Source organism: Avibacterium paragallinarum (assembly GCF_011765605.1).
GTDB lineage: Bacteria > Pseudomonadota > Gammaproteobacteria > Enterobacterales > Pasteurellaceae > Avibacterium > Avibacterium paragallinarum.
Genome location: NZ_CP050316.1, coordinates 1,834,955 through 1,892,625, shown reverse-complemented (window position 1 = coordinate 1,892,625; position 57,671 = coordinate 1,834,955). Strand labels below are relative to the sequence as shown.

The window sequence follows — 57,671 nt, the reverse complement described above, 5'->3', positions numbered from 1 at the left end:
GAGTGGACGCATCACTGGTGTACCAGTTGTCTCGCCAGAGGCATTGCTGGGTAGCTAAATGCGGAAGAGATAAGTGCTGAAAGCATCTAAGCACGAAACTTGCCTTGAGATGAGTTCTCCCAGTCTATAAGACTGTAAGGGTTGTTGGAGACTACGACGTAGATAGGCTGGGTGTGTAAGCGGTGTGAGCCGTTGAGCTAACCAGTACTAATTGCCCGAGAGGCTTAACTATACAACGCTCAAGGGTTTTGGCTTGTTTTTGATTGTAAAGGAAGAGTAAAAATAAAAACACTTAGTAGGATAACGCACTAGAAATGATAGAAGTTATCGACTAAGAGAAAGAACATAAAGAAAGATAAAGCATATAAAGAATTATCTTGGCGGCGAAAGTGCAGTGGACCCACCTAATCCATGCCGAACTTAGAAGTGAAACGCTGTAACGCCGATGGTAGTGTGGGAATTTCCCATGTGAGAGTAGGACACCGCCAGGTTTTATTTTGTTAATTTATTTTTGTTTAAGTAAATTAACAAAATAAAATTTTTTGGCAGCTATAGTGTAGCGGACCCACCTAATTCCATGCCGAACTTAGAAGTGAAACGCTATAACGCCGATGGTAGTGTGGGGAATCCCCATGTGAGAGTAGGTCACTGCCAATTATCAATTTTGCGGAGCGGTAGTTCAGCTGGTTAGAATACCTGCCTGTCACGCAGGGGGTCGCGGGTTCGAGTCCCGTCCGTTCCGCCACTTCATTTAGGGGCGTAGTTCAATTGGTAGAGCACCGGTCTCCAAAACCGGGTGTTGGGAGTTCGAGCCTCTCCGCCCCTGCCATATAAATTCTTTGTTCTATCTTATATAAAAGTTTTGTATATAGACATTAGATAATGCTTAAACTATGGCATTATTTCTAGAAGAAATAATGCAGTATTATTATAATTTTTGTACAGTTTTAGTATAAACTCCATTGATTAAATAACTTCAAAAAACTAAATGGAATATCATTGATCTGCACCCCAAAAGTTGGACTAAACAACCAATTGATTAAGGTGCAGATTTTTTATGACTAAATATACTCAACGTTTCAAACAACAAGTGCTCGACTTTTATCATCAAAATGGAAAAAAACGTTCGCTTACTCGCCAGTATTTTCAGCTTCCCCAAAGCACGTTAGCACGTTGGATTGCGAAATTTAATCATAATGGAATCAATGGATTAGCTGTGTTAGGTAAAAAACGATATTATTCTGTTGAGTTTAAATTAAAGGTTATTCAAGCTATCAAAAAAGGCCAGTGCTCCGCTGAAGCCGCCTGCTTTCGCTTTGATATCCCCAGTTCAGGGATAATTAGTCAATGGTTGCAACGCTTTGAAAAACAAGGTATAGATGGGTTATTACTCAAACCTAAAGGTCGTCCAAGTATGAAACTCAACTCACCTAAAATGCCACCAACGCCCAAAACAGAAGAAGAACGCTTGCGTTACCGAATTTTGGAATTAGAAGCGGAGAATGCAATGCTAAAAAAGTTGCAGGAACTCAACCAACAAAAAATGCAGAAAAAGCCGTCATCGTAAATGCCTTACGCTCGCGTTTCCCGTTGGAATTGTTACTCAGGCTAATCGGATTGGCACGCAGTTCGTTCTTTTATCATCTCAAGCCAAAGTCGGATAAAAATGTAGCGATTTCACAGAAAATAGAGGAAATTTATCGCAAAAATGACGAAAATTATGGTTATCGTCGAATTACCTTGGAATTAAGGAAATACTTGATTATCAACCACAAAAGGGTGCAAGCGATAATGCAACGTTTGGGGTTAAAAGGAAAAAGTAAGCAGAAAAAATATCGTTTTTACCAAGGCAAAGTGTATTTATCGCCGATTAAAGACTTGTTTAATAACGAAATTATTGCTTATGATGTGGCGAGAAGTCCGAATTTTGAGCAGATAACCAGAATGTTGACCCAGGCGGTGAACCGATTAGCGGGGGAAAAACCGATACTGCATTCCGACCAAGGATGGCAGTATCAAATGATGGGTTATCGGGAGATATTGAAAAAACACGGTATTACGCAAAGTATGTCAAGAAAAGGCAATTGCCTTGATAATGGTGCGATGGAAAGCTTTTTCGGGCGATTGAAGACGGAATGTTACTTTGGCAAGCGGTTTGAAACCTTTGAACAGCTTGAAAAAGTGATTCACGAGTACATTCATTACTACAACAATGAGCGTATTCAAGTGAAGCTCAAAGGACTAAGCCCTGTGGAATACAGAACTCAGTCCTTGAATTAAATTAGAATATAGTCTAACTTTTTGGGGGCAGATCACCTTATGGTGAACCCGTTATTTTGCTAGCGGCAGTAGCACTCTCATCAATCGTGATTGGGAATACGGAAGGTGCAAGTAAACTCGTTAAGGTATCTCAAGCATTGAGCGGTTATCAATCAGGTACGACTTGGTTAATTTTTACCGCCTTTACACTAAGTTCGGCTTTTGTTATCACCGGTTTAGGAAAACGCATTGCTTATCATCTTATTGGCTGGTTAGGAAACACCACATTGCGTTTAGGCTACGTTACTATGTTTCTGGATTTATTACTTTCACCGGCAACACCATCAAACACGGCTCGTGCTGGAGGAATTATTTTCCCGATTATTAATAGCGTTGCCGTTGCTCTAGGTTCCACGCCTAACGAAAGCCCAAAACGTGCGGGCGTTTCCTCTTAATGAATGTATATATGGTTGTAAAATCAACAAGTTATATCTTCTTAACAGCAATGGCACCAAATGCGTTAGCCCTTTCTTTGATGGCACCGATTTTAGGTTTTAAAATGGATTGGCTGCAATGGTTCTTAGCCACTTCTATTCCTGGATTGCTATGTTTATTTTTAATTCCTTTAGTTTGTTATTTCACCGCCCCACCGGAATTAAAGCAAGTGGATAATAAAGCAATCGCAGACAAAGGATTAGCAGAACTAGGGCCAATCACCTTTGGTGCCGGTTATAATGATATTAAATCTTGGTGGATCGCTGGTGCTATTGTCGCCTTCGGAAGCCTAATCATTCATTGTACTATTGGAGTCGCTTGGTGGAATTTCTTGTTAAATCTAGGTTGGCTATAATTGCGTCATAACGCATTAAAGATTATCTCATCGAAAGGTTTGGCATTAATAGCCAAACCTTTTTAGTTATTTCACTTACCATTGCAATATTACATTTCTCATACAATAAAAAGTGTTATGTCAGGTGGGGTAGCCGAGAAAGATAAAATTCCGCTAGGGCAAGATCTTCAGGACGAGTGATTTTTATATTATCGCTTCTTGCGGGGATAAGCTGAGGGCGGAACCCCATTAATTCCATTGCAGAGGCTTCATCTGTGATGGTGAAATCGTTGGCTAAGGCTTGTTGTAAGGCGTGTTTTAGTGTTTGAGTTGGGAAAAATTGAGGCGTTTGAGCAAGCCAAAGTTGTGAGCGATCTTCAGTTTGTTGAATTTGTAAGCTTGAATTTGCACGTTTAATGGTATCAACCACAGGAATGGCTAAAATTGCCCCATTGATGTCGTTGATTTGTAATAATTTATCGAGATCTTGATGAGTAAGACAAGGGCGTGCTGCATCGTGTACCATAACCCAAGTGTTTGCGTTGTTTTTAATTTGTTGTAAGCCATTTAGCACAGATTCCGCTCGTGTTTTTCCCCCTTCAACAAGCTGAATTTTTGAATGATTGAGTAAGTTGATTTCCGCTAAATAAGGATCACTGGAGGTTACCGCCACAATAATTTGGCTAATGGCAGGGTAGTGAATTAGCACTTCAAGGGTATGCTCAAGAATGGTTTTTCCCTGAATTTTTAAATATTGCTTCGGTTTATCCGCCTGCATACGGCTACCAATACCCGCTGCTGGGACAACTGCAATAATTTCACGGAGTGAATGTTTCATTATTTATGCTCTTTACTTATGTTCTTTTACAATGCGATAAAAGATTTCGTTATTTTTTACCATCTCGTGTTGTAATCTGGCTCGTTCTTCAATAGCATTCACTCCTTCTTTAAGATCTTTAATTTCTGCCGCAATGATTTGATTACGCTGGGAAAGTTTTTCACTTTCTTGTTGGTGAAGAGCGATTTCTTTTTCTATATTTTTATAATCGAAGTAACCATTTTTTCCAAGCCAAAAATCATATTGGAACAGCAGGACAAAGCCTATCAGAATAAAAATTAGTAAACGCATAAATTTTCTCGTCAATTGAACGTAGCGATAGTTTACCTTGAAATGAGTAACATTTGTAGTATAGTCGTTTGATTTCAAAATAATACTGCGTTACTTCGCCTTGCCGTACTAGTTGTACTGTCTGCGGCTTGTTGCCTTGTCTCATTTTGAACTTAAACGACTATAAATGGATATTTTTAAGTGCGGTGTAATTTTGGTTAATTTTTATGAAAAAAGCCTCGTCTGTGATCTGACGAGGCTTTAGGTTATGTTTATCGGTACATTTTATTCAACAACCAGTTTTTTTCCGTCATAACTCATTGTTTGAACTGCGGTGAGTGCTTTCCCTCCTTGACCTTCACCACCGATTAATAGCACTTTGTTATCATAGCTGATACTCACCCCATAACCAATCGGCTCTGGTAAGTTACCAATGATTTTCCAAGTGCCTTTCTTGGCATTGAGTGCGTAAATATCACTATGCCAAGTTTTTTTCAACCCACCAGTGCGATGTGCATCGGTGATACCATTTTGATAATTTGCTCGCGCGCCTGGGAAGTTTGCCCCACCGGTTATGATATAGTTACCGTAGGTGTAGCCCCCCATTGCACCTGCAATACCTTCTTGTTGTTTTTGCCCTTTCGGTGTTGGTAAATCACCTAATTTTTTCCAAGTAACTCCATTTTTACCGATTGTACCAAGTTCCGTGGTTTGGGTTCGCAATCCTGCTTTTACTTCTCCGTTTACAACAAGAAGTTTGTTATCCTTAATTGCCACAGCTGCCCCTGCTCGTCCTGAGTACGGGAAAATGCCTTCGTTACGCCACGTGTTGGTGGCTGGCTCATAGCTGACAATTTCTGGTGAGAAGAAGAAATCCTGTACGCGTAAATTGAAATAAGGATCAAAAATGGCTTTTTCTTTGTCTTTATCGCCACCTGCGGCTGCGATGTCTTGGAAAAGTCCGTTCCAAATTTCTTGGTTAATTCCGCCTACAAAATAAATTTTACCGTTCGTTTCTGCCACACTTGCACCCACAGCTGAACGTGGTGAGCGAGTTTGCAATTTTGTCCAAGAGTTTGTTTCTGGATCATAGCGATAAGCATCATTGATGACTTGATTTTTCGCCACATCAGTATCTTGGAAACCGCCAAACACATAGAGCTTACCATCTACGCCAGCAGAAACTGGTTGATTACGTTTTCCACCTGGGAAAGCAGGCAATTCTTGCCATTTAGCATCTTTCTCTTTTAAATTAAGAGAATAGAATTTATCTCCACCCGTTCCTAAACCTACATAAACGGTATCGCCAATTAATGCCCCTGTTCCGCTTTTAATCCCTACAGGCAGATCAGGATATTGGCTTGCTTGTGCAGCAAATGCTGTCATTGCAATGGCAGCAAATAATGCACTGTGTAATGCTGTTTTTTTCATATTGACCTCTTGTCGTTAAGGTTATTGCTTAATAGATTGAGCAAGCAAACCGCTTATTTAGCTAACTCAGAGATTTCTTCTACAGCTTGTTTTCCAACTTCACCATTCTTTTTCAAGTATTCATCGTAGTATGGTTGTAATGCCGCTTTAAACGGAGCAAGATCAGGTTTTGTTACGGTTACGCCTTTTTCTTGGAAGAAAGCGATTAACTCATTTTCACCGTCCACAAATAATTTTGTGTGATAATCTGCGGCTTTTAGCGCAGCTTCTTTCACCACAGCTTTCAAATCATCTGGCAACTCATCAAGGGTTTCATTACTGATAACGTAAAGTTGGTCATTTAAAATGTGGTTGGTTAACGCTAAGTATTTTTGCACTTCATAGAATTTTTGTGCTTGAATGGTTGGTAATGGGTTTTCTTGGCCATCTACCGCATTGGTTTGTAACGCAAGATACACTTCAGAGAACGCCATTGGTGTTGGGGTTGCACCGACATATTTCGCGAAAGCAAGGTTAGTCGCCGCATTTGGCACACGAAGTTTCAAGCCTTTCATATCCGCAATGCTGTTAATTGGGCGGTTTGAGGTGGTTTGGCGAGTCCCGTTATAACCGATAGAAAGCACGCTCACGCCTAACTCTTTATTGATTTTAGCGAATAAGTTTTTACCAAAGTTGGTTTCTAACACGGCTTTTTTCGCCACATCAAAATCTTTTAACATATAAGGCAGTGCAAACACTTCCGCTTCTGGATAGAAAATTTGGAAACGGGCAGATTCTGCAAGGGTGAAGTCTAATGCACCGTCTTTAAGTTGTTTTAACATTACGCGGTCATCACCAAGTTGAGCGCTTGGGAAAATTGCAACTTCAATTTTACCTTGAGATTTGTCTTTCACTTCTTTTGCGAAGAATTCAACGGCTTTGTATTCATTAGAGCTTGTACCAGCAACCATACCAAATTTTAAGTTATAGTCTGCGGCAAATACCGAGCTAGATAGACCTAAACATAATGTAGCAAGAGCAAGTTTGTTTAATTTCATTGCAATTCTCCTTTCATTGATTTGCAGAGTAAATAGAATATAACGCCCAAAAGGGGGAATATTGAGATTTGGAGGATAATCTCTGTGCAAAGCAATGGTATTCCCCTAATATTTATATGATAAATGAAGTAATATTTCATTACTGAGAGTTATATCACAGAATTGAAAAAAGGGCGGAAAAACTTTTAGAAAAGGATTTGGCTGTTTAATTCAGTACTATTAGAGATATGTAAGTGTATTTTTTGAAAAAATACTCCAATTTTAAAGAATTATTCTAAAATCAAAGTGCGGTATTTTTTTCTGAGATTTTAAGGAATCAAAGTGTAATTGGCTTATGAAAGGGCTGAATTTAGAAAGCAGCCCTTATATTTAATGCTTTGGTAACTAGAAACTACACCCAATATTTATCAATTTCCGCTCGAATGGCTTGGGCGGTGGCTTTGCCTTTTTCACCAACTAAAGCCCGTCCTGCGATAAAGGCTTTGGCGTTTTTGATGTCTTTGAATAAATGAATATCCTCAGGCACGATACCGCCGGTAATGGAAAGTTGTAATCCTAAGGCTTCAAGGGCTTTCATTTTTTCAATGTCTTCCTCTGTCCAACCTTTACCAGCTAATTCGGCATCTCGGGAGCGGTGGTAAATGGCTTGAGTTACGCCGAGTTCAACCCATTGCTTCGCGTCGTCTAATGTCCAGTTGCCGTAGATTTCAATTTGAATTTCTTTTTTCACTTTGAGATCAGGGTGAGTAGCATTAAATTCGTCCGCCACTTTTTTACACGCCGCTTTGGTAGCAGGGTGAGCGGCGGCGGAAACGGTGAGCCAATCTGCCCCTGCTTCGTAAGACATTTTGGCTAAAATCGCACCACCATCGGTGGTTTTTAAATCACACACTAAAATATGATTCGGGTGTAAGGCTCGCAAGGTGCTGACGGCTTTCATCCCCTCCGCACAAGCGAGGATTGTACCCACTTCGATAATATCCACTAATTCTTCCGCTTGTTTGGCATCTGCCACGGCTTTTTCTAGGGAAAGGGAATCTAAGGCGATTTGTAATAAAGGTTTAGACATAGTATTTCCTCTCTAATTTATTGATTATTCAAGGCAGCATCAATCACGGCATAGATTTCTTCGGCGGATTGACAACGGCGAATTTTTTCTAAATCAACGCCTGTGAGGCTGTTTGGATCAGAATCTTCCAGCACTTGGGTGATTTCCATAATGCCTTGCATATGTTGATCGGAATCGCTACCCGCGAGGGTGATTAGTACCGAAACGGGTTCTTCTTCACTTTCAAACGCTACGGGCGTAGTGAGAGTTACAAGGGCAAAGGCGGTGCGGTTCACCCCCTCTTCTGGGCGAGCGTGTGGCATTGCCAGCCCTGGAGCGAGGATAATATAAGGCCCCATTTCTTTGACCATTGAGACAATCGCATTATAATAACGAGGTTCAATAGCCCCTGATTCTACCAGCATATCCGTGCCGATTTTAATCGCCTCTTCCCAGTTTTTGGCGGTTTGGTTGAGCTTGACTGAACGATTTTCGATTAAAGATTCTTTTAGCATAGGCATTTCCTTTAAAAAACATTATTGAAATCATACCGCACTTTTAAAAGTGCGGTCAGTTTTTCGCTTATTTTTGTTGATATTTCTCAATTAAAGCTTGGAGTTCATCGCTAAAGGAATTTGGATTTAGCATATTTTGCACACCAAGCACCGCAACGCGTTCACCGCCGTTGATTTCATCGGCAAGGTGTTTGGAGCAGACGATAATATCCACGCCATCAAGTTTGCCTTTGTAATCGGTAACGGCACAAGAATCCATAATATTTGGGATTCCGCGTTTGTCTAAATAACCTTTAATTTTCATTTTCATCATCATTGATGAGCCTTGTCCTGAGCCACACACCGCCAAGATTCGCACCGGTTTTTCACCCATTGCACTGTTGGCTTGGGTTTCTGCTACAAGCTCTTGTTCGACTTCATCATTGCCATAGCCGTCCATTTGTTCAAGGGTTTTCCCTGCGGCAGCCGCGGCGGCTTCGTCTGCACGTAATTGGCGTGAGGCGAAGAACATATACACAAGAGCGAGGGCGAGAATGACAAAGAAGAAGCCCGGCACGCTCACGATACCTTGTAAAATCGGTGGGAAGAATAACGCCCAGTCTGCCATTCCCATCCAGCCGTTAAATTCTGCTCCTTGGGTGGCTAACAGATGGATGACCCAGGCTGATCCCATAACTTCGATGATCCCCATCACGAAACAGATTTTCATTACCGCTTTCCAACCGCCAAATTGGTTAGCAAAAACGCCGATGGTGGCATTGGAGAAGAACATTGGGATAAAGCCTGGGATAATCAAAATTGGTGAATGGAAGCCTAACAGTAAGCCCACTGCAACGAATTGACCGATCGCTCCCCAAATAAAGCCGAACACCATTGCGTTTGGTGAGAAAGCGTAAATCGCTGCACAGTCAATGGCGAGAACAGAATTTGGGATCAAGCGTTCGGAAATCCCTTTGAAGGCTTCGGAAAGCTCTGCCACGAACATACGCACGCCCGTTACGATAATTTGGATCGCTACGGCAAATTTTAACCCCATTTCAAGAATATACATTGACCAATGAGTTTTGCCTGCCATTGCTTGTAAATTGTCTAAGCCGAAGGAGAGCAAAATAATGCCGAAGAAAACCGTCATTACCAAGGCGGTGGCGGATACGCTATCGTGGAAAATATGTAGCCATTTTGGCAATTTCATATGATCTACGCTATCGGTTTTATCGCCGAGTTTTGGCGCTAATTTTGTCGCAATCCAAGAGGCGATTTGTTGTTGGTGTCCGATGGAGAATCCCGCCCCGCCCGTTACCGCTTGGGTTGGTTTGTACATAATATTAGAAGAGATCCCCCAATATAATGCCATTAACACGGAGGTGTAGATCACGGTTTCCCACATTGACGCACCGATGATCATATAGAAAACGGCAACCAAGCCTGCTTGCTGGAACATAATATGCCCTGTGAGCATAATGGTGCGAATCCCTGTGAAACGGCGGAATACCACCAACAGGATATTTAAGAATAACGCCCCAATTACCGCGTAGCCTACCCAGCCGTAGTTATCTGCCATTGTTTGAATGGTGGCTTGCATACTGGTGTAAGGATCAATCACTGCCCCTGTGAGATTATGATATTTTGAAAGCCCAGCAATCACTGGTTTGAAGTTGGTGACCAAAAAGCCCGCTCCCGCTTGCACGATCATAAAGCCGACAATGGTTTTGATCGTGCCTTTGATGACGGTTGTGGTGTCTTTTCTCAATAGGATATAACCCAAACACGCCACAATCCCGAGTAGGAAAGGGGCTTTGGATAAAACTTGGGTATTAAAAATCCCGAAATAGTGCATTATGGTTTCCATATATTTACCACCTTATCGCATTTTACATTAATCAAAAGGCTTACTTTCGCAAGCTAACCTAGTTCGTATCATACGCAATAAAAATCAAATAAAAAGATTGGATTTGATTATTTGTGAACAAGGTCACAAATTATTTTCATCTTAAAAATCAAAATAATCATTTTTACACCGCACTTTATTTTCTGTTTGAATGGAGAAACCCCCTCTCCCCTAGTAGAACCCTAGCATAAAGACGACTATTTTTCAGAAAAGTATGATGCAGATCACAAATTCAACAAAATTCTCTTTGCATATTTATTTTGATTATTTATGATTAAATAAGATTTAAAATGATTCAACCATAAATCTGTTACTAACCCGAATATCAATATTTCAAGAAATAAGGAGTCGATTATGGCAAATGTGAATGAAATTACGCGTGAAAGTTGGATTCTTTCAACCTTTCCTGAATGGGGAACTTGGCTGAACGAGGAAATCGAGCAAGAAGTTGTCCCTGAAGGAAACTTTGCAATGTGGTGGCTTGGCTGTGTGGGCGTGTGGATCAAAACCCCAGGCGGGGCAAATCTGTGTATGGATTTATGGTGTAGCCGTGGGAAATCCACCAAAAAAGTGAAAGATATGGTGAGAGGCCACCAAATGGCAAATATGGCTGGGGTGCGTAAATTACAACCTAACTTGCGTGCTGCCCCTATGGTGATTGATCCTTTTGCGATTAATGAAGTGGATTTTATTTTGGCTTCTCATTATCACAGTGATCATATTGATGTGAACGTAGCGGCGGCAATTGTGAATAATCCAAAACTGGATCATGTTAAATTTGTTGGTCCTTGGCATTGTACTGAATTATGGAAAAAATGGGGTGTGCCTGAAGATCGCCTAATCACGGTGAAACCGGGCGATGTGGTGAAAATTAAAGATGTGGAAATCCACGCTCTTGATTCTTTTGACCGCACTTGTTTAGTAACTTTGCCTGTTGAGGGAGCGGACGCACAAGGAGGCGAATTAAAAGGACTTTGTCCAAGCGATGAAGAAATGGGTCGCAAAGCGGTGAACTATGTATTCAAAACACCAGGTGGAAACATTTATCACGGGGCGGATTCTCACTTCTCAATCCAATTTGCGAAGCACGGAAAAGAGTTTGATATTGATGTAGCATTAAATAACTACGGCGAAAATCCAGTAGGGATCGCAGATAAAATGACTTCAATCGATTTGCTCCGTATGGCGGAAAGTTTACGCTGTAAAGTGATTATTCCAGTGCATCACGATATTTGGACAAACTTTATGGCAAGTACCGATGAGATCATTGCCTTGTGGAAAATGCGTAAAGAACGTTTACAATATAAATTCCACCCATTTATTTGGGAAGTGGGCGGAAAATATGTTTATCCACGGGATAAAGATTTAATTGAATACCATCACCCAAGAGGCTTTGATGATTGCTTTGAGCAAGAGCCAAATATTCAATTTAAAGCAATGCTTTAGTTTTGGTTATCCCCAGTGTGGGCTGGGGAATTTCGCTCATTATTGCAATAACAGCCTGAACGCATGAAGGAAAATATAATGAACGAAACTTATCGGCATAAGCAACTGCTGAATTTACTTGAACAACATAAAGCACTTTCAACGGCGGAGATTGTGGATTTACTTGCAATCTCTCCCGCAACGGCTCGACGAGATATTACGAAGCTGGATCAGCAAGGTAAGCTGAAAAAAATTCGCAATGGTGCAGAAGCGATCAATATGATTACCCCTTTGATAGAAGAAAATATCATTAATCATTTTGATGAGAAGCAACGCATCGCCAAGGCTGCGGCAAAGCTGTGCAAAAACGGTGAGAGCGTTATTTTAACTTGCGGTTCAACAATGCAGCTGTTAGGCAAACAATTAGCGGGAGAAAAGGTGCAAATTATCACCAACTATATTCCCCTTGCGAATTATTTAATTGAACAGCAGCATTCGGATCTCGTCATTATGGGAGGGCAATATAACAAAGAAAAATCCATCACCTTATCGCTCAATCAACAAAATGAAACGAACTATTCTGCTCATATTATGTTCACTAGCGGTAAAGGCTTTACCCGTGATGGCTTATTTAAAACCGATATGATTATTGCAACCTCAGAACAGCAGCTTTCTTCCAAAGCAGAAAAATATGTTGTTTTACTCGATAGCTCAAAATTGGGCAAACAAGTAGGAATGCTATTCACCCAATTACATAACATTGATTTATTAATTACTGGCAAAGAAGCAGATCCGCAAATCATTGAGCAATTAACCGCAGCGGGGCTTGATATTATTCTCGCGTAAAGTGCGGTCTTAATTTCATCTGATTTTTTCCTTTGCCAGAGCCAATAGGAATAGAAATCAAATGAGAAAACACAAACTCGGCATTTATGAAAAAGCCTTACCGAAAAATCTTAGCTGGCAAGACAGGCTGTCTATCGCGAAAGCCTGTGGCTTTGATTTTGTGGAGATGTCCATTGATGAAACCGATGAACGCCTCAGCCGTCTTGATTGGACGAAAGCTCAACGCCTCGAGCTGGTGCAAGCAATTCTCAACACAGGCATCACCATTCCTTCAATGTGCCTTTCGGGGCATCGCCGTTTTCCTTTTGGCAGCCACGATGAAGCCACTCGCCAAAAAGCCTATGAAATAATGGAAAAAGCCATTCAGTTGGCGGTGGATTTAGGCATTCGCACCATTCAACTGGCGGGCTATGATGTGTATTACGAAGAGCAAGACGCCGGCACAATCGAACGCTTCCAACAAGGGCTAGAATGGGCGGTAGAACTCGCCGCCAGCAATCAAGTTACCCTCGCAGTGGAAATTATGGACACCCAATTTATGAGTTCCATCACCCGTTGGAAAAAATGGGATGACTTGCTTCGCTCCCCTTGGTTCACCGTTTATCCCGACCTCGGTAATCTCAGTGCGTGGAATGACAACGTGGCAGAAGAGCTGAAACTTGGCATCGACAAAATTTCTGCTATTCACTTGAAAGACACTTATAAGGTTACTGAAACCTGTGCCGGGCAATTCCGCGATGTGCCATTTGGCGAGGGCTGTGTGGATTTTGTTGCCTATTTTAAAACCTTAGCAGAGCTGAATTATCGCGGTGCATTTTTGATTGAAATGTGGACAGAAAAAGCCGATGAACCGATTGCTGAAATTATCAACGCACGCCGTTGGATTGAACAAAAAATGTTAGAAGGAGGATTTCAATGTTAGCCGAATTACGCGAAAAAGTCTTGCAAGCCAACTTAGCCTTGCCAAAACATCATTTGGTTACCTTTACTTGGGGAAATGTGAGCGAAATTGACCGCACTTTAGGGCTGGTCGCTATCAAGCCCTCTGGCGTGGATTATGAAACAATGACCGCAGACGATATTGTGATTGTGGACGTGAACACGGGTGAACGTGTTTGGGGAACGAAAAAGCCCTCTTCCGACACAGCCACCCACCTTGAGTTATATCGCCAATTCCCCGAAATCGGCGGCATTGTGCATACCCACTCCCGCCACGCCACTTTGTGGGCACAAGCGGGCCTAGACCTCATCGCCGCTGGCACAACCCACGCCGATTATTTCTACGGCAGCATTCCTTGTACCAGACAAATGACCCCACAAGAAATCGCAGGTGATTATGAACTCGAAACAGGCAAAGTGATTGTGGAAACCTTCCGCACTCGTCAAATCGAAGCGAAAGATGTGCCGGCAGTGTTAGTTAATTCGCACGGGCCTTTCGCTTGGGGAACAGACGCCGATAACGCGGTGCATAATGCCGTGGTGTTGGAAGAAATCGCTTATATGAACTTATTTTCGCATCAATTAAATCCGCAATTAGGTGCAATGCAACAAGCACTTTTAGATAAACATTATCTTCGCAAACACGGCAAAAATGCGTATTATGGGCAGTAATCACCCATTAACAAAAAGGATAGAAAAATGAATTATCAAGTTGTGGCTTTTGATCTCGACGGTACATTGCTCAATTCGCAAGGGCAAATTTTAGCGGAAAATAAGCAAGCCATTGCTCAGTTAAAACAACAGGGCATCAAAGTGATATTGGTAACGGGGCGACATCACACGGCGGTGATTCCCTATTATGTGGAGCTAGGGCTAGATACGCCAATCATTTGTTGTAACGGCACTTATGTTTATGATGTGCAAAATGATGAAGTGTTGGCAGCTAATCCACTTTCTCAGCAACAAGCCCAGCAAATTTTGGATACCGCAACGAAACATCATTGCCATTTATTGATGTATTCCCGCAATGCGATGAACTATGCGGAACTCAATCCGCATATGGAAAAATTCCTAAAATGGGTGGCGAGTTGCCCTGAGAATGTTCGCCCACTTGTGCGAAAAGTAGAGAGTATTCAAGAGGTTATCAATCACGATACACCAATTTGGAAATGCGTCATCAGTGCACCAAATCGAGCCATTATGGAAAACGTCATCGCGGATTTACCCGTAGAACAATTTAGCTGTGAATGGTCGTGGGTGGATCGGGTTGATATTGCCAACGCGGGCAACACCAAAGGCTCAAGATTGCTAGAGGTGCTACAACAATGGCAAATTTCCCCACAACAGGTCATTGCCTTTGGCGATAATCACAACGATATCAGTATGCTCACCGCCGTAGGGCTAGGTGTCGCAATGGGCAATGCAGAAGAGGAAGTCAAACATCAAGCCAAGCTTACCACAACGAGCAATGATGAAGCGGGGATCGCACAGCTATTACAACAATATTTCAACGCTTAACGTTAATAAAACCGCTGAATATTTTCAGCGGTTTTCTTTATTCGCAACTTTCTAACATTAACCCAAACCAATCTTGCATTGTTTTGCTCATCGCGTTTAAGTCCAATTGCACTAATTCTTGTTCGCTTAGCACGCGTTGCCAGTATTTATCTTCTTGCTTAAAGCCATAATCGTTACCGTAAATGCTTTCGTACAAGATGGCAAAGCATTTTTGTTGAATGGCTTCTTCATCATCTGTGCCTTTTTCATTTTTGAGTGCTTTGAAATAATGGCTAAGATTCGTTGTTAGCACTAAGCAAGGGGATTGTTGGGCTTGAACATAGGCTTCAAGATAACATTGTAATTGGGTAAGTGCGGTGCTTTTTGGCAGAATTTTAAACCGCACTTGTTCACCTTTTGCATAACTATGGGAGGGGGCGACATTTTCTTGTGTAGCACATTGCACTAAATAATAGATCCAGTTTTCAATCAGATCTTTATCGCGGATTTTCCCACCCACACGCCAAGTAACGCGTTCCATCAAACCATTAGCTAGAGGATAAAGTTTATCTAATACACCGTTTAAGCTTAATGTTTGTGTAGATAAGTTAAAGCTGAGATCGATAGGTACGCTTACGCTTTCTTTTGTTAAATATTCGGCGACTTGCTCTTTAATTCCCAAAATATTTTGGCTAATTTGTTGCTCATACACTTGAGCAAAATTTCCTCTTGGCATAATGCCTTTTATTTTTAATTGAGCAAAGAAATCCGCTAGTTCATCATCAGCCAAATACAATAAGGTTTGATTGATATGAAATAATTCCAAATGATCTAAACTAAAATTTTCTGTTTCAGCTAAAGCTAGCTCATCATTTTTTAAATAAACGCCAAGCACCTGTTCTAAGAAGAATTTTACCGGATGCTGAACAAAACGGATTAACTGGGTTAATTCTACGTCTTTTATTTGAGTTAAATTATTTAATGGTTGGATAAACCCCAGCTCGTCTTGAATTGTTTTATTGACTAATGGCAACCATTTATGAGAGAAAGTGCGGTGATTTTTTTCGAAGTTTTTCTCGCTAAATGCCGTCATTGGGTGATGGGTAATCAGTTTGTTTCGCCAATACTCATTGGAATCCGGCTGTGATGGCTCTTCATCTGAAACAAGATTTTCTGCAATATAATCAATAAGCTGATTAACCAATACGGAAGGTTCTTTGGGGGCGTCATCAATAATTGAATGCCCAACATAGCTGAGATAAAAGTAATCTTGTGCAGATACCAACGCTTCAAGGAATAAATAACGATCGTCATCACGTTTAAAACGATCCCCTTTTTGGTGATGATATTGCATTAAATCAAAACTATTTGGTGTAGTTTGGCGTGGGTATTCTCCTTCATTCATTCCTAATAAGCATACCACCCGAAAAGGAATTGAACGCATAGGTAATAAGGTGCAAAAATTGACTTTTCCTGCTAAAAAACGCAAGTTATTTGGGTTTTCCTGCAAGTAATCCGCCAATGCTTCCACAACAACCTCAGCACAAAGCGGTTGTGTAAATTTCACGTTCATTAAAGGCTCAATAAAGCGTTCAATGCAATCGGTTAAATACCATTGCGTCTCTTGGCTAGTTTCATCAAAATGAAAAAATGTTTCGACTAACTGTGATAATGCTTGCTGCCATTTTTCAATAGGATGATCCATACAAAGGGTTTGGTGCCATTGATAAAGTTGCTCAATCAACTCTGCCAAATACCCCGCTAATTGCCCTTTTAGCCCATAACTATTATCAAAACCAAGACTATCTTGCCAAATACCATTTTCCTCTCGCATAGCATAACCAAGTAGCATACGTTCAAGCCCAGCTTTCCAAGCGTTGTAATTGTCTTGTTGTGCACCAACATATTTTTCTAAACCAAAACGTATTCCTGAGTTCTCTACCCAATGATGAATGTAAGGCAAATCTTCCAGCTCAATATTAAAACGAGATCGAATACTTGGAATATCAAGGAAATCTAGCACATCTTGTGCGGTAAAAAGGCTTTCTTTTAAGGCGAGTAATTTCAGAAACGCAGACACTATGACATTATTTTCAACGATTTTATTATCTGAAATAGAAAACGGAATATGAGGCTCCCCTTGCCCAAACACGGCTCGGATATATGGCGTATATTTATCAATATCAGCAACCATCACAACAACATCTTTTGGGGTGAGGCTAGAATCTTGATTAAATAAATGCAACAAATAATCTTGCAATACTTCGACTTCTCGCATCACACTATAACAGGCGTGAAGAGAAAAAGAAGCGTCTTGCGGAATAAGGGCTAATTTTTCTGTTCCTGTTGGCGTTAGCGTTAAAATTCGTTGCTGAATTTGATGCAAAAGACTGTCTTCTCTCCGTTCAACATAGGCATTGATTTCATTCCCCTGCAGTTCGGTTAAAAGATAAAGAAAATCCCTGCCCTGCTTTCCCCAAGATGCGAGTAAAGGATTTCCAACCTGTAACAATTCCTGTTCAGCGGTGTACTCATATTGTGCATTATTCAGTTGAGTGAGCTGTTGGCTAGAAAATAAAGGGCTTGATTGTTTGCTTTGATGATCAAGGCGGGAACGCAACTGCAATTTTTGCCAATATTGGCGATCCACAATATCTCCCCAATATTCACGGCAAGGATTGGTGAAAAAGAGATGCACCTCACAAAACTCGCTAATGCCTTTGAGTATTTCTAAATAGACTTTGGGTAATGCTGAAATACCAAAAACAAAAATTCGCTTCGGCAATTTTACCACCGCTTTTTGTGCTAATAATTGCAAAAAGCGTTGATGCAAAGAAGCACGATGCCAGCGTGTTTCATTCTGATTTTCTTGCTGAATTTCGGTGATTAACGCACGCCATAAGATCCCTTGCCATTCAATATGCTGCTCAATTTGCTCAACTAATTGCCCCTGATTTTCGTTATGTTGTGAAAGAATTTGTTGAATGATTTTATTGTTATCACCTTGTTCCCAAGCATTGATCCAATCAGGGCGATAGACTAAATATTGGTCAAATAAATCAGCGACCTTTTCAGCCAGTTGATACTGTTTTTGTTGTACCGATTGCGGAGCGGCTCGTAAATAATGACGCAAAGGGGAAAACGCTTGTTGCGATAAATGTTGTGGAATTAATCTCATTAAACGCCATACCATTTGCTCTTTAGAAAATTGATTTTGTTGGCTAATATCCAGTAAATTATCGCGATAAAGCTGCCAAATAAAGGTAGCAGGCATAGGAAATTGCAAATTTGCTGAAATTCCCTGTTTATCCGCAATCTGCCATTGTAGCCACTGAGCCATACCGGGGCTTTGTACCAGAATAACTTCTGATTGCAAGGGATCTGCCAGAGGTTCCCTAGTCATTAAATGTAAAAGAATTTCTTTTTGCACTTCTAGCAAATTGGAATAATAAACGGTAAACACGGACAATCCTTTTATAAACGTACATTCCCAGTGGGATAATGCACTGTAACTTGATTTCCATCGCAAGAAATATGGAAAATAATGTGGTTCTGTTCAATTTGAGACTGGCAATCTAGCTCCATAAGCCGACGCTGCTGTTGATTATTTGCAATAGACCAAGCTTGTAAATCTTGGAAAATTCTCACCGCACTTTGTCGCTGATGTGAAAGCCACTGATTAACGGAGAGAAAAATACCACTAAACAACGTTAAAGTCACCAGCAAAGAAAACAAATTCATTCCTTTATATTTTAACAATCTATAAGGTTTCAAAATCATTCCAACTCCGTTTTGCTAAACGCCAGAAACGATAATGCTCTACGACCTCATTAATCACGTTTTTATTATAGATTAACTTAATCTCATCGCTGATAATTAATTTCCCTTTTGTAATCACCGCCCCTCGAATTTCACCTTGCCCGCGGATAATAAGATCACCTTCTGACATAATAACCGCTTTAATATTTCCTGCGATATCCCATTCTTTCATAGGCGTTGAAAACCAATATAATGAATGGTGGTTTTTATCGAATTGCTTTAGCTTATCGGCAAAAAGTGAAAGAGATGAGGGGGAGAAATAAACATTAAAATCTCCTTCATTCATTGATTTATTCGGGATATTCCTAAATAGTGAGATGCGTTCGCACCAAGAAAAATGTGAAGTGCGGTCATTTTTTTCAGTATTTTTGAAAACAAGATGATAAATACTGCTTGGATAATCAATGGGTAATTGTTCACAGGTTTGGCTCGCCTGCGTTCTACTCATCTCAATTAAAGTTAAATCATTTTTGAAATAGTGCTGTTTTTGTACATTCATTGCTAAGTACAAATGCAAGATTTCTTGATTAAAGAACATAGTAATCATTAATAATGAGCTAATTAAAATTAGTAAACTAAGCGTTGCAATCCCTTTTTGAACAATCATATCAGCGACCTTGATTAAGCAATGGAATAACAATATGACTTTTATACTGGATATGCGGTTGTTTGACTAAATATCCCATAAGATGGGCTTCAATTAATTCTCCTTCTTTTAGCCATTGTAAGAAAAACTGAGAAATGGCAATTTCTTTGTTATCAAATAAATCCACCCATCCTCCTTTTTCGCATGCAGGTTGCTGAGTATAAGTTCGACATTGTTCTTGAGAACATTCCTGATTTACCGTATTTTTATAAGTTAAACGGGTTTCTAACATTTTTTTATTTAAGCGATAACCAAATAACTCACGTTCAATCTCTCTTACTTGATTTTTTCCATCTTGAATGCAAAGCCCTTTGGTATAAGTTGAGCCAATACAGCCAGAACTATCTAAATCATAGAAAAAAAGTACACAACTTCCCAGTGGCTCCCCTGAAGCTTGGCTAATCAATACGCTTGTTCCTTTGTCATCCAATTCAAAAAAAGGAAAATTGGAAACTTGCAGTTTTTCTGTAACTGCCCGAAATCCAGAACGCCGTAAATCTTTCGCCATTAATTGAAGCACGCGTTCAATTTCATTTTGTAAATATAATTGAATTCGTATTTCTTGGTTTTGCTTTTGGCTATAGGTATAAAAAGAAAAAATAATGATTAATAAGAAAGAAGATAAAGAAATAGAAAGCATTAAAGATAATAAACTCTGCCCTTTAACATAACGACGATACATTTACTTATCTCCACAAGCACTCAAAGAAGAGATATCTTTTAATTTTAAACTTCCTACATTAAAAAATGAAAAAAGCGTTCGTTTATCCCCTGCTTGCAAAAGGAAACAATCTGATTGCACGGTATTCCGAATACCGCTCAGTCTTGCCATTTCTTTAGGATAATAGTTTTTACTTATAATCATTGTTTCTTGCGGGAACATCGGCGTATAAATATTAACCATTAATTCATTGGAACAATATTGGGGCTGTAAACAATTACAGATTTTATCTTGTTTTATTTGAGCAGAAATACACCATTTCTTGCTAAGGAGATCACGATTTGCGACTAAAAACCATATGTCATTAGAGTTTTCGACTCTACTTTGAATATAACGTAAAAAAAGATAAAGCCTATGCTGCTCTTTTTCAAGCACTGCTTCATTATGATTTTGTTGCCAAATAGGCAGTGCCATTAATAGTAATATGCTTAAAATTAATAATGAAATCAATGATTCAAGCAATGTAAAACCTTTTACATTCATACCTAAAATACTAATGTTTTATACCGCACTTTTATATATTCTACTTTAGCAAGTGCGGGGATTTTTAAATATGAAAATAAACTATTATTGCGATACAGATCGCAAAAACAATTTGTAAAAATAATTATTTCACCGAAGATAATTTATCAAAACTCTTAGACTAATACGATAGGAGTATTTGGTGGGTCGTGAAGGATTCGAACCTTCGACCAACGGATTAAAAGTCCGCTGCTCTACCGACTGAGCTAACGACCCTAAATTTTTAGGAAGTTACATTTGATTGGTGGGTCGTGAAGGATTCGAACCTTCGACCAACGGATTAAAAGTCCGCTGCTCTACCGACTGAGCTAACGACCCAACATTCTTGTTGCGTAACGGGGGCTTATGATACTGTTTTTATTTTAATAATCAATAAAAATTTTTAGTTTTTTGTTTATTTGAACGAATAAACAACAAATGAGATTGTTCGAGCCTAATTGTGGTGATGGATATAAAAAAACCGAGTGTTAAAACTCGGTTTTTGGGAAAAATAAGAAATTAGTATGCAAGTACCGCACGACGGTTTTTCGCATAGGCTGCTTCGGTGTGACCTAGCTCAGCAGGTTTTTCTTCACCGTAAGAAACAGTTGAAAGCTGAGTAGCTTGAACGCCTTTTGCAGATAAGTAGTTAGCTACCGCATCGGCACGACGTTGACCTAATGCAATGTTGTACTCTGGGGTACCACGTTCGTCAGTATTACCTTCAACTAATACTTTAGATGCTGGAGTCGCTGTTAAATAAGCGGCGTGGGCATCTAAAATTTGTTGATATTCGCCTTCGATATTGTATTTATCAAAACCAAAGTAAACGGTATTGTAACGTTGTTGTAAATCTTGAACAGAGTAACCACCGAAAGTTTGAGCAACAGTTTCGGTATGTTTTGATGAACTACAAGCAGCTAATACAGCAACACTACCAGCTACAATCAATAATTTTTTAAAGTTTTTCATTAAACTTCTCCTAGTTTTTATGTAAATATGGGGACCAAGCTGGAAATTTAACTTGCCCATCACTTCCTGGTAGACGTGCTTTAAAACGCCCATCAGCCGAAACTAATTGTAGCACCTTTCCTAGGCCTTGTGTAGAACTATAAATAATCATAGTTCCGTTAGGCGATAAGCTTGGCGTTTCATCTAAAAATGTTGAACTTAGCATTGTTGTTTCACCTGTTTTAAGGTCTTTCTTCATAATATGATCAGCGGAGATCATAATTAATATGTTTCCATCAGAAGAAATCTGTCCATTATAAGTTCGTGTACCATCACTCAATATTATTACTTCACTACCATTAGCACTCATTTGATATACTTGCGGAGAACCGCTTCTATCTGAGGTAAAAATGATAGACTGCCCATCGGGTGACCAAGAAGGTTCTGTATTGTTTCCCGAACTACGGGTTAATTGCGAAATTTGCCCGCTAGCTAAATCCATTACATAAATATTCAATGTTCCATCTTTTGAGGATGCAAAAGCTAGTTTTGAACCATCAGGAGAGAAAGCAGGTGCACCATTATGCCCTTTGAAAGATGCCACTACGCGGCGAGATCCAGAAAGCAAATCTTGCACCACGAGTTGAGATTTGCGATTTTCAAAAGAAACATAGGCTAATTTATTGCCATCTGGCGACCAAGCTGGTGACATTAATGGTTGTGAACTTTGTGTTACGATAAATTGATTATATCCATCGTAATCCGCAACTCGCACTTGATAAGGCTTTGAACCTCCATTTTTTTGTACAATATAGGCAATTTTTGTCCTAAATGCTCCCCGAATGCCCGTGAGCTTTTCAAATACTTCATCGCTCACTGTATGAGCACCAAAACGGATTGCACTTGCAGGTACAGCATATTGATTTTGAGCTAAAACAGCTCCAGAAATGCCCGAAGCACCAATCGTATCAACAAGCTGGTAAGCAATACTATACCCATTACTATTTGGTGTAACTTGACCAACAACAATGGCATCAATGCCCAAAGATGACCAAGCTTCAGGATTGACCTCTGAAGCCGAAGTAGGTAGCTGTGGCATTTTTGATACAGAAATCGGATTGAATTTACCGCTATTGCGTAAATCTGCTGAAATAATGTCAGTTACATCGGTTGGCATTGAATCCACACCATTCCACTTAAATGGTACAACTGCGATTGGACGAGCACTGTCCACTCCTTCATCAATAACGATACGAACTTCATCATCAGCAACGGCAACCTTTGCTAATAATAAGTACGCCATCATTATGAATTTTGTCATTTTATGGATTACTTTCATTTAATTCACCTTAGGTTTACTTATTCACGCCAATTATTTCCAATCAAAATCAATAATTGGTGCTTTATATTTACTATAAATAGCCTCTGAAGGAGCAGCGGGGACTTTTTTCGTTCTGGCGACAGCAATCATTGCTGCGGAACAAATATCATCAGGTCCAGAAACACGCTGGTAGTTAGAAATCGTACCATCACGTTCCAGTTGAATGCGAATTCGACAAACTTTTCCTCTAAAGCTAGGATCTGTCAAAAAGCGACGCTGGATTTCTTTTTTGATCACGCCTGCATAACGATCACCAATTTTGGTACCATCACCGGCACCTGACGCAGCACCGTTACCTTGACTGCCTGCATTATTCGTATTACTGCCAACCGTTGCACTTCCGCCAATATCACCGCCATTAAGAAAATCATCTAACGCCGCTTGCTGAGCTTTACGTTTTTCCGCCTCTGCTTTTGCCTTCGCTTCTGCTTTGGCTTTTTCTGCCTTAGCTTTCGCTTCGGCTTTTGCCTTTGCGTCTGCCTCGGCTTTGGCTTTCGCCTCTGCGGCTGCTTTTTCGGCTTTCGCTTTTGCGTTAGCCTCCGCCTCCGCTTTGGCTTTTGCTTCTGCAGCGGCTTTTTCCGCTTTTAGCTTCGCTTCTTGTTCGGCTTTCTGCTGAGCTTTTTTGGCTTCTTCCACCGCTTTTGCTTTGGCTTCTTCTTCCGCTTTTTTTGCCTGTGCGGCTAGGCGTTTTGCCTCTGCTTCGGCTTTTAATCTTGCGGCTTCCGCCTCTTGTTTGGCTTTGGCTTCTTGCTGCTGCTTTTCTAAAGCAATGCGAGCTTGTTCTTCGCGTTGTTTTTGCTGTTCAGCTAGACGCTCTTGTTGCTTCTGAGCTTCAAGCTGTTTTTGTTGCTCAATTTGTTTTTGTCGCTGTTCCTCAAGGTGCTTCTGGCGAGCAAGCTCTTGTTGGCGTTTCTGCTCTTCCAATAAGGCTTGCTTTTGTGCTTGCGGATCGGGTTCTTGTTGTTTCGGCTGAGTTGGCTTCTCTGCTTGCCCTTTTTTCTGCTGTTGCAAACGCCCCCATTCTTGAGCCGCTGCACTCGTGTTCACCATTACGGCACTGATTGCTTCGCCATCACCTTCGCCGCCACCCATTATATCCATTTTGTAATAAAGCGAGCCAAATATCAGCAAACCAAATAAAATAATGTGCAGAATAAGAGAAAGGGTAATTGAGCCAATATCGTTCTTTCGTTGATGATTACGCACAATAGACCTACTTACCTTAAATTGGGTTTGTCATTAATCCAACAGATTTGATCCCTGCTAGATGAAGTAAATTCAGTGCTTTAATCACTTCTTCATAAGGCACATCTTTCGCCCCGCCAACCAAGAACATTGTATTACTGTCTTTGCCATATTCTTGCTTAGCCATTTGCGTAACTGCCTCTTCGCTGAGGTTTTCGCTCCGCTTGCCGTTAATGGAAAGGCTATATTGCCCGATGCCCGATACTTCTAAAATAACGGGGATTTTATCTTCATTGGAAACACTTTGGCTTTCCACCGCATCGGGCAATTCCACTTGCACGCTTTGCGAGATGATGGGGGCGGTTGCCATAAAAATAAGCACTAAAACCAGCAAAACGTCCAAGAAAGGGACGATGTTGATTTCTGATTTAATATCACGACGTTTACGACGGTATGACATAATTGCCTCTAAAAAACTTGCTAAAAACTGACCGCACTTTTACGGCGAAACTTATTGATGTTTGCCAAAAACTTGACGGTGTAAAATTGTGGTAAATTCGTCAATGAAATTGCCATAATTTTGCTCAAGTTTATTCACGCGTAAACTTAAACGGTTGTAAGCCATTACCGCAGGAATGGCAGCAAATAAGCCAATCGCTGTTGCGATCAAGGCTTCTGCAATCCCTGGGGCAACCATTTGCAAGGTGGCTTGTTTTGCGCCGCTTAATGCCATAAAGGCGTGCATAATCCCCCAAACTGTACCAAATAAGCCGATATAAGGGCTAAGTGAAGCCACGGTGGCGAGGAAAGGAATGCGATTTTCGACTTCTTCTACTTCGCGGTTCATTGCCAAATTCATTGCTCGTGAGCTTCCTTGAATAATGGCTTCTGGCACGTCTGGATTCGCTTTTTTCAAGCGTGAAAACTCTTTAAAGCCCACATAAAAAATTTGCTCGCTGCCCGTTAAGCCATCACGACGATTAGACAGCCCTTCATATAATTTGTTGAGATCTTCGCCCGACCAAAAGCGATCTTCAAAGGTGGCAGAATCTTTCAACGCTTTGCTTAATACACGGCTACGTTGAATAATGATCGCCCACGAGATAATCGAAAAGGCAATTAAAATCACAATTACAAGTTGAACAACAACGCTTGCTTTCAAAAAAAGTTCCAAAAAGTTTAATTCACTGGTCATTAAATCGCTCCCAAAAACACGGATATATCCTCGTTAGCGTTCAAAATAAGGTAAGCAAATCCCCTATCATTTTGAAAACTAAAGAAAATAAATTTATGCCTTAAATGCGGCTTTGATTTCCTCAGGGATTGCCGCGGGTTTCATTTTACTGAGATCCACACAAGCCACTTTCACTTCAGCCGTGCAAATCACTACGTTATCTCGTTTGATTTGTTGTGAAAACAAAATCGTTGCCCCTTTGATGCCACTGACTGTTGTTTCCACCATTAATAAATCATCTAGCTTGGCAGCAAGACGATAATCAATTTGCATTGTTTTGACAACAAAGGCGTAATTCCGTTCATTTAGCAAATGCTGTTGCGAAAAGCCGAGTTGTCGTAAATATTCCGTTCTTGCACGTTCAAAAAAATGCAAATAGCGTGCGTGATACACCACACCGCCTGCATCAGTATCTTCATAATACACCCGAATGGGCATTAGATTGTCTTGCATTATGGCTCAATATTATTGCCGTTAGATTTCAACATAACTCCGTGTTATCGTGAATTTTAACGACGATTTTTAGGGTTGAAAATTGGCGTATTGTAGAGTGCTTGTGGTGGATTAGCAAGCAATAAAGTGCGGTCATAAAAGAAAAGGATTTTATCGCTTCGTCAATGATTTTGCAGAAAACTGCTATTGTGTAGAAATTGTCAATGGCGATTGATACGCCGTAGAAAGGGTATGATATTTACTCGTCTATGCAAAATAATCGCCCAATCCCCGCTGCGGTGGTATTGTCCAATCTACGAGAGGCAATTCTGTTTTATACGATGGCTTTCTCATTGCGAAAAAACCTTGCAAAAATTGACCGCACTTTTGTGTTGGCGAATTTATTTTAACGCAGAAGATTTTGCCCAAACGCGATAAGGGCGACGGCATAACCAAGATAAGGAAAAAAAAGACATTGCCAAATTGTCGCTTTGATTTCAAAGCCTATGCCGTGAATCCATAAAATAACGGTTGCCCACAAAATTAATATTACCCAGTAAGGCGAAGCACTTCTTAATGCGGTGGCAAACTCATTCACATTAAAGAAAAAGCAAAGGGTTAAGCCAATCGCTAAAATGAATGAAAGGGCTCGCCACGAGCCCTTATTAACAAAAGAATACGCTTGATGGATCATTCTTTACTCATCAAATTTGCCAGTCTTTTCAATACTGATGGTAACCACCACACTTAGCATAATGGCAAATAAAACGCCCACTACCCATAAAACATAAAACATAATGTTGCTCCTTAGTATAATGAGTTTTTATTTTCTTCAATGTAATCGCCATCTAAGCGACCAAACATTTTGATATATGACCAAATGGTGTAAGACAGTAAAATTACTACAAACACTAAGGCAAAGCCTAACATTAATGTGAGAGTTAATTTACTGGATGTTGAATCCCACATTAAGAGGCTCATATCAGGGTGAGAGCTTGACGGCATTACAAATGGGAACATTGCGATGCCGCAAGTTAAAATCACGCCAGCCATTGTCAATGAAGAAAATAAGAAGGCAAAACCACAGCGATTTGCTTTAGAAGCAAGCACGTTCAATAACGCACCGCCAACGGCTAAAGCTGGGAAGAGGAATAACACTGGGGCATCAAAATAATTTTTGAACCAAGCGCCTGCTTCAATCGCCACTTGTTTATTGAGTGGTGATGATGGTGCATTGTGATCAACCACGCTGGTTACTACATAGCCATCTTTGAAATAAAGCCAAATGCCCGCTAACACGAAGGTGATTAAAGTTGCCATTGCACCCACTTGAGTAACTACGCGAGCACGTTCACGCAATTCTGAAGTGGTTTTTAATTGTAACCACGCACCGCCTTGCGTAATGAGCATTGATAAGCTAATTAAGCCGCAAAGTAAGGCAAATGGGTTTAATAATTCAAAGAATGATCCTGTATAGAAAATTTGGTGCATATCATTGAAATAGAATGGCACACCTTGTAATAAGTTACCAAAGGCCACACCAAATACTACCGATGGCACAAATCCACCAATGAATAAGCCCCAATCCCATAGCTTGCGCCATAATGGATTGTCGATTTTAGCGCGATATTCTAAGCCCACTGGACGGAAGAATAACGCCGCTAACACTAAGATCATTGCAATAAAGAAACCTGAGAATGAGGTTGCATAAACCAATGGCCAAGCTGCAAACATTGCACCGCCAGCAGTTAATAACCACACTTGGTTTCCGTCCCAGTGGGGAGCGATTGAGTTGATCATAATGCGTTTTTCCACTTCTTTTTTACCTGCAAATGGTAATAGTGTTAAAACGCCCATATCAAATCCATCGGTTACTACGAAGCCAATCAGTAATACACCAACGAGAACCCACCAAACAAAACGTAAAAATTCGTAATCAATCATAGTTAGGCTCCTGATTATTTAGATGATTGTTCAAAATAGTAACGGCCTGTTTTTAATGCACTCGGGCCAAGACGAGCATATTTAAACATTAAGTACATTTCCACTACTAAGAAAATAGTATAAAGGGCGCAAATCAGACCGATTGAGAACCATAATTCGCCAGTGGTTAAGTTCGATGCTGCCACACCAACTGGTAACATATCGTAAATAGTCCAAGGCTGACGACCATATTCCGCTAAGAACCAACCACTTTCAATGGCAAACCAAGGTAGTGGAAGCCCCCATAATAAGGCTTTTAATAATAATCGACTACGTCCTACAGTTTTACGCGCATTTTGTACCACGGCGGCAATCATTAAGATAAGAATTAAGCCACCTGCTGCCATCATTACACGGAACGCCCAAAATGTTGGCCCAACATTAGGTACAGTATCTAAGGTTGCTTGCTTAATTTGTGATTCTGTCGCATCAACTACTTTATCGGTATAACGTTTTAATAATAAACCGTAACCTAAGTCACCACGTACAGCGTTGAATTGTGCTTTAGTCTCTTCGCTTACCTGCCCAGTCGCTTTTTTCTCGGCTCTTAATTTCTCAAGTAAATCATAAGCGATAATACCTTGACGTACACGCTTTTCGTTTACTTCAACAATATCATTAATACCAGCAAAGGTTTTATCTAAAGAACGGGTTACGATAATACCAGCGGCATAAGGAATTTGTAAGGCAAAATCGTTACGTTTTTCCGCTTGATTTGGTACGACAATCATATTCCAGTTAGCAGGTGCCGGTTCAGTGTGCCACTCTCCTTCCATAGCTGCTAATTTCATTGGTTGTTTTTGACCGATTTCATAACCAGATTCATCTCCCATAATTAGCACAGAAACGACAGCGATAATACCGAATACGGAAGCGACAGAGAAAGAGCGTTTAGCAAAGCCAATATCACGACCTTTCAAAATATAATAAGCACTAATGGCTAAGACAAAGAATGCTCCTGAAACATAACCAGCGGATAGGGTATGTAAAAATTTACTTTGAGCCACAGGATTTAACCAAAGATCCATAAAGCTAGTCATTTCCATTCGCATTGTTTCAAAGTTAAACTCTGATCCCACTGGTGCTTGCATCCAACCGTTGGCTACTAAAATCCACATTGCAGAGAGATTTGAACCAAATGCTACGCAATAAGTTGTAAGTAAATGTTTTCCTTTTGATAAACGATCCCAACCAAAGAAGAACAATCCAACAAATGTTGATTCTAGGAAGAATGCTAATAAGGCTTCAATCGCTAATGGGGCACCGAAAATGTCACCCACATAGTGTGAATAATACGACCAGTTTGTCCCAAACTGGAATTCCATTGTAATCCCAGTAGTTACCCCTAGAGCAAAGTTAATACCGAATAACTTCCCCCAAAATTTTGTCATATCTTTATAAATTTCTTTGCCTGTTGCCACATACAAGGTTTCCATAATCACAAGGATGAAGGATAGCCCTAAAGTCAATGGCACAAACAAAAAGTGATAGAGTGCAGTTAATGCAAACTGCAATCTAGAGAGTTCAACAACGTCTAACATCTCGACTCCTTGTAAATGCTACAAGTTTTTTATTAATGATTACTAAGTAATCATCCCCCAATTTTCTTAAAGGTCTTCCTTTAAGTTATTACTGAAATTGAATTATCTTCATCGGTTTTTGCTTAGTTAGCGAATTATTATAGATAACTCAAGGTCGCTATGTATTCTACTACTAAAAGTGAGGATAAAAAATAGCGAATAATGCAAGATGGATCACATTTTTAGATTTATATCAAAAATGGGAGTAGAGGATTACTGTATTATTTTTTGATCATAATCAAATTATGGTTTTCTTTGGTTTTGATAAGTAAGCATTTTTATATGTGTTCTTGGAATGAAAAATATTGAGAACTAGATTTTAAGATAAAATTTTGCCATTATTTGCATTTATATGTTTGGGTTAAATTAGGTCGTTTGAATATGAAACGTTTTTTAATTGGAACAATAGGAATTATGTCGTTTTTTTTGGGGGAACCTCTTTTTGCTATACAGCAATCAGGACACTTTCATTCTCCTATACAACAATGTGTAAAATTTTTTCAAGAAATTGAGGATCTTATTACTGAAGCAGAAAAGCAGCCAGGTACTCATATGCAGTTAGGAGTAATTAGGAATAAATTTGAGCAAGGCAAAAAAGAGATTTTGGAAATGGGGGAAGAATTACAGGCTAAAAGTTGTGAAATTGGTCTAGAGAAGCTACTTGGTCATAAAAATACGGATATGTAAAACCAGCTTGTGAGGTGAACACAAGCTGGTTTAGCACTATTCTTGTAGGATGACTTTACCAATATAGCTTAAATTTCGATAACGTTGAGCGTAATCAATGCCGTAGCCTACTACAAATTCGTCCGGAATCGTAAAACCAACCCAATCAACGGGAACTTCAACTTCACGGCGAGAAGGCTTATCTAATAATGTACAGATCCTTAATGATGCAGGATCGCGTAATTTGAGGATTTCACGCACTTTCTGTAAGGTGTATCCCGTATCAATAATGTCTTCTATGATCAACACTTGTTCGTTTTTAATATCGCCGTCAAGATCTTTGCTGATCTTCACATCGTGATTTGTCGTCATTCCGCTGCCATAGCTTGCAGTGGTCATAAATTCCACTTCCACAGGCAAATTAATCGCACGCACAAGATCCGCCATAAACATAAACGAACCACGCAACAGCCCAACCACAATGAGTTTTTCTACATTTTGCTGTTGGTAATAGCCCGTGATTTCGTTCCCCAATTCAAGAATTCTTGAACGTACTTCTTGCTCTGAAATAAGCACATCAACATAATGTTTTTTCATCATTAATTTACCTTTCGCCACACGTTACAAAGTGCGGTGTGATTTTTGTTTAAAACGGCAAGATTGTAACAAAAAAAAAGCTGAGATTTAAGTCTCAGCTTTTTAAATACCCTAACGAATTTACTTTCTACTCTACTTGTTTGGAGCATCTCAAAATGAAGATTCATTTCTGTAATACTTAACAAACGCGTTCATTCTAGCAAATTAAAAATAAATGTCAATAAGAATTATTCTCATTTGCAAGAATTAATTTCCCGATACTTTCATTCGTTCCAGTAAAATCGATCCCGTTTGAATATTAGAACGATGCTCCACATCATCAGCCACCGCAACAATTTGTTGGAACATTTCGGGTAATTGCCCTGCAATGGTAATTTCCGCCACGGGATACTGAATTTTCCCGTTTTCCACCCAAAAGCCCGAAGCACCACGAGAATAATCCCCCGTAACTAAATTCACGCCTTGCCCCATTAGATCAGTAACGAGCAAGCCCGTTCCCATTTTTTCTAAAAGTGCGGTCAATCCGCCTTGTAAATTTGGCTTAACTAGCCAATTATGAATCCCGCCCGCGTGTCCCGTGCTTGGCATTCCCAATTTCTTTCCGCTATAACTGGTTAAAAGGTAGGTTTGCAAAATCCCCTGTTCGATGATTTCCATATCCCTTGTTCGCACACCCTCACTATCAAAGGGGGAAGAGGCGAGCTTGCCAATTAGATGTGGGCGTTCGCTAATATGAAACCAATCAGGCAAAATTTTGTGTCCCAAAGAATCCAATAAAAAACTGGCTTTGCGATACAAACTGCCACCGCTGATCGCCGCGGCTAAATGGCTAATCAATCCCGTTGCCACATCATTGAGAAACACTACGGGGACTTCTTGTGTGGCAATTTTTTGCGGATTTAAACGCGATAAGGCTTTCTTCGCCGCATTTTCCCCCACCCATTCAGGCGTGGATAACTGATCAGGATAGCGGGAAATGGTATATTCATAATCGCGTTCAAGCTGATTATCCTCTCCCGCGATCATTGAGCAAGAAAGAGAATAACGGCTAGACAAATAGCTCTGTAACATTCCATAACTATTGCCATACACTCGCACGCCGATGTGCGAATTAAACGCTGCCCCCTCGCTATTCACAATGCGTTGATCATAATCTAACGCACTTTTTTCTGCTTTCAATGCCAGTGCGGCAGCTTGATCCACGTCAATCTCAGCGGGGTGATACAACGAAAGATCGGGCGCATCAAACGCCATTAACTCGCGATCAGCTAGCCCCGTACAATCATCAGGTGAAGTATATTTTGCAATCGTTAAGGCAGCATCGACAGCATTTTTAATCGCTTCAGGGCGAAGATCAGAGGTGGACGCATTGACTTTCTGCTGCCCCAAATAAACGGAAATGCCTAATGCTCCGTCATTATTAAATTCCACATTTTCAATTTCTTGCAAACGGGTAGAAACAGAAAGCCCATTCACTTTTGTTACGGCAACTTCGGCACTTGCCCCCGCTTTTGTTGCAATATCAATGGCATAGCTCACCGCTTCACGTAATTCTTGTTCTTGCTGTGTTAAAAGTGCGGTCGGATTTTGTTGCATTTTTTTAACCTCTCATCAAAATTTGCGGTATTTTATCCCATTTTTCCTCATCTCGCTAATTCAGCAAAAATTGTGCTAAACTACAGGCTTTCAATGGTGATTTAGGACAAAAATAATGGCAAAACGCAGAAAAGAACAATTTGACTGGGAAGAGGAAGAACAAGAAGAAATTATTTGGGTCAGCAAAAGCGAAATTAAACGCGATGCCGAAGCCCTGAAACAACTTGGCGAAAAATTAGTCAATTTAACGCCAGCAAAATTAGAGAAAATCCCTCTCGCAGAAAATATTCTCGATGCGGTGACATTGGCACAACGTTTACAAAAAGAAGCCAAACGCCGTCAATTACAGTATATAGGCAAATTACTACGTCAAATTGATGTCGAGCCAATCCAAGAAGCCTTAGACAAAATAGAGAACAAACACAGCCAACAACAAGCCTTGTTGCACAAATTAGAACATTTACGCGATAAACTTATCAGCAAAGGCGATGCTCTCTTAAATACGGTGGTTAATGATTACCCCGCTGTGGATCGCCAGCATCTACGCAATTTGATCCGTGCTGCACAAAAAGAAAAAGCCCAAGAAAAACCAGCCAAAGCTTATCGAGAGATTTTTCAATATTTGAAAGTGGTAGTGATGGAAGAGTAGAAATAGAAAATTTATTTTGAATTATGGTTATGTAGAAGAGCAAGCCGATCTTCTACAACTTATTATTAATAAATTAGAAATAGGATGGGGATTTTAGCTAATTCTGTTTCACAGTTTATTTTGTATTATTCTCATTCATTCTTTTTATTAATATGCCGTTTGATGTTTCTACTATAATTAGGTCATCAATATTTTCTATAAGAATATTCGTGTTTTGTGATAAAACAAGGTTATTATGACAATTCTTTACTAAGATATTCCCTTCTAACACATTCCCATCTCTATTTTTATCCCTAATTTTCCAAATTGATTCAAATGATCCGAGATCATCCCATTGAGATGTTAATTCGATCATTTTCATAGAAAAATTAGCTTCAATACATTTTTCTATGACGGCATAATCGATAGATTGAGATTCAGATTTTTCAAAATCCGCTTGATTTGGATAAATAAAGGTAATGTTTTCTATGCTTTTCTCGACTCTATTTTGATATGCAGCACGAACAAAATGATATATTCCGGGACAAAATTGACGAATTGCTTTCAACCAGATTGATGTTTTTAAAATGAAAACTCCAGAGTTCCAAAAATAGTTACCAGCAGATAAATATTGTCTTGCTCGTTCAATATTTGGTTTTTCTACGAATTGTTGAACATCAAAGTAAGAAGAGGCTTTTTTATGCACTTGAATATAGCCATAGGCTGTTTCCGGCTTAGTTGGTCGAATGCCTAAAGTGACTATATGATCATCTTTTGCTAAGTCAATTGCTTGATTAACTGCTTGTATAAAATTCTCATTATTTATAATTAAATGATCGGCTGGGCAGATAATTAGAATAGGATCATTATTTTTAGCTTTAGCATTGAGTGCGGCTAGCGTTAGAGCAGGTGCGGTATTTTTTCCTATAGGTTCTAAAATAACTTGATTATTTTTAATGAAATCCCCTAATTCCATTAATTGCGGGAGAATTAAAGGGCTGTGTTTTTCACTTGTTATTATGAGAGATGGCAGTACATTACCTAATGAAGATTGTGCTAAATTTTCTAAACGTAAATATGTATTTTGAAATAAAGTATATTGGTTATGTAATGCTAGAAATTGCTTAGGCACTTCCATAGTAGATAAGGGCCATAATCTTTTCCCTTCACCACCACATAAAATGACGGGCTGAATCTGAGTGATTGAATGTTCCATTCTATCCATTCTAATTATTTCTTCAATAAAGCATTATTCTTATATTTCTCCTTATTTTACCTCTTTTTGGAGAATAAGAATAGTGTATAATTAGGATATACTTTTTATTATATGAGGCTCTATGAAAAAGAAAGCATTAATTACAGGTATTACGGGACAAGATGGTAGTTATTTAGCAGAATTTTTGCTTGAAAAAGGATATGAAGTACATGGAATAAAACGGCGGTCATCAACCTTTAATACTCAAAGAATAGATCATATTTATCAGGATCCTCACATTGAGAATATTAATTTACAGCTTCACTATGGCGATTTAACGGATACATCTAATTTAACTCGACTTATTGCCGAAATATGTCCAGATGAGATTTATAATTTAGGGGCCCAGAGCCACGTTGCGGTGAGTTTTGAATCGCCAAAATATACGGCAGATGTTGATGCTATAGGGACATTGCGGTTGCTTGAAGCAATTCGTTTTTTAGGGCTTGAGAAAAAAGTTCGCTTTTATCAAGCAAGTACATCTGAATTATATGGTTTGGTTCAAGAAATACCACAAAAAGAAACCACGCCTTTTTATCCCCGCTCTCCTTATGCTGTTGCAAAACTTTATGCTTATTGGATTACAGTTAATTATCGAGAAGCATATGGTATATATGCTTGTAATGGAATTTTATTTAATCATGAATCACCTAGAAGAGGCGAAACTTTTGTGACAAGAAAGATTACAAGAGGTCTAGCAGCAATTTCTCAAGGATTAGATTCTTGTTTATATATGGGAAATTTAGATTCATTGCGAGATTGGGGACACGCAAAAGATTATGTTAGGATGCAATGGATGATGTTACAACAAGATAAGCCTAGAGATTTTGTTATCGCAACAGGAAAACAATATAGTGTTAGAGAATTTATTTTATGGGCTGCACAAGCATTAGGAATTGCTTTAAGGTTTGAAGGCGAAGGGGTGAATGAAATTGGTATTGTTTCTGGCGTTGATTCTAGCTTATCTCCTGCGGTGAATGTAGGGGATGTCATTATTAAAATAGATCCGAGATATTTTAGACCTACAGAAGTAGATACTTTGTTGGGGGATGCTACGAAAGCTAAAGAACTGCTTGGCTGGGAACCGCAAATTAGTGCCAAAGAAATGTGTTTAGAAATGGTTGAAGAAGATTTGAAAATAGCAAGAAAAGTGGCGTTTTTGCGTAAGAATGGTTTTGAATGTCCGGTATCTTTAGAGCTTTAATGAGGTAATGATGAAAAAGGTTTTTGTTGCTGGTCATAATGGAATGGTTGGTTCCGCAATATATAGGAGCCTTAGGCAGAATAACGAGATTAGCGTCATTACGTGTACACGTAATGAAGTTGATTTTACAAATCAACTTCAAGTTAGAGAATTCTTTTCTGATAATTATATTGATGAAATTTATCTTGCAGCAGCTAAAGTAGGAGGAATTCAGGCTAATAATAATTTTCCTGCAGATTTTATTTATGAGAATTTAATGATTGAAGCGAATGTTATTCATTCTGCTCATTTATGCGGCGTACAGAAATTATTATTTTTAGGCTCTAGCTGTATTTACCCTAAGTTTGCTCATCAACCGATTAAGGAAAATGAATTATTGACAGGTGGATTAGAGCCAACGAATGAACCTTACGCCATTGCAAAAATTGCAGGAATAAAATTATGTGAAAGTTATAACCGGCAATATGGTAGAGATTATCGTAGCGTTATGCCAACGAATTTATACGGACCTTATGATAATTTTCATCTAGAAAGTAGCCATGTTTTACCCGCATTGATTCGACGTTTTCATGAAGCTAAGATTCAGAAAAAACCAATAGTAGAGGCTTGGGGAACGGGCGCACCAATGCGGGAGTTTCTTTATGTTGAAGATATGGCTGAGGCGAGTATTTTCGTGATGAATTTGGATAAGTCTTTATATCAAAATCATACTAGCCCTATGTTAAGTCATATTAATGTAGGAACAGGGCAAGATTGCTCGATTAGGGATCTAACAGAGCTAGTCGCAAAAACCATAGGTTATCAAGGCGATATTGTTTGGGATACAAGTAAACCTGATGGTACACCTAGAAAATTATTAGATGTCACTTGTTTATCTAATTTAGGTTGGAAATATAAAACGCCATTGGAGGTAGGCATAAAGAAAACATATGAATGGTTCTTATTAAATCAGGATAGTTATAGAAAATAACAGGAAAGAAAATGAGTATAAAAGTAAGATTTGTTGATTTTTGGAATGGGTTTAATTGTTATGATAATATTATCACTGATATATTGACTAGAAGAGGAGATATCGAAATTATTGAAAATGGCGAACCTGATCTATTAATCTATTCTTGCTTTGGTAATAAACATTTCGAGTTTAATAATTGTACTAAGTTATATTGTAGTGGTGAAAATGATGTGCCTAATTTTAATTTTTGTGACTATGCTATTTCATATCATTACTTAGAGTTCTCTAATCGCCATTTGAGATTGCCTTTATTTAATTTACAAAAGGCTAGAATGCTAGCAGCAGAAAGAAGTAAAGCTGATATAGATTCCCATTTAGAGTCATTTATTCAACGAAAATTTTGTAGCATCGTTGTAAGTAATAGTCTGTATGCCGATCCTATTCGAGATCGATTTTGGAATTTACTCAATCAGTATAAAGAAATCGCCTCAGGAGGCGGTTATAAAAATAATGTAGGAGAACCAGTAAAAGATAAATTAGAATTCATTAAAGGATATAAATTCAATATTGCCTTTGAGAATAGTATGGTAAGTGGGTACACCACAGAGAAAATTATAGAACCTTGTATTGTGAATACAGTACCTATCTATTGGGGAAATAGATTAGTAGCTAAAGATTTTAACCCAGAGGCGTTTATTGATATTAGTGATTTTGATAGCTTAGATCGTGCTGTTGATTATGTTATCAAGGTAGATAATGATCCTGAATTATATACTAGTTATCTTAAGGCTAACTTACTCAATAGATATCCTTATCTAGATTATGAGGAAATTATAAGTAATTTCTTTAATAATATTATTGATAATGGAATGCCTGTTTTTCGTACGAAATATGGACGAGTAGGTATATTTTTAAAAGAAATTGAGAATATAAAAGAACCAACTTCAAATAATATATTCAAGAAAATTTTTAAAAAATTTATATAATCTTTTTTATTTTCTAGACAGTTTACATTTTCGATATGAAAAAACAATGAATCGTTTCTTCATATCGTTAGTTATTGAAAGAAAATATTTTGATAAATAGAAAATAAATTTAGCTTTGTTTTTTATCGTGGTTTGAAGGTAAGTATAAATTTCCACGAAAGAGCATTCTAGAAAGTATTCGATAAGCCTATTATCTTGAGAGGTAATTTCATTCTTGAATTGCTTTTGATAGGTCAATAGATAGGTTTGAGCAAGGGAAAGTTGCTTAATTTTAAGGCTGATGCTATTACCTTCGTGAGTGCTAGATAAAGGATTGAAATGATAAATATAAAACACGTTATCTATAAATGAAAAACTGTTTGTTTCCATTAACATAGCCATATAAATAAGCAAATCTTCGGCAAGAATAAATTTACGATTAATAAAAGCCAATTTTTTGATTGCGTTTTTCAAACAGGTTGCATTGTACAGTTTTCCAGCGGCGGACCAATTTATGATATTTCGATTTTGTAGTAGAGCCGTTAAGAGGGCATTATGTGATTGAATATTGGTGAAATCTGTGATTTCTTGAGAAGAAGTTAAATAAGGTAAGGCCTCTTCTACCCCCCCCCTATCATTTTTGGAGATTGTAAGCAATTTTTTTTTAAATATTGAAACATAACAATATCTGATTTAGGGTGAGAAAATAAAGAAGCTAAGGCATCTTCTGTTAACTCATCATCGGAATCTAAAAAAAGGATATATTCTCCGGTAGCAGCTTCTATACCCGTTTTTCTAGCCCAAAAAGTTCCCATATTCTTAGGATGTTTGAATAATTTTATACGCGGCTCAGATGCCATATAGCTTTCAATAATCGATGAAGTATTATCCGTTGAGCCATCATCTATAAAGATAGCTTCAAAATTTTGGTATGTTTGGTTTAAGCAGGATGTCAATGATACCAAAATATGATGTTCAGCTTGATAAAACGGAATAATAATCGAAAATTTCATTTTGTTTTCCTTGCATCATTATAAGCTATATGTCTTTTCTTTAGATATGCTTTCAATAGAGATATATTATGTTTTAAATAAGCAAATGAGGATAAATTATTATTCGCTATTTGTTTTTGTAATTGAACTCTTTCAGTTTCCAAATGAGACTGAATACTCAAGTCTTCTATTACTAATCGAGGAAAAAGATGTGCGATAGATATCTTGTAGCTATATTCATCATTAACTTGATTGATGATTTCTTGAAAATCATCAGCAAGCCAGTAAACTTTAGTTTTTTGAACAAGTTGGATGATATATTTCAATGCATTAACATTGATTGCATAACCAACAGTACCAGGAGTATAGAAGCTATAAATACAACCTAGCTTATAATTTCCGAACCTATAAGGTTTAAATTGTAAAGGATAAGCTAATCGATATTTCCGGCTTCCTTTAAAAGATGGGGCTTTGGATTCTCCAAAAATAATAATATCAAAATCAGATTGTTTCAGAATCCTTTCTAATTTAGGGAAATCTTTATTGAATTTTGCATCGTCTTCACAAACAATTAAATAAGATTGTTGAGATAGTGCTTGTTCATATATTTTTATATGAGATAGCGAACAAGCAGCTTCACCATAACTAACATCACGACCATATAACTTTTTTGCTTTAGCGAAATCAAAATGCTCATCAATATAGGCTTTATCTTCATCTTTTTTAGCATCAATAGCATAGAAAGTTTCAAATTGAATATGATTACTATCTAAGCTCGACACTTGTTGATAAAAATTTTTTCTTCTAAGTTCATCTTTTTGTAAGGATAAGACAAAACCTTTGTATTGAATATTTTTCATTATCTTAAATTAAAATAAGTTAAAGAAGGTCTGATTTAATGATTTCACCGTGTTCTAAATGTATATGGGTAGAACAAGTCCGTTCAGCCAGTTTTTTATCATGGGTTGCCATAACTAAAATACCGGCTTGGTTGATAAATTTATTTAAACGTTCTTCCGCTTTCATTTTAAACTTTTCATCTCCAACACTAATCCATTCATCCATTAGTAATATTTCAGGAGATATACTCGTTGTAATTGAAAATGCGAGTCTTAAGATCATTCCACTCGAATATGTTCGAACTGGCATATGGATAAACTCACCAAGTTCACTAAACTCAATAATATCATCTATAAGTGAATTTATTTTTTTTGGGTGTATCCCTAAAAATAAACTTCTAAGTTTAATGTTTTCTATTCCTGTAGCTTCTTGATCCATACCAAGCATTGAGTCTAATAGAGATGTCACTTTACCTTTTATATGAATTTTTCCTTCTATTGGAGCATATACTCCGGCAAGTACTCGTAATAAAGTCGTCTTACCAGAGCCATTGTGTCCGATGAGAGAAACTCTATGCCCTTCTTTCAATGCGAAGGAAATATTTCTTAAGGCTTCTACTTCTGGTACTTTTCCCCTTTTTATATTTCCACCAGTGGCTGCTTTTATTAGACTTTGCTTAAAAGAACGTTGTTTGGCATCATAAATAGGAAATCTAACGGAAACATTATCTAAAATAATATGCATATCACCCCCTATTAATTATAACCAATAAGTAATTCGTTTAAGTTTTTTGGCAAAAATAAGTAAAGCAATTCCATTTCCAATAATTGCTGTTAATAAAGCACTTACCCAATAGAAAGTTGATGGTATTACACCTAATAGAGGTTGTCTAATTAGATCTAATAGCGTAGCTAGGAAGTTAAGATGAACGAGTAATTGCTTAGATGCTGATAACATAGAAGGATCCCAAATAACTGGTGTAATAAAAAACAACAACTGTACAATGCTGTTGATAATCGGAGACATATCTCTAAATCTAGCACAGAATATAGATAGGCATAAGCCAATCCAAAATAAATTTAGAGTGACTAGAAAAATGCCAGGTATTACAAATAGAAAGTTAATATTAATAGGCTTCCAAAATATTAACATTACTAATGGATAAATAATCAGATTATGGCAGAAAACAATCAGTTGTCGATAAATAACCCTAAAAATAAAAATAGAAAATGAAATTTTTATTTGTTTCAAGTAATTTGCACTTTCTTGGAACGTATTTGTAAACTCATTGATCGATGAAGCAAGTAACCCCCACGTAATGATTCCTAAAGCTAGTCTAGGGAAGAAATCATTAATCGGCATTCCGAAAAATGAAGCGTACAAAGGTGCCATTGCACCAATAGTAATGGCCATACTTAACGTAATCCACAAAGGACCTAAGGTCGATCTTCGATACCGGTTAAGGATATCATTCCAAGCTAAAGCACGCCAAAAATAATTATTTTTTAAGGACAACCGAATGTCATCTATAGCCTCAGATAATTGTTCAGTAATGTTTTTCATTCTTTTATAGCCTATTATCGATATTATATCTTCGATATTTTTTAGTCTAAATCTATTATTTTGCTCATTAATAAATAAGTCTAATAAAATAACTTTAGCGAAGTTACACCCCAGAAAATCTCTGAGGTGCGGTGAATATATAAATATTATATATTACTTGTTGTGCGATTTGCACGTTTGCGTTCCATTTCAGTGAGTAGTTTCTTACGAATACGCACTGAAGTTGGGGTTACTTCCACTAATTCATCGTCATCAATAAATTCAATAGCTTGTTCAAGGGTGAAACGTACAGGGGGAGTTAATGCAATGGCATCGTCTTTTCCTGAAGCACGCATATTGGTGAGTTTTTTCCCTTGTAAACAGTTTACTGTTAAATCGTTCGAACGGCTGTGAATACCAATAATTTGCCCTTCGTACACTTCTACGCCGTGGTCGATCATTAATTTGCCACGCTCTTGTAATCCCCAAAGGGCATAAGCAAGTGCTTTGCCAGTGCCGTTTGAAATCAGCACGCCATTTTTACGCTGACCGATTTCGCCTGGTTTTATGTCATCATAATGGCTGAATGTGGAGTAAAGTAGCCCTGTGCCAGAAGTCATCGTCATAAATTCATTACGGAAGCCAATTAATCCACGGCTTGGGATAACGTATTCTAAACGGGTACGTCCTTTGCCATCAGGGATCATATCTTTCACTTCTCCTTTGCGGATACCTAAGGCTTCCATTACCGCCCCTTGATGTTGTTCTTCAATATCAATGGTAACTTGCTCGAACGGCTCTTGTTTATGCCCGTTTTCTTCTTTAAAAATAACTTTCGGACGAGAAACCGCCAATTCATAGCCTTCACGACGCATATTTTCAATTAATACGGAAAGATGAAGCTCACCACGTCCTGAAACGCGGAATTCATCAGGGTTTTGCGTTTCTTCCACACGCAATGCCACGTTATGCACGAGTTCTTTGTTTAAACGCTCTAAAATTTGGCGTGAGGTAACAAATTTCCCCTCTTTACCACAGAATGGTGAGGTGTTTACGCAGAAGAACATGGTTACGGTTGGTTCATCAACACTCAAGGCAGGTAAGGCTTCCACGTTGTTAATATCGCAAATGGTATCGGAAATATTGAGTTCGCCTAAGCCTGTAATTGCCACAATATCGCCCGCTTGTGCGAGATCTTCTTCGTAACGTTGCAAACCTAAATGCCCCAATACTTGTCCAATTTTACCGTTGCGGGTTTTACCTTCGCTATCAATAATAGTAACGGTTTGATTTGGTTTTACTGTGCCACGTTTAATGCGTCCAATGCCGATTACGCCTACATAATTGCTGTAATCAAGCTGTGAAATTTGCATTTGGAATGGGGCATCTAATTCCACTTTTGGTGGCTCGACGTATTTTACGATGGCTTCAAATAATGGAGTCATATCTTCAGCGAGATCTTCGTGTTCAAGCCCTGCTACACCATTTAATGCAGAAGCGTAAATAATTGGGAAGTCGAGTTGTTCGTCTGTTGCACCAAGATTGACGAAAAGATCGAAAACTTGATCCACTACCCAGTCAGGGCGCGCACCTGGTCTGTCCACTTTATTAATGACGACGATCGGTTTTAATCCGTGTGCAAAGGCTTTTTGTGTTACAAAACGGGTTTGTGGCATTGGGCCATCAAAGGCATCAACCACTAATAGCACACTGTCCACCATTGAAAGTACGCGTTCAACTTCCCCGCCGAAGTCGGCGTGTCCTGGGGTATCTACAATATTAATACGATAGTCATTCCAGTTAATGGCAGTATTTTTTGCCAGAATGGTAATACCGCGTTCTTTTTCCAGATCGTTGGAATCCATTACGCGTTCGTCTGCGTCTGAGCGGCTGGCTTCTAGCGTGCCAGATTGTTGTAAAAGTTTATCAACGAGGGTGGTTTTTCCGTGGTCAACGTGAGCGATAATTGCGATATTACGCAATTTATTTATATCAATGGTTTCTGTCATTTGTTTGTCAATTTGTGATTTGTGTAAATGTAATTGTCGGCACATTTGTGCGAAGACTACTCGAAAGGTCGCAGATTATACAACGTTTTACTGATGGTCGCTATTAATAATGATTATAGAAGAAGACAAGCTTGCATTAGAAATTATCTACTCAAAGGGTCGATATGTTCAAAATTTTATAAAGTGCGGTGTTAAAAATTGAGTTTTTTTTTCTTTTGTTTGATATAAATTAAAATTTTTAAAATACCCTTGAAATTTGTAAGTGATGTGATATTTTAACCCTGTGCTTTATCATACACAACATCTAAATTCTAACAATCATTATTTTAAGAGGATTATCTTATGTCAAATGAAGCCGTAGCGAATGTATTTAAACTTATTGAAGAGAATGATATTAAATTTGTTCTTCTTCGCTTTACCGACATCAAAGGTAAAGAACACGGTGTGTCTATCCCAGTAAGCTTAATTGATGAAGACTTATTTGAAGATGGTAAAATGTTCGATGGATCATCAGTGGAAGGTTGGAAAGCCATTAATAAAGCCGATATGCTTTTAATGCCAATCGCCGAAACCGCTGTTGTTGATCCTTTCGCACAAATTCCTACCTTATCGCTCCGTTGCAGTATCTATGAACCAACCACAATGCAAAGCTATGATCGCGACCCGCGTTCGATCGCAATTCGTGCGGAAAATTATATGCGTTCAACGGGCGTCGCTGATGATGTTTTCTTTGGACCAGAACCAGAGTTTTTCTTATTTGATGACGTGCGTTTTGGCTCAGCAATGAATGGAAACTCTTATGTGGTTGATGACATCGAAGCCGCTTGGAACACCAACAAAGCCTACGAAGGCGGCAATAATGGTTATCGCCCATTAACTAAAGGGGGATACTGTGCCGTTGCTCCAAATGACACCGCACACGACATTCGTTCTGAAATGTGCTTAATCTTAGAAGAGCTAGGCTTAGTGGTTGAAGCACATCACCACGAAGTGGCAACCGCAGGGCAAAACGAAATCGCCACAAGATTTAACTCGCTCACCTTAAAAGCGGACGAAACTCAAATTTACAAATATGTAGTACAAAATGTTGCTTTAGAACACGGTAAAACCGCGTGCTTTATGCCAAAACCAATCACAGGCGATAACGGCTCAGGAATGCACTGTAATATGTCGTTAAGCAAAGACGGCAAAAATATCTTCCAAGGGGATAAATACGCAGGGCTTTCCGAAACCGCACTTTACTACATCGGCGGAATTATCAAACACGCAAAAGCGTTAAATGCCTTTACTAACCCATCAACCAACTCATACAAACGTTTAGTACCAGGCTTTGAAGCACCAGTATTATTGGCTTATTCAGCAAGTAACCGCTCAGCATCTATCCGTATTCCAGCGGTAACTAGCCCGAAAGCGATCCGTATCGAAGCACGCTTCCCAGATCCATTGGCAAACCCATACCTCGCATTCTCTGCCCTATTAATGGCAGGCTTAGACGGTATTATCAACAAAATTCACCCTGGTGATGCAATGGATAAAAACCTCTATGATTTACCACCAGAAGAATTAAAAGAAATTCCAGCAGTGGCAGGATCATTAGAAGAAGCCTTAAATGCCTTAGAACAAGATTATGAATTCTTAACTAAAGGTGGCGTGTTCAGTAAAGATTTTGTGGATGCTTTTATTGCAATGAAACGAAAAGAAGTTGAACGCTTAAATATGACTCCGCATCCAGTGGAATTTGAAATGTATTATGCCTAATTTCTAGTTAGCCTATGAAAAGAGCGATGAAAATCCTCTGACTTCAAAAAATTAGATGTTTTTTAATTCAAGGACTGAGTTCTGTATTCTGCGGGGCTTAGTCCTTTCAATTTTACTTGAATACGTTTATGGTTGTAATAATGAATGTATTTATGTAGCGTTTTCTTAAGTTTCTCGAAGGTTTTAAACCGCTTTTTGTTTACAACTTAATGCGACTAAGTTATTGATTTTCCTTTGCTCTATCAGTTTTAGCCGCGGGGAATAAAGAAATAAATAGGTTGTTACGAAGATACTCTTCAAAACGACAAAAGAGAAATCAATGGAACAATGCGGAAACCCAAGCAGAAGTTGATGAACTCAATCATCAACCTCGGAAATGTGTAGTTTGGCGAATACCTTATCAAGGTACTGCTCTTGGTGTGAGAATTTAAGAATTATTTTAACCCAGCAGCCGAACGCAATTCTGCGGCACGATCGGTTTTTTCCCACGGGAATTGTTCGCGGCCAAAGTGTCCGTAGGCGGCGGTTTGGCGGTAAATCGGTCGGATTAAATCTAACATTTTGATTAAGCCATAAGGGCGTAAATCGAAAAACTCTCGAACTAAATTTACCAATAATTCGTTGCTCACTTTGCCCGTGCCAAAGGTTTCCACCATAATTGAAGTAGGTTCTGCCACGCCGATAGCATAAGAAAGCTGGATTTCACAGTGATCTGCCAAGCCAGCAGCAACAATATTTTTCGCCACATAGCGAGCAGCGTAGGCGGCTGAGCGATCCACTTTTGACGGATCTTTACCCGAGAACGCACCACCGCCGTGGCGTGCTGCACCGCCGTAGGTGTCCACAATAATTTTACGTCCTGTTAAGCCACAATCGCCCATTGGGCCGCCAATCACAAAACGTCCTGTTGGATTGATGAAATATTTGGTGTCTTTACCGAGCCATTCGCTTGGCAACACAGGCTTGATGATTTCTTCCATCACGCCTTCATAAATCTCTTGCTGGCTTACGCTGTCGGCGTGCTGAGTGGAAAGCACCACCGCATCAATGCCCACAATTTTATCGTTCTCATATTTTAGCGTTACTTGGCTTTTCGCATCAGGACGCAACCAAGGCAATATGCCGTTTTTACGCACTTGTGCTTGACGTTCCATTAAGCGGTGAGCGTAAGTAATCGCCGCAGGCATTAACACTTCCGTTTCGTTAGTTGCATAGCCGAACATAATGCCTTGATCGCCCGCCCCTTGATCGAGTGGGCTTTCGCGATCCACGCCTTGATTAATATCGGAAGATTGCTTCCCAATGGCATTTAACACGGCACAAGAATGCCCATCAAAGCCCATTTCAGAATGTTCGTAGCCAATATCGCAAATCACTTGGCGGGTGAGATTTTCAATATCCACCCACGCGGAAGTTGTGATCTCGCCGCCCACCAATGCCATACCCGTTTTCACATAGGTTTCACAGGCAACGCGAGCTTTTGGATCTTGCTTTAAAATTTCGTCTAACACCGCATCAGAAATCTGATCGGCGATTTTATCTGGGTGTCCTTCTGATACGGATTCAGAAGTAAATAAATATGATGACATAGCTTTCCTCAAAATAAATTCATTGATTGTCGTCAGTTTAAAATTCGTGCCTATATCGCTGAATGACACTCATTCCATATCAACATTGCCTCGAAGGTAGCACAACGCGTACGGTTAAGCGAAGAAGCCCTGATGAAAGTGAGAGAAGTTGAGCGATAGATGTTTTGGCGTCTAGACGGCTATAATACACTTTTTCGTTTAGAATACAAGCGAAGCGGGAAGATTTTCCTGATACGTTACTAATACGTTAAAGTGCGGTGTAAAATTTGAATGTTTTTTCCACCGCACTTTATTTTAAAAATAGGGTCATTTTATGACCGAACTTTTATCACCCAACGCCAAATAGCATAATGTGCCAAGCGGAAGCACAGCAACAAAAGACACAATAAATATAATGGCATATCACCAAATTGAGCGTAAGGGGTTTTGCCTTTTGTCGGGACAATGTGTTGCGTTAATGTGGTTTCGGTGAATTGTGGAGCTTGTGCAATTATCTTGCCTTTTTCATCAATAAAGGCGGTAATCCCCGTGCTGGTCGCCCGGATTTCGGGTTTGCCTAGCTCTAACGCTCGCATTCTCGCCATTTGCAAATGTTGCCAAGGTCCAATGCTATCGCCAAACCATGCATCATTTGAGATAGTCAGAAGAAAATCCGTTTGTGCGGTGAGATTTTTTTGCACTTGCGAACCAAAAATAATTTCATAACAAATCGCGGGAGTGAATTTCCGCTGTTTGGCAAGGAAAGGCGGCTGCACCGCGTCCCCCTCTTGAAAGGCGGACATCGGCAAATTAAACACCGAACCCAATGGTCGCAACAGGCTTTCCAATGGCACATATTCACCAAATGGCACGAGATGATGCTTATTATAACGGTTTGGCGTTTCCTCGTTATAAGGCAAATTGGGATCGCCTAAGTTGATGATCGAATTAAATAATTTGCCTTTTTGCCAATCTTGATAAATCGTGCCGATCATCACTTCTGTCCCCGCTTCGCGTGCTGCTTGTTGCAAAGAAAGCAGAAAAGGCTGAATTTGATGTTCAAACGTGGGGAACGCGGCTTCGGGCAAAATAATTAAATCAGTTTTGCCTAGATGCTGACTAATTAGCTTGGCATAAGTGCCGATAATTTGTTGTAAATATTGTGCGTCCCATTTGAGTTCTTGTTGTACATTGCCCTGCACCAAGGTAACGCGGAGGGCTTTTTCTGGCTCGGTTTTGACATAATTCGCCGAACTTGACCACATCGCCAATCCGCTAATCAACAATAATAAACCGCTGTGGCTGAATAACAACGCCCATTTTTTGGGCTTTTGAAACGCAGTAAAAATAAGCTGAAAAATGACCGCACTTACCCACATCACAAAAAATGTTAGCCCTTGCACACCAAAAATCGGAGCAAGTCCTGAGAATGGGCTGTCGATTTGCGTATAGCCAAATTGTAACCACGGAAACCCCGTAAATAGCCAGTCGCGTAAAAATTCGGTGAATGTCCAAAGCACAGGGTAAAGTGCGAGATGCTGAACGTGAAAACGCTGTATCAGGTAGGCAAACAGAGTGGGAAATAACGCTAAGTAGGCTGCCAACAGCCCTACCAAAAAATAGCTGAGCCATAACGGTGAGCCGCCAAATTGGTGAATGCTGACGTGCAACCAGCTTACGCCAATAGCGAAAAAGCTTAGTCCCCACAAAAAGGCGGCGAAAAGTGCGGTGCGTTTTGGTGAGGTTTTTATCACCCACAGCAAGCCGAGCAAGGAAACATAGGCAACGCCCCAATAATCAAAAGGGGAAAAGGCAAGCACGCCCACGCTTCCCGAGAAGATCGCGATGAGATAGGTGAAAAGGGGCTTCATTGAACGCTCTCGTTATTTTCTTCCTGATTTTCGATTTGCTCAAGGCACTCATCAGGCACGGTAACACGCAATTGAATCACGCGACGGCTGTCAGCGGAGGTAACCTTAAAATGCAGATTTTCAAGGGTGATTTCTTCCCCGCGTTTCGGCAAATGTCCAAACGCTTGCATCACCACGCCACCGATGGTGTCCACTTCTTCATCGGCAAAATGGGTATGGAATTGCTGGTTGAAATCCTCAATATCTGTTAAGGCTCGCACCGCGTAAGTATGGCGGGAAAGCTGGCGAATATCCGCGATGTCTTCTTCATCAAATTCGTCTTCAATATCGCCGACAATTTGCTCCAAAATATCTTCAATGGTAACCAAGCCCGACACTGCACCAAATTCGTCCACCACAATCGCCATATGAAAACGCTCTGAGCGGAAATCTTTCAGCATTCGATCCACCCGCTTACTTTCAGGCACGATCACCACAGGGCGAAGCAAGGCGAGAAGTTCAAATTCCTCCGCATTAGAACGCAAAAATTTCAACAAATCTTTCGCGTGTAAAATGCCCGCGATGTTGTCTTTTTCATCAGTAATCACGGGGAAACGGGAGTGAGCGCTTTCGATAATGGTTTCCAAGCAAGAGTCTAAATCCTGATCCGCTTCAATAAAAACGATTTGTGAGCGGGGGATCATAATATCCCGTACGCGTAATTCGGCGATCTCCATCACGCCCTCGATCATCTCACGGGTGTCTTGATCGATAAGTTCATTCTGCTCGGAATCGCGGATCACCTCCACCAATTCCTCCCGATTTTTCAACTCCCCTTGGAAAAATCGCCCAAATAGGGATTGCAAAAAGCTCTTTTTGCTCGAGGTTTCTAAACTCGAATTCTGGCTATCGTCGCCCATTGTGTATCTCTTATATTTACTGTTAATAGAAAGTATCTTGGCTATCAGATCAAAAGTTAGTCACTCGATGAGAGAATTGATTCTATCAAGCCATCAAATAGAATGCCATTACCGTCTATGTCTATTCTAGGATTTCTCTAATCGTTCAAAAACAAGTACTTTATTTTCTAATTTTCGGAGTAATAAAGTAGTAATTCCAGTGATAACTAAATAAATTATACCTGCAATCCCATAAATGGTTAGAGCATCATATTCTGTACCATAAAGTTGTCGAGCATACCCCATAATATCAAGGAGTGTGATCGTTGAAGCAAGAGAGGTCCCTTTAAAAACCAAGATAATCTCATTACTATAAGAAGGCAATGCACGCTTTAAAGCATAAGGAATAAGGATTTTCAATGTTTGCCATCGACTCATTCCTAAGGCAGCACAGCTTTCCCACTGTCCTTTGGGGATTGCTTTTACCGCACCATAAAATAATTGTGTAGAATAAGCCGCACTATTTAAGGCAAGTGTGAGCATTGCACAGAACCACGCATTAGAGAGAAGTGACCAAGCTGGGCTTTGTACTATCCATTGAAACTGACCAGGTCCATAATAGATCAGAAAAAACTGGACTAAAAGTGGTGTACCTGTAAACAAAGTAAGGAAGATATTGACTGCACTTTTTAATACCTTATTTTCCATCGCTAAGATAAATGTTAAAGCAATAGCGAGAATGAAAGCAACAAGAAGTGCTGCGACAGTGAGTAATAAGCTAGTTGGTATCCCTTGAGCAATAGTGATGAAATAATCGTGAATCATTATTCCACTCCTCTTTCAAAACGGGTAAAACGCCACTCTAATTTACGAATTAATATTTGGCTAATAAGCGTGATCAGCAAATACATCAACGCTGCAAAACCATACCAAGTAAAAGGTTCGTGGGTACGAGTATTGATAAGTTCTGCTTGACGCATTAGATCGTGAACACCAATTAAAGAAACTAATGCAGTATCTTTTAAAAGTACTAACCATTGATTACTTAAGCCGGGTAATGCGTGTCGCCATACTTGTGGCATAATGATATGTATAAAGGTATAACTGCGACTTAAACCAAGTGCCGCACCAGACTCCCATTGCCCTGAAGGAATTGCTTGAATGGCCCCACGCAATGATTGTGAGGCATAAGCGGCAAAAATAATGGATAATGCGAGTACGCCACAAAAGAATGGACTCAGTTCTAAATACTTACCCGTAATAAATTCCAATACTTCAGGAATACCAAAGTAAATCAGAAAAACAACAAGAATTTCAGGCAATCCTCTCAAAAGCGTAATTATGATGGCACTTGGCTTATGTACACATTGCCATTTACTCATTTCTAGGCTGACAAATATTAATGCTAAAACTAGCCCAAGTAATAATGAACACACCGCCAACCCTAAGGTCATCAGGGTTGCGGTGTACATTAAAGGAAGATAATCAACAAACATAGGGATTATTTAGTCATCCATTTGTCATAAATTTTTTGATATTCGCCGTTTGCTTTAATAGCTTCAATACCTTTATTTAAGCTATTTACCAAGTATGTATTTGATTTATTTACGGCAATACCAAGTCCGTTATTAAAGTAACGTTTATCGGTAATACGCTCGCCAATAAAAGTGAGTTCTGGATTTTTTTCAAACATATCACGCAATACATCAGTATCACCAAAGATCAAATCAATACGACCATTTTTTAAATCAAGAACGGCATCTTGTAAGCTGGCATAAGATTTTGTGGTGTACTGTTTTGTTTCCGCATTAGCATATTGTTGATAGGTTGTCCCATTTTGCACACCGATTGTTTTTGCTGTGCTGAGATCAGCTTTGCCTTTTACCGCAATGAAACTTGCAGAACTTTCATAGTAAGGTACTGTAAATGCAACTTGTTTTGCTCTTGCCTCTGTAATATCAATGGCAGAAATTGCCGCATCAAAGCCACGACCTTTAATTAAGCTTGGAATTAACGCATCAAAAGCTTGGCTTTTAAAATGACAAGTTGCGTCAATTTCCTTACAAATTGCATTAGCAATATCTACATCAAAACCTACAATATCCCCTTTTGCATCAGTTGATTCAAAAGGTGGGTAACTTGGCTCCATTGCAAACGTAATATCTTGTGCTTGAACCATCATTGCAGAACTTGCTAAGAGTGTCGCTAAAAATAATTTTTTCATTGTATTGTTCCTTAATGTGAATGAGATAGATATTGTTTAAATTGTTCAGTTTTGGGTTGGAGGAAACAATTTGCGTCCCCCATTTCGATAATACGGCCTTTTTCCATATACACTACTTTAGTCGCCACTTTTTGTGCTACTGAAACCTCGTGTGTTACGATCACCTGTGTAATACCTGTTTGTTGTAATTCTTGAATAATAGCAACAACTTGAGCAGTGATTTCTGGATCTAATGCGGCGGTTGGTTCATCAAAAAGTAATACTTGCGGTTTCATCATTAAAGCACGAGCAATCGCCACGCGTTGTTGTTGCCCCCCTGATAGATGAAGAGGAAAACGCTCAGCAAAAGTATCTAAACGTAAACGAGAAAGCAGCTCAAGTGCTTGTTTCTTCGCAGCTTCTTTATTTAAACCTAACACTTTTACGGGGGCTTCAATTAAATTTTCGATGACTGTTAGATGCGGCCATAAATTGTACTGTTGGAAAACCATTCCTACATCTTGCCGTAATTGACGCATTTGTTTTGGATTCGCCTTTGCTTGAGATAGATCGAATTTATTATTGGCGATGATGAGTTCTCCTGATTTTGGCACTTCTAACAAATTTAAGGTTCGAATTAATGTACTTTTTCCCGCTCCACTTGGTCCCAATAAAACCACAGTATCACCATCTTCCGCTGTGAGGTTTATATCAAACAACGCTTGCGATGAACCGTAGAAAAAATTCAAATTTTTTACACTAATAGTCATTTTTATGATAGATCTCTGTCTTTGCAAAATTGTAATAATATTAATGTTTATTGCATAAATATGCAAATAAAAAGATTAAAAATTTCTACCGCACTTTAAAAATTCCCTGATATCTCTACGCATTTTCATCAGAAGGCCAAGAGTGAACAACGGCTTTCACCAACGTTGCGAGCGGAATGGCAAAAAATACGCCCCAAAATCCCCATAGCCCACCAAAAATGAGAACGGCGATGATGATTGTTAAAGGATTGAGATTCACTGCTTCAGAGAATAGGAATGGAACTAATAAGTTACCATCGAGGATTTGGCTTACCACATAAGCTGTCATTAATGACCAAAAAGTTGAGCCAATACCAAATTGCGACATCGCGACAAGTCCTACAGGAATACTAACAAGCACAGCACCAATATAAGGTACTAACACAGAAAGCCCTACGGCAACGGCGAGTAACAAAGCGTAACGTAGATCAAAAAAGAGAAAAATTGCATAACTAATCACGCCCACAACAACAATTTCAATAATTTTACCGCGAATATAATTGGCAATTTGTTTTTGCATCTCTTGCCACACTTGATCGGCGAGTTTGCGATTGCGTGGTAAAAATCGGCTAATATAAGTCATTAATTCTTGTTTATCTTTTAAAAGGAAAAAAACCATCAACGGTACAAGGAATGCGTAAATCCCCAAACTCACCAAACTAATAATGGAAGAAATTGAAAGTTTTAGGGCTGATTCACCAAAACCTAAAATTTTACTTTTTACACCGGTAAAGAAGCCATCGATCATTTGATAATCCACGACTTCTGGATAATGCTCAGGCAAGGAAAGGAGCCAATCATTAAAGGAATTGAACATATGAGGCAATTCGCTAAACAAATTAATAGTCTGGCTAATTAACGTCGGAATAAGTACAAGTGCTACAATGAGTACGATGCCAACAAAGCCACCTAAAACAAAAATTGTGGCAAGTAATCGAGGAAATTTTAATTTCTCATTAAGCAGGCGAATTGGCATTTCTAATAAATACGCTAAAACAATAGCCACTAATAATGGTGCGAGTAAATCACTAAAAAAATAAATCGCAATAAACCCGAATAACAAAATAGCAAGCAACGCCATTGCTTGCGGATCGCTAAATCGGCGTTTATACCAATTTTTTAACATTTCAAACATAAAACTTCCTTTTGATAGCAATTTTGTGCCGATTATAAGGTAAAATTAGCCAAATTTATATTTACAGAAGGAATTTTCTATGACCATCAAAATTTACCACAATCCTCGTTGCTCCAAAAGCCGTGAAACCCTTGCTCTATTACAGCAACAAGGCATAAATCCCGAAATTGAGCTTTATTTAGAGCAACAATATTCCGTAGATTTTTTGCAACAGTTAGCCCAAAAACTGCAACTTAATACTGTACGAGAAATGATGAGAACGAAAGATGATTTATACCGCACTTTACAATTGGATAATCCTGTCTTGACGGAAACACAGCTACTTGAAGCGATCTCACAACATTCTGCCTTGCTTGAACGACCGATTGTGGTAAATGGCGAAAAAGCTAAAATTGGTCGCCCTCCAGAAAGTGTTTTAGCAATTTTATAATTTCTCAGCTATAATAATGCCCGCCCAAGATAGGGCATTATTTTTAACGATATTGAGAGGCAATGATGAAAAAGAAAAAATCTTTTACCCCCGTTGCTGATGCAAAAGGGTGTACCATCTATCAACACAATAAAGGTGTAATCCAAGATAACGCAATTCAGGCTTTATTGTCAGATAAATTATTTCGTCAGCGAATTGAAAAAAAACGAAAAGGTAAAGGTAGCTATCAACGTAACGAAAAACATCGAGGAAAAATTTTTGAAAAACCCGATTATAAAATTTTTGATAACAAAGGTTTTATAATCGGGTTTTTCTTAACTAAAGTTGTAACGAGAGGATATTATGATGTCAATAAAAACAGAGCGTTTATTTAGTAACGAATGGAATGTGCGAATTAGCGATCCCGGTGAGGAGGGGGCAAATAGCCATTTTTTTGAAAAAATCTATATCACCCTAGATGCCCATATTGAAGGTGAAAAAATCACTTATGAATTTACGCGTAAAGTTGAAGATCAAGTAAAAATAAATAGAACATTCAGTGAATTAACAGAATTATTTAAATTTTTAGGCGACTATCTTGACCCTATAGCTTTGGGAATGTTAGGCGTAAGAATTGGTCATCTAAATATGCATATTTAATGTTTCAAATAATTCACTAACATCAATCTGCACACAATTAAGATACAGATAGCCTACTATCATTATATTATGTGCAGATTTCACAAAGGGTTATTCTAGTTAACTATACTAACAATTATATTACTTCCTTATATTTGGAATCATCAGTATTTACCCACTAGCGCTTGAATAATCCCCCAAGACCACCTAAGCCGCCCATTCCGCCCATCATTCCTTTCATACTTCGCATCATTTTACCCATTCCACCTTTACGCATTTTTTTCATCATACGTTGCATTTCGTCAAATTGTTTGAGCAATTTATTAACATCTTGCACTTGCGTACCTGATCCAAGGGCGATACGGCGGCGGCGTGAGCCTTTGATGATTTCAGGTTTGGCACGCTCTTTTAAGGTCATTGAATTGATAATGGCTTCCATTTTGATGAACATTTTATCGTCCATTTGATTTTTAACGTGATCGGGGAGGTTTTTCGCCCCTGGAAGTTTTTCCAACATAGTCATCATTCCGCCCATTTTTTTCATTTCAACGAGCTGATCGCGGAAGTCTTCCAAGGTGAAATCATCGCCTTTTTGGAATTTTTTCGCCATTTTTTCCGCTTTTTCTTGATCCACAGAACGTTGTAGATCTTCAATCAGCGACAGCACATCGCCCATTCCTAAAATGCGTGAGGCGACGCGATCAGGGTGGAAAGGCTCAAGTGCGTCAGTTTTTTCCCCAACCCCTAGGAATTTAATCGGTTTGCCGGTGATTTGTCGAATAGAAAGTGCCGCACCGCCGCGCGCATCACCGTCCACTTTGGTCAGAATCACGCCAGTAAGTGGGAGGGCTTCGTTAAAGGCTTTCGCAGTATTGGCGGCATCTTGCCCTGTCATTGCGTCCACCGTGAAAAGGGTTTCCACAGGATTAAGTGCGGTGTGAATTTTTTGGATTTCTTCCATCATTTCGCTATCAACGTGCAGGCGACCAGCAGTATCCACAATCAACACATCGTAGAACTTGAGCTTGGCTTCAGCAAGGGCGGCTTGCACAATCTCTACTGGATTTTGCTGGCTGTTAGACGGGAAAAAATCCACGCCTACGGCTTGTGCGAGAGTTTCAAGCTGTTTGATCGCCGCAGGGCGGTAAACGTCCGCAGACACCACCATCACTTTCTTTTTCTGACGTTCACGCAAGAATTTGGCTAATTTTCCCACGCTGGTGGTTTTACCCGCCCCTTGCAAACCTGCCATTAAAATCACGGCTGGGGGCTGACTGGCAAGGTTTAGGCTCTCGTTGGCTTCACCCATCGCTTTTTCAAGCTCAGACTGCACGATTTTGAGAAATTCTTGCCCTGGTGTAAGGCTACGATTGACTTCTTCACCAATCGCACGTTCTTTCACTTTGTTGATAAACTCACGCACCACAGGCAAGGCAACGTCCGCTTCGAGCAATGCCATTCGCACTTCACGTAGGGTGTCTTTAATATTGTCTTCAGTTAAACGCCCTTTCCCCGTAATGTTACGCAGGGTTTTAGACAGGCGGTCAGAAAGGTTTTCAAACATTGTTTATCCTAAATTTGGTTGGATTGTGGTCGCTTGATTGCAAAATAATACGGCGTTGGTTTGCCTTGTGTTATTTTGAGAAACGACGTAAAGAAAAAATTGCTTCAATTATACTGAAATCCCACAGATTTTCATCATTTGAAAGAAATTTATAGCGATTTTACCGCCGCGAGGCTAGAATAAAAATAATTCTTGATTTGGATTTAGGGTAAATAAAAATGGGATTTGCCGTCTTTTCAATGTTATTTTATGTGGCGAGTATTCTCTTTATTACGCCAATGTTGCTGAAAGCCCATTCGGGGGAGCAGGCGAAGAAACCGAATAAAACGCTATTTTTTAGCACCGCACTTTTCGCCATTGTGTTGCACGGGCTGAGCTTAACACCGCTTTTCTCGCATTTATTCAATGAGCAAGATTTCACCTTGATCGAAATTAGCTCATTACTTAGCGTGATTGTGGCAATGCTTGCCACTTGTGCCATCGGTTTTCGCGTCAATACCCTGTGGTTTTTGTTGCCGATCGTGTATTGCCTTGCCATTATCAATTTGATTTTACAAGCATTTTTACCATTTTCGATTATCCAGCATTTGAGCCATAACTTAGGCTTATTTTTGCATATTGGGCTGGCGTTATTGGCTTATGCCTTGTGTTTTATTGCAACTTTATATGCGGTACAACTTTGGTGGATTGATCGCAATTTGAAAAATAAAAAACTGGCGTTATCGCCCATTATTCCGCCATTGATGACAGTGGAACGGCATTTTTTCCGCTTAATGTTTAGTGGTGAGGTTTTGCTTACCTTGACGCTGATTTCAGGGGCGATTTATTTGCCAGATTTTTTTGCCCCGCACAATGTGCAAAAAGCGGTGTTTTCTTTTCTTGCTTGGCTTGAGATTGGCATCGCATTGATTGGACATTGGAAATGGCATTGGCGAGGAAAAAAGATGATCATTTATTGCATTTCAGGTATGATTTTGCTCTCGCTTGCCTATTTTGGCAGCCGCGTCGTATTTGGGCTAAGCCTTTAATCTCAGGCTTTCCCAAGAATAATGAGTTAAAGAAAGGATTTAATTTTGGATAGTATTCCCCTTAGTACGTTATTTATCACCTTAATTCTTTTATTGATTTTATCCGCTTATTTTTCCAGCTCTGAAACGGGGCTGTTATCTGCCAACCGCTACCGTATGCGTTTTTTGGCAGAAAAGGGGCATAAAGGGGCAAAAAAAGCCGAGAAGTTGCTCAAAAAAACGGATATTTTGCTCAGCCTGATCCTAATTTGTAATAACCTTGTCAATATTTCCGCTTCCGCCATCGCCACCATTATTGGTATGCGTTTGTATGGGGATATGGGCGTGGCGATTGCCACGGGAATATTAACCTTTGCAATGCTGATTTTTGCTGAAATTTTCCCCAAAACCATTGCTGCACTTTATCCTGAAAAAGTGGCATTTCTATCCAGCCATATTCTCACGCCGTTATTAAAGCTCTTTAGCCCGATCGTTTTTGTGATGAATGTGATTATTCGTGGCTTAATGAAATTATTTAGAGTTAAAAATGAAGTTAAAACTAGCTCTCTAAGTACCGAAGAATTGCGTGCCATTGTAAACCAATCAGGGCAATTTATTCCCTCCGCCCACCAAGATATGCTGCTTTCCATTTTAGATTTAGAAAAAGTGACGGTGGACGATATTATGGTGCCGCGTAACGATATTGGCGGCATTAATATTGATGATGATTGGAAAGCTATTATGCGTCAGCTCAACCATTCCGCACATAGCAAAGTGGTGCTATACAAAGAGAGTATGGACGAAAATGTACTGGGTATTTTGCGGGTGCGTGAAGCTTACCGCTTAATGTTGGACAAAAATGAATTTAGCAAAGAAACCCTTATTCGTGCGGTGGACGAGGCTTATTTTATCCCTGAAGGCACACCGCTAAACGCCCAATTAGTCAATTTCCGTAATAAAAAAGAGCGTATTGGTTTAGTTGTGGACGAATATGGCGATATTAAAGGCTTAGTAACGCTGGAAGATATTTTAGAAGAAATTGTCGGCGAATTTACCACCTCAACCGCCCCTTCCATTGATGAAGAAGTCACTCAACAATCGGACGGTTCGATGATTATCGAAGGCTCTGCTAATATCCGCGATTTGAATAAACTATTTGACTGGCATCTAGACACCGACGAAGCCCGCACTTTCAACGGCTTAATTCTAGAGCATTTAGAAGAAATCCCCGATGAAGGCACGGTTTGCGAGATTAACGGCTTAAAAATCACCATCTTAGAAGTGGCAGATAATATGGTGAAACAGGCGAGGGTGGAGAAAATTTCACAA

59 protein-coding genes, 4 tRNA genes, 3 rRNA genes and 2 pseudogenes (2 of these 68 running past the window's edge) are annotated in these 57,671 nt (G+C 39.3%); 25 read left to right on the top strand and 43 right to left on the bottom strand.

Features of this window, described 5'->3' with window-relative positions:
- From HBL79_RS09155 to HBL79_RS12625, 8 genes and pseudogenes are all read left to right on the top strand, one after another.
- Positions 1-232: ribosomal RNA gene (locus HBL79_RS09155) — 23S ribosomal RNA — on the top strand (it extends 2,889 nt beyond the left edge of the window).
- Positions 233-376: 144 nt separating this feature from the next.
- Positions 377-491, top strand: a 5S ribosomal RNA gene (gene rrf / locus HBL79_RS09150).
- 50 nt (positions 492-541) lie between these two features.
- Positions 542-657: ribosomal RNA gene (gene rrf / locus HBL79_RS09145) — 5S ribosomal RNA — on the top strand.
- A gap of 11 nt (positions 658-668) precedes the next feature.
- Positions 669-745 (top strand) — tRNA-Asp (locus HBL79_RS09140).
- 8 nt (positions 746-753) lie between these two features.
- A tRNA-Trp gene (locus HBL79_RS09135) sits at positions 754-829 on the top strand.
- Positions 830-1,057: 228 nt separating this feature from the next.
- Positions 1,058-2,280, top strand: a protein-coding gene (locus HBL79_RS09130) for an IS3 family transposase (RefSeq protein ID WP_124994884.1) whose coding sequence is annotated in 2 segments (ribosomal slippage) — positions 1,058-1,508 and positions 1,508-2,280 — 1,224 coding nt in all. Because the reading frame shifts where the segments join, the coding sequence is not laid out codon by codon here.
- Positions 2,281-2,315: 35 nt separating this feature from the next.
- Positions 2,316-2,980, top strand: a pseudogene (locus HBL79_RS09125) (DASS family sodium-coupled anion symporter); the annotation flags it as partial.
- The gene (locus HBL79_RS12625) at positions 2,972-3,109 is read left to right on the top strand and encodes an anion permease (protein ID WP_437340176.1); all 138 of its coding nucleotides are present in this window, start codon (positions 2,972-2,974) and stop codon (positions 3,107-3,109) included. The pseudogene HBL79_RS09125 and the gene HBL79_RS12625, both read left to right, overlap by 9 nt.
- Positions 3,110-3,224: 115 nt before the next feature.
- Here HBL79_RS12625 and ispD read toward each other — a convergent pair whose 3' ends face one another.
- The 7 genes from ispD to HBL79_RS09090 form a co-directional block, all read right to left on the bottom strand.
- On the bottom strand, positions 3,225-3,926 hold the full coding sequence (gene ispD / locus HBL79_RS09120) for a 2-C-methyl-D-erythritol 4-phosphate cytidylyltransferase (RefSeq protein ID WP_035688409.1): 702 nt from the start codon (positions 3,924-3,926) through the stop codon (positions 3,225-3,227).
- Positions 3,927-3,938: 12 nt separating this feature from the next.
- Complete coding sequence (ftsB, locus tag HBL79_RS09115) at positions 3,939-4,217, bottom strand: cell division protein FtsB (RefSeq protein ID WP_035688410.1); 279 nt, start codon at positions 4,215-4,217, stop codon at positions 3,939-3,941.
- A gap of 264 nt (positions 4,218-4,481) precedes the next feature.
- Entirely contained in the window at positions 4,482-5,627 is a 1,146-nt protein-coding gene (locus HBL79_RS09110; protein ID WP_035688413.1) for an N-acetylneuraminate epimerase, read from the bottom strand.
- Between the two features lie 53 nt (positions 5,628-5,680).
- Positions 5,681-6,664: a sialic acid TRAP transporter substrate-binding protein SiaP gene (locus HBL79_RS09105; protein WP_035688415.1), complete on the bottom strand. Its 984-nt coding sequence runs from the start codon at positions 6,662-6,664 to the stop codon at positions 5,681-5,683.
- 391 nt (positions 6,665-7,055) lie between these two features.
- On the bottom strand, positions 7,056-7,733 hold the full coding sequence (locus HBL79_RS09100) for a 3-keto-L-gulonate-6-phosphate decarboxylase UlaD (protein WP_046097512.1): 678 nt from the start codon (positions 7,731-7,733) through the stop codon (positions 7,056-7,058).
- 17 nt (positions 7,734-7,750) lie between these two features.
- Positions 7,751-8,227: a PTS sugar transporter subunit IIA gene (locus HBL79_RS09095; protein WP_035688419.1), complete on the bottom strand. Its 477-nt coding sequence runs from the start codon at positions 8,225-8,227 to the stop codon at positions 7,751-7,753.
- 67 nt (positions 8,228-8,294) lie between these two features.
- Positions 8,295-10,076: a PTS ascorbate-specific subunit IIBC gene (locus HBL79_RS09090; protein WP_046097511.1), complete on the bottom strand. Its 1,782-nt coding sequence runs from the start codon at positions 10,074-10,076 to the stop codon at positions 8,295-8,297.
- Between the two features lie 393 nt (positions 10,077-10,469).
- Here HBL79_RS09090 and ulaG point away from each other — a divergent pair, with 393 nt between their 5' ends.
- The 5 genes from ulaG to HBL79_RS09065 all read left to right on the top strand — a co-directional run bounded on the left by ulaG (position 10,470) and on the right by HBL79_RS09065 (position 14,843).
- The gene (gene ulaG, locus HBL79_RS09085) at positions 10,470-11,561 is read left to right on the top strand and encodes an L-ascorbate 6-phosphate lactonase (protein ID WP_035688423.1); all 1,092 of its coding nucleotides are present in this window, start codon (positions 10,470-10,472) and stop codon (positions 11,559-11,561) included.
- Positions 11,562-11,639: 78 nt separating this feature from the next.
- Complete coding sequence (ulaR, locus tag HBL79_RS09080) at positions 11,640-12,386, top strand: HTH-type transcriptional regulator UlaR (protein ID WP_017806434.1); 747 nt, start codon at positions 11,640-11,642, stop codon at positions 12,384-12,386.
- A gap of 61 nt (positions 12,387-12,447) precedes the next feature.
- Complete coding sequence (locus tag HBL79_RS09075; RefSeq protein WP_035688425.1) at positions 12,448-13,308, top strand: L-ribulose-5-phosphate 3-epimerase; 861 nt, start codon at positions 12,448-12,450, stop codon at positions 13,306-13,308.
- Positions 13,302-13,997 carry an L-ribulose-5-phosphate 4-epimerase gene (gene araD / locus HBL79_RS09070; protein WP_035688430.1) on the top strand — a complete coding sequence of 232 codons (696 nt, stop codon included), beginning with the start codon at positions 13,302-13,304 and terminating at the stop codon, positions 13,995-13,997. Before HBL79_RS09075 ends, araD begins: the two co-directional genes overlap by 7 nt.
- A 27-nt stretch (positions 13,998-14,024) precedes the next feature.
- On the top strand, positions 14,025-14,843 hold the full coding sequence (locus HBL79_RS09065; RefSeq protein WP_035688432.1) for a pyridoxal phosphatase: 819 nt from the start codon (positions 14,025-14,027) through the stop codon (positions 14,841-14,843).
- A gap of 37 nt (positions 14,844-14,880) precedes the next feature.
- On the opposite strand, the gene recC is transcribed toward HBL79_RS09065, so the two are convergent.
- The 13 genes from recC to ybgC form a co-directional block, all read right to left on the bottom strand.
- The gene (gene recC, locus HBL79_RS09060) at positions 14,881-18,285 is read right to left on the bottom strand and encodes an exodeoxyribonuclease V subunit gamma (RefSeq protein WP_035688434.1); all 3,405 of its coding nucleotides are present in this window, start codon (positions 18,283-18,285) and stop codon (positions 14,881-14,883) included.
- Positions 18,286-18,296: 11 nt separating this feature from the next.
- Positions 18,297-18,602 (bottom strand): DUF5374 domain-containing protein, encoded by a 306-nt coding sequence (locus HBL79_RS09055; protein WP_035688436.1) that lies wholly within the window; start codon positions 18,600-18,602, stop codon positions 18,297-18,299.
- Entirely contained in the window at positions 18,583-19,248 is a 666-nt protein-coding gene (locus HBL79_RS09050) for a DUF2572 family protein (RefSeq protein WP_051128113.1), read from the bottom strand. The genes HBL79_RS09055 and HBL79_RS09050 overlap by 20 nt, the downstream gene beginning before the upstream one ends.
- A 1-nt stretch (position 19,249) precedes the next feature.
- A complete protein-coding gene (locus tag HBL79_RS09045; RefSeq protein WP_035688438.1) occupies positions 19,250-19,969 on the bottom strand; it encodes a type II secretion system protein J in 720 nt (239 codons plus the stop codon).
- On the bottom strand, positions 19,970-20,491 hold the full coding sequence (locus tag HBL79_RS09040) for a prepilin-type N-terminal cleavage/methylation domain-containing protein (RefSeq protein ID WP_017806950.1): 522 nt from the start codon (positions 20,489-20,491) through the stop codon (positions 19,970-19,972). It abuts the gene before it with no gap.
- Between the two features lie 179 nt (positions 20,492-20,670).
- Positions 20,671-20,746: transfer RNA gene (locus HBL79_RS09035), tRNA-Lys, on the bottom strand.
- Positions 20,747-20,772: 26 nt separating this feature from the next.
- A tRNA-Lys gene (locus tag HBL79_RS09030) sits at positions 20,773-20,848 on the bottom strand.
- Between the two features lie 180 nt (positions 20,849-21,028).
- Positions 21,029-21,481, bottom strand: coding sequence for a peptidoglycan-associated lipoprotein Pal (gene pal, locus HBL79_RS09025; RefSeq protein WP_017806949.1), 453 nt, complete (start codon positions 21,479-21,481; stop codon positions 21,029-21,031).
- Positions 21,482-21,491: 10 nt separating this feature from the next.
- A complete protein-coding gene (tolB, locus tag HBL79_RS09020; protein WP_233570698.1) occupies positions 21,492-22,781 on the bottom strand; it encodes a Tol-Pal system beta propeller repeat protein TolB in 1,290 nt (429 codons plus the stop codon).
- A 51-nt stretch (positions 22,782-22,832) separates the two neighbouring features.
- A complete protein-coding gene (tolA, locus tag HBL79_RS09015; RefSeq protein ID WP_035688442.1) occupies positions 22,833-24,047 on the bottom strand; it encodes a cell envelope integrity protein TolA in 1,215 nt (404 codons plus the stop codon).
- Positions 24,048-24,063: 16 nt separating this feature from the next.
- Positions 24,064-24,486 (bottom strand): colicin uptake protein TolR, encoded by a 423-nt coding sequence (gene tolR, locus HBL79_RS09010; protein WP_035688444.1) that lies wholly within the window; start codon positions 24,484-24,486, stop codon positions 24,064-24,066.
- A gap of 51 nt (positions 24,487-24,537) precedes the next feature.
- A complete protein-coding gene (gene tolQ, locus HBL79_RS09005) occupies positions 24,538-25,221 on the bottom strand; it encodes a protein TolQ (RefSeq protein ID WP_035688447.1) in 684 nt (227 codons plus the stop codon).
- Positions 25,222-25,314: 93 nt separating this feature from the next.
- Positions 25,315-25,713: a tol-pal system-associated acyl-CoA thioesterase gene (gene ybgC / locus HBL79_RS09000; RefSeq protein ID WP_035688449.1), complete on the bottom strand. Its 399-nt coding sequence runs from the start codon at positions 25,711-25,713 to the stop codon at positions 25,315-25,317.
- Positions 25,714-25,961: 248 nt separating this feature from the next.
- On the opposite strand from ybgC, the gene HBL79_RS08995 reads away from it, so the two are divergent.
- Positions 25,962-26,102 (top strand): hypothetical protein, encoded by a 141-nt coding sequence (locus HBL79_RS08995; RefSeq protein ID WP_156127783.1) that lies wholly within the window; start codon positions 25,962-25,964, stop codon positions 26,100-26,102.
- On the opposite strand, the gene ybgE is transcribed toward HBL79_RS08995, so the two are convergent.
- The 4 genes from ybgE to HBL79_RS08975 are packed head-to-tail and all read right to left on the bottom strand — an operon-like array spanning position 26,099 to position 29,216.
- Positions 26,099-26,386, bottom strand: coding sequence for a cyd operon protein YbgE (ybgE, locus tag HBL79_RS08990; RefSeq protein ID WP_046097510.1), 288 nt, complete (start codon positions 26,384-26,386; stop codon positions 26,099-26,101). The genes HBL79_RS08995 and ybgE overlap by 4 nt on opposite strands.
- Before the next feature lie 3 nt (positions 26,387-26,389).
- Positions 26,390-26,488: a cytochrome bd oxidase small subunit, CydX/CbdX family gene (locus HBL79_RS08985; protein ID WP_017806941.1), complete on the bottom strand. Its 99-nt coding sequence runs from the start codon at positions 26,486-26,488 to the stop codon at positions 26,390-26,392.
- Between the two features lie 11 nt (positions 26,489-26,499).
- Entirely contained in the window at positions 26,500-27,636 is a 1,137-nt protein-coding gene (gene cydB / locus HBL79_RS08980; RefSeq protein WP_035688451.1) for a cytochrome d ubiquinol oxidase subunit II, read from the bottom strand.
- Positions 27,637-27,650: 14 nt separating this feature from the next.
- The gene (locus HBL79_RS08975; protein WP_035688453.1) at positions 27,651-29,216 is read right to left on the bottom strand and encodes a cytochrome ubiquinol oxidase subunit I; all 1,566 of its coding nucleotides are present in this window, start codon (positions 29,214-29,216) and stop codon (positions 27,651-27,653) included.
- 420 nt (positions 29,217-29,636) lie between these two features.
- On the opposite strand from HBL79_RS08975, the gene HBL79_RS08970 reads away from it, so the two are divergent.
- Entirely contained in the window at positions 29,637-29,942 is a 306-nt protein-coding gene (locus HBL79_RS08970; RefSeq protein WP_035688455.1) for a DUF5339 domain-containing protein, read from the top strand.
- Positions 29,943-29,978: 36 nt separating this feature from the next.
- Here the strand turns inward: HBL79_RS08970 and hpt are convergent, their stop codons facing one another.
- Positions 29,979-30,518, bottom strand: coding sequence for a hypoxanthine phosphoribosyltransferase (gene hpt / locus HBL79_RS08965; protein WP_026138585.1), 540 nt, complete (start codon positions 30,516-30,518; stop codon positions 29,979-29,981).
- Positions 30,519-30,764: 246 nt separating this feature from the next.
- Positions 30,765-32,114, bottom strand: a complete 1,350-nt coding sequence (gene pmbA, locus HBL79_RS08960) for a metalloprotease PmbA (protein ID WP_035688457.1) — start codon at positions 32,112-32,114, stop codon at positions 30,765-30,767.
- 115 nt (positions 32,115-32,229) lie between these two features.
- Between pmbA and yjgA the strand changes: the two genes are divergently transcribed.
- Positions 32,230-32,763 (top strand): ribosome biogenesis factor YjgA, encoded by a 534-nt coding sequence (gene yjgA, locus HBL79_RS08955; RefSeq protein ID WP_035688459.1) that lies wholly within the window; start codon positions 32,230-32,232, stop codon positions 32,761-32,763.
- Between the two features lie 115 nt (positions 32,764-32,878).
- On the opposite strand, the gene HBL79_RS08950 is transcribed toward yjgA, so the two are convergent.
- Positions 32,879-33,967 (bottom strand): mannose-1-phosphate guanylyltransferase, encoded by a 1,089-nt coding sequence (locus HBL79_RS08950; protein ID WP_051128114.1) that lies wholly within the window; start codon positions 33,965-33,967, stop codon positions 32,879-32,881.
- Positions 33,968-34,079: 112 nt separating this feature from the next.
- Between HBL79_RS08950 and gmd the strand changes: the two genes are divergently transcribed.
- The 3 genes from gmd to HBL79_RS08935 are packed head-to-tail and all read left to right on the top strand — an operon-like array spanning position 34,080 to position 37,139.
- Positions 34,080-35,201: a GDP-mannose 4,6-dehydratase gene (gene gmd, locus HBL79_RS08945; RefSeq protein ID WP_035688460.1), complete on the top strand. Its 1,122-nt coding sequence runs from the start codon at positions 34,080-34,082 to the stop codon at positions 35,199-35,201.
- 7 nt (positions 35,202-35,208) lie between these two features.
- Complete coding sequence (fcl, locus tag HBL79_RS08940) at positions 35,209-36,171, top strand: GDP-L-fucose synthase (protein ID WP_035688461.1); 963 nt, start codon at positions 35,209-35,211, stop codon at positions 36,169-36,171.
- A gap of 11 nt (positions 36,172-36,182) precedes the next feature.
- Positions 36,183-37,139, top strand: a complete 957-nt coding sequence (locus HBL79_RS08935) for a glycosyltransferase family 10 domain-containing protein (protein ID WP_052716805.1) — start codon at positions 36,183-36,185, stop codon at positions 37,137-37,139.
- Positions 37,140-37,145: 6 nt separating this feature from the next.
- Here HBL79_RS08935 and HBL79_RS12510 read toward each other — a convergent pair whose 3' ends face one another.
- From HBL79_RS12510 to typA, 6 genes are all read right to left on the bottom strand, one after another.
- The gene (locus HBL79_RS12510) at positions 37,146-37,775 is read right to left on the bottom strand and encodes a hypothetical protein (RefSeq protein WP_046097509.1); all 630 of its coding nucleotides are present in this window, start codon (positions 37,773-37,775) and stop codon (positions 37,146-37,148) included.
- Positions 37,739-38,131: a glycosyltransferase family 2 protein gene (locus HBL79_RS12505; RefSeq protein ID WP_052716804.1), complete on the bottom strand. Its 393-nt coding sequence runs from the start codon at positions 38,129-38,131 to the stop codon at positions 37,739-37,741. Before HBL79_RS12505 ends, HBL79_RS12510 begins: the two co-directional genes overlap by 37 nt.
- Positions 38,128-38,970, bottom strand: a complete 843-nt coding sequence (locus HBL79_RS08925; protein ID WP_035688791.1) for a glycosyltransferase family 25 protein — start codon at positions 38,968-38,970, stop codon at positions 38,128-38,130. The genes HBL79_RS12505 and HBL79_RS08925 overlap by 4 nt, the downstream gene beginning before the upstream one ends.
- Positions 38,971-38,989: 19 nt before the next feature.
- Entirely contained in the window at positions 38,990-39,694 is a 705-nt protein-coding gene (locus HBL79_RS08920; protein ID WP_021723793.1) for an ABC transporter ATP-binding protein, read from the bottom strand.
- A gap of 15 nt (positions 39,695-39,709) precedes the next feature.
- Positions 39,710-40,513: an ABC transporter permease gene (locus HBL79_RS08915; protein ID WP_051128126.1), complete on the bottom strand. Its 804-nt coding sequence runs from the start codon at positions 40,511-40,513 to the stop codon at positions 39,710-39,712.
- A gap of 146 nt (positions 40,514-40,659) precedes the next feature.
- A complete protein-coding gene (gene typA, locus HBL79_RS08910; RefSeq protein WP_035688803.1) occupies positions 40,660-42,501 on the bottom strand; it encodes a translational GTPase TypA in 1,842 nt (613 codons plus the stop codon).
- 342 nt (positions 42,502-42,843) lie between these two features.
- Here typA and glnA point away from each other — a divergent pair, with 342 nt between their 5' ends.
- Complete coding sequence (glnA, locus tag HBL79_RS08905; protein ID WP_035688788.1) at positions 42,844-44,259, top strand: glutamate--ammonia ligase; 1,416 nt, start codon at positions 42,844-42,846, stop codon at positions 44,257-44,259.
- A 62-nt stretch (positions 44,260-44,321) separates the two neighbouring features.
- On the opposite strand, the pseudogene HBL79_RS08900 reads toward glnA, so the two are convergent.
- The 9 genes and pseudogenes from HBL79_RS08900 to HBL79_RS08860 all read right to left on the bottom strand — a co-directional run.
- Positions 44,322-44,453: pseudogene (locus HBL79_RS08900) on the bottom strand (IS3 family transposase); the annotation flags it as partial.
- Positions 44,454-44,693: 240 nt separating this feature from the next.
- On the bottom strand, positions 44,694-45,848 hold the full coding sequence (gene metK, locus HBL79_RS08895; RefSeq protein ID WP_035688785.1) for a methionine adenosyltransferase: 1,155 nt from the start codon (positions 45,846-45,848) through the stop codon (positions 44,694-44,696).
- A 311-nt stretch (positions 45,849-46,159) separates the two neighbouring features.
- The gene (gene lnt / locus HBL79_RS08890) at positions 46,160-47,698 is read right to left on the bottom strand and encodes an apolipoprotein N-acyltransferase (RefSeq protein ID WP_035688783.1); all 1,539 of its coding nucleotides are present in this window, start codon (positions 47,696-47,698) and stop codon (positions 46,160-46,162) included.
- The gene (gene corC / locus HBL79_RS08885) at positions 47,695-48,597 is read right to left on the bottom strand and encodes a CNNM family magnesium/cobalt transport protein CorC (protein ID WP_046097508.1); all 903 of its coding nucleotides are present in this window, start codon (positions 48,595-48,597) and stop codon (positions 47,695-47,697) included. Before corC ends, lnt begins: the two co-directional genes overlap by 4 nt.
- A gap of 126 nt (positions 48,598-48,723) precedes the next feature.
- Positions 48,724-49,401, bottom strand: a complete 678-nt coding sequence (gene artM / locus HBL79_RS08880; RefSeq protein WP_017806921.1) for an arginine ABC transporter permease ArtM — start codon at positions 49,399-49,401, stop codon at positions 48,724-48,726.
- A complete protein-coding gene (artQ, locus tag HBL79_RS08875) occupies positions 49,401-50,072 on the bottom strand; it encodes an arginine ABC transporter permease ArtQ (protein WP_017806920.1) in 672 nt (223 codons plus the stop codon). Before artQ ends, artM begins: the two co-directional genes overlap by 1 nt.
- A gap of 5 nt (positions 50,073-50,077) precedes the next feature.
- Complete coding sequence (locus tag HBL79_RS08870) at positions 50,078-50,800, bottom strand: transporter substrate-binding domain-containing protein (RefSeq protein ID WP_035688777.1); 723 nt, start codon at positions 50,798-50,800, stop codon at positions 50,078-50,080.
- 11 nt (positions 50,801-50,811) lie between these two features.
- A complete protein-coding gene (gene artP / locus HBL79_RS08865; protein ID WP_017806918.1) occupies positions 50,812-51,549 on the bottom strand; it encodes an arginine ABC transporter ATP-binding protein ArtP in 738 nt (245 codons plus the stop codon).
- 115 nt (positions 51,550-51,664) lie between these two features.
- Complete coding sequence (locus HBL79_RS08860) at positions 51,665-52,723, bottom strand: AI-2E family transporter (RefSeq protein ID WP_035688774.1); 1,059 nt, start codon at positions 52,721-52,723, stop codon at positions 51,665-51,667.
- A gap of 79 nt (positions 52,724-52,802) precedes the next feature.
- Here HBL79_RS08860 and arsC point away from each other — a divergent pair, with 79 nt between their 5' ends.
- The 3 genes from arsC to HBL79_RS08845 all read left to right on the top strand — a co-directional run bounded on the left by arsC (position 52,803) and on the right by HBL79_RS08845 (position 53,792).
- Positions 52,803-53,153 carry an arsenate reductase (glutaredoxin) gene (gene arsC, locus HBL79_RS08855; RefSeq protein WP_017806916.1) on the top strand — a complete coding sequence of 117 codons (351 nt, stop codon included), beginning with the start codon at positions 52,803-52,805 and terminating at the stop codon, positions 53,151-53,153.
- A gap of 62 nt (positions 53,154-53,215) precedes the next feature.
- Complete coding sequence (locus tag HBL79_RS08850; protein ID WP_046097507.1) at positions 53,216-53,527, top strand: alternative ribosome-rescue factor A; 312 nt, start codon at positions 53,216-53,218, stop codon at positions 53,525-53,527.
- Positions 53,499-53,792 (top strand): DUF5377 domain-containing protein, encoded by a 294-nt coding sequence (locus HBL79_RS08845; protein ID WP_035688772.1) that lies wholly within the window; start codon positions 53,499-53,501, stop codon positions 53,790-53,792. The genes HBL79_RS08850 and HBL79_RS08845 overlap by 29 nt, the downstream gene beginning before the upstream one ends.
- Positions 53,793-53,949: 157 nt before the next feature.
- Here the strand turns inward: HBL79_RS08845 and ffh are convergent, their stop codons facing one another.
- On the bottom strand, positions 53,950-55,335 hold the full coding sequence (gene ffh, locus HBL79_RS08840; protein ID WP_035688770.1) for a signal recognition particle protein: 1,386 nt from the start codon (positions 55,333-55,335) through the stop codon (positions 53,950-53,952).
- 218 nt (positions 55,336-55,553) lie between these two features.
- On the opposite strand from ffh, the gene HBL79_RS08835 reads away from it, so the two are divergent.
- Together HBL79_RS08835 and HBL79_RS08830 are read left to right on the top strand one after the other, a co-directional pair.
- Entirely contained in the window at positions 55,554-56,363 is an 810-nt protein-coding gene (locus HBL79_RS08835; RefSeq protein ID WP_035688768.1) for a cytochrome C assembly family protein, read from the top strand.
- 45 nt (positions 56,364-56,408) lie between these two features.
- Positions 56,409-57,671, top strand: partial view of an HlyC/CorC family transporter gene (locus HBL79_RS08830; protein ID WP_035688765.1) — the 5' portion only. Its footprint extends 18 nt past the window's final position; only the first 1,263 of its 1,281 coding nucleotides appear in the window; it begins with the start codon at positions 56,409-56,411; its stop codon lies off the right edge, out of view.

Coding starts and splice junctions, on each gene's coding strand:
- ispD (WP_035688409.1), bottom strand. CDS start 3,926: ATGAAACATTCACTCCGTGAAATTATTGCAGTTGTCCCAGCAGCGGGT.
- ftsB (WP_035688410.1), bottom strand. CDS start 4,217: ATGCGTTTACTAATTTTTATTCTGATAGGCTTTGTCCTGCTGTTCCAA.
- HBL79_RS09110 (WP_035688413.1), bottom strand. CDS start 5,627: ATGAAAAAAACAGCATTACACAGTGCATTATTTGCTGCCATTGCAATG.
- HBL79_RS09105 (WP_035688415.1), bottom strand. CDS start 6,664: ATGAAATTAAACAAACTTGCTCTTGCTACATTATGTTTAGGTCTATCT.
- HBL79_RS09100 (WP_046097512.1), bottom strand. CDS start 7,733: ATGTCTAAACCTTTATTACAAATCGCCTTAGATTCCCTTTCCCTAGAA.
- HBL79_RS09095 (WP_035688419.1), bottom strand. CDS start 8,227: ATGCTAAAAGAATCTTTAATCGAAAATCGTTCAGTCAAGCTCAACCAA.
- HBL79_RS09090 (WP_046097511.1), bottom strand. CDS start 10,076: ATGGAAACCATAATGCACTATTTCGGGATTTTTAATACCCAAGTTTTA.
- ulaG (WP_035688423.1), top strand. CDS start 10,470: ATGGCAAATGTGAATGAAATTACGCGTGAAAGTTGGATTCTTTCAACC.
- ulaR (WP_017806434.1), top strand. CDS start 11,640: ATGAACGAAACTTATCGGCATAAGCAACTGCTGAATTTACTTGAACAA.
- HBL79_RS09075 (WP_035688425.1), top strand. CDS start 12,448: ATGAGAAAACACAAACTCGGCATTTATGAAAAAGCCTTACCGAAAAAT.
- araD (WP_035688430.1), top strand. CDS start 13,302: ATGTTAGCCGAATTACGCGAAAAAGTCTTGCAAGCCAACTTAGCCTTG.
- HBL79_RS09065 (WP_035688432.1), top strand. CDS start 14,025: ATGAATTATCAAGTTGTGGCTTTTGATCTCGACGGTACATTGCTCAAT.
- HBL79_RS09055 (WP_035688436.1), bottom strand. CDS start 18,602: ATGATTTTGAAACCTTATAGATTGTTAAAATATAAAGGAATGAATTTG.
- HBL79_RS09050 (WP_051128113.1), bottom strand. CDS start 19,248: ATGATTGTTCAAAAAGGGATTGCAACGCTTAGTTTACTAATTTTAATT.
- HBL79_RS09045 (WP_035688438.1), bottom strand. CDS start 19,969: ATGTATCGTCGTTATGTTAAAGGGCAGAGTTTATTATCTTTAATGCTT.
- HBL79_RS09040 (WP_017806950.1), bottom strand. CDS start 20,491: ATGAATGTAAAAGGTTTTACATTGCTTGAATCATTGATTTCATTATTA.
- pal (WP_017806949.1), bottom strand. CDS start 21,481: ATGAAAAACTTTAAAAAATTATTGATTGTAGCTGGTAGTGTTGCTGTA.
- tolB (WP_233570698.1), bottom strand. CDS start 22,781: ATGACAAAATTCATAATGATGGCGTACTTATTATTAGCAAAGGTTGCC.
- tolR (WP_035688444.1), bottom strand. CDS start 24,486: ATGTCATACCGTCGTAAACGTCGTGATATTAAATCAGAAATCAACATC.
- tolQ (WP_035688447.1), bottom strand. CDS start 25,221: ATGACCAGTGAATTAAACTTTTTGGAACTTTTTTTGAAAGCAAGCGTT.
- ybgC (WP_035688449.1), bottom strand. CDS start 25,713: ATGCAAGACAATCTAATGCCCATTCGGGTGTATTATGAAGATACTGAT.
- HBL79_RS08995 (WP_156127783.1), top strand. CDS start 25,962: ATGCAAAATAATCGCCCAATCCCCGCTGCGGTGGTATTGTCCAATCTA.
- ybgE (WP_046097510.1), bottom strand. CDS start 26,386: ATGATCCATCAAGCGTATTCTTTTGTTAATAAGGGCTCGTGGCGAGCC.
- HBL79_RS08985 (WP_017806941.1), bottom strand. CDS start 26,488: ATGTTTTATGTTTTATGGGTAGTGGGCGTTTTATTTGCCATTATGCTA.
- cydB (WP_035688451.1), bottom strand. CDS start 27,636: ATGATTGATTACGAATTTTTACGTTTTGTTTGGTGGGTTCTCGTTGGT.
- HBL79_RS08975 (WP_035688453.1), bottom strand. CDS start 29,216: ATGTTAGACGTTGTTGAACTCTCTAGATTGCAGTTTGCATTAACTGCA.
- HBL79_RS08970 (WP_035688455.1), top strand. CDS start 29,637: ATGAAACGTTTTTTAATTGGAACAATAGGAATTATGTCGTTTTTTTTG.
- hpt (WP_026138585.1), bottom strand. CDS start 30,518: ATGAAAAAACATTATGTTGATGTGCTTATTTCAGAGCAAGAAGTACGT.
- pmbA (WP_035688457.1), bottom strand. CDS start 32,114: ATGCAACAAAATCCGACCGCACTTTTAACACAGCAAGAACAAGAATTA.
- yjgA (WP_035688459.1), top strand. CDS start 32,230: ATGGCAAAACGCAGAAAAGAACAATTTGACTGGGAAGAGGAAGAACAA.
- HBL79_RS08950 (WP_051128114.1), bottom strand. CDS start 33,967: ATGGATAGAATGGAACATTCAATCACTCAGATTCAGCCCGTCATTTTA.
- gmd (WP_035688460.1), top strand. CDS start 34,080: ATGAAAAAGAAAGCATTAATTACAGGTATTACGGGACAAGATGGTAGT.
- fcl (WP_035688461.1), top strand. CDS start 35,209: ATGATGAAAAAGGTTTTTGTTGCTGGTCATAATGGAATGGTTGGTTCC.
- HBL79_RS08935 (WP_052716805.1), top strand. CDS start 36,183: ATGAGTATAAAAGTAAGATTTGTTGATTTTTGGAATGGGTTTAATTGT.
- HBL79_RS12505 (WP_052716804.1), bottom strand. CDS start 38,131: ATGAAATTTTCGATTATTATTCCGTTTTATCAAGCTGAACATCATATT.
- HBL79_RS08925 (WP_035688791.1), bottom strand. CDS start 38,970: ATGAAAAATATTCAATACAAAGGTTTTGTCTTATCCTTACAAAAAGAT.
- HBL79_RS08920 (WP_021723793.1), bottom strand. CDS start 39,694: ATGCATATTATTTTAGATAATGTTTCCGTTAGATTTCCTATTTATGAT.
- HBL79_RS08915 (WP_051128126.1), bottom strand. CDS start 40,513: ATGAAAAACATTACTGAACAATTATCTGAGGCTATAGATGACATTCGG.
- typA (WP_035688803.1), bottom strand. CDS start 42,501: ATGACAGAAACCATTGATATAAATAAATTGCGTAATATCGCAATTATC.
- glnA (WP_035688788.1), top strand. CDS start 42,844: ATGTCAAATGAAGCCGTAGCGAATGTATTTAAACTTATTGAAGAGAAT.
- metK (WP_035688785.1), bottom strand. CDS start 45,848: ATGTCATCATATTTATTTACTTCTGAATCCGTATCAGAAGGACACCCA.
- lnt (WP_035688783.1), bottom strand. CDS start 47,698: ATGAAGCCCCTTTTCACCTATCTCATCGCGATCTTCTCGGGAAGCGTG.
- corC (WP_046097508.1), bottom strand. CDS start 48,597: ATGGGCGACGATAGCCAGAATTCGAGTTTAGAAACCTCGAGCAAAAAG.
- artM (WP_017806921.1), bottom strand. CDS start 49,401: ATGATTCACGATTATTTCATCACTATTGCTCAAGGGATACCAACTAGC.
- artQ (WP_017806920.1), bottom strand. CDS start 50,072: ATGTTTGTTGATTATCTTCCTTTAATGTACACCGCAACCCTGATGACC.
- HBL79_RS08870 (WP_035688777.1), bottom strand. CDS start 50,800: ATGAAAAAATTATTTTTAGCGACACTCTTAGCAAGTTCTGCAATGATG.
- artP (WP_017806918.1), bottom strand. CDS start 51,549: ATGACTATTAGTGTAAAAAATTTGAATTTTTTCTACGGTTCATCGCAA.
- HBL79_RS08860 (WP_035688774.1), bottom strand. CDS start 52,723: ATGTTTGAAATGTTAAAAAATTGGTATAAACGCCGATTTAGCGATCCG.
- arsC (WP_017806916.1), top strand. CDS start 52,803: ATGACCATCAAAATTTACCACAATCCTCGTTGCTCCAAAAGCCGTGAA.
- HBL79_RS08850 (WP_046097507.1), top strand. CDS start 53,216: ATGATGAAAAAGAAAAAATCTTTTACCCCCGTTGCTGATGCAAAAGGG.
- HBL79_RS08845 (WP_035688772.1), top strand. CDS start 53,499: ATGTCAATAAAAACAGAGCGTTTATTTAGTAACGAATGGAATGTGCGA.
- ffh (WP_035688770.1), bottom strand. CDS start 55,335: ATGTTTGAAAACCTTTCTGACCGCCTGTCTAAAACCCTGCGTAACATT.
- HBL79_RS08835 (WP_035688768.1), top strand. CDS start 55,554: ATGGGATTTGCCGTCTTTTCAATGTTATTTTATGTGGCGAGTATTCTC.